We start from the raw sequence: 52,232 nt of genomic DNA, 5'->3' as shown, positions 1-52,232 counted from the left end.
ACCTCCTATTTGTCGTGTCAAAAAACTTGTTCATTTAGAAATAATTTCATATAAATATATGAATAAAAAATAAAAAGACCGTCTACTGAAATGATTTTAAAAATCATTTCAGAGACAGCCCCTTTTTTATATCAAACTATTTCCTACAAATTAGGTTATAGTGACGAGGCTAAATGAACTTCCTCTTAAGCTTCAATTTTCTTTTTTAATACTGCAAGTACTATCATACCTACTACTGAACCTATAGCTATTGCTGCTAAGTACATAAGTGGGTTTGAAACTATTGGAGTTACGAATACACCACCGTGAGGTGCTCTTAATCCACATCCAAATGCCATTGATAATGCACCAGCTGTAGCTGAACCTATTACACATGCAGGTATAACCTTTAATGGATCTGCTGCTGCGAATGGAATAGCTCCTTCTGTTATGAATGATAATCCCATTACATAGTTAGTTAATCCTGATTGTCTTTCTCTTGCTGTGAACTTATTCTTGAAGAATGTTGTACATAAAGCTATTGCAAGAGGAGGTACCATACCACCAGCCATAACAGCTGCCATTATATCAAATTGTCCTGTAGCTAATGATGCTGTTCCGAATACGTAAGCTGCCTTGTTGAAAGGACCACCCATATCGATTGCCATCATTCCACCTAATACTGCACCAAGTAATACCTTACTGCTTGAACCCATGCTATTTAATAGGTTAGTAATACCATTATTTAAAGCTCCTACTGGAGGGTTAATTATAAATACAATTATCGCACCAATTAGTAATATTCCTAAGAATGGATATAGTAAAACTGGTTTTAAACCTTCTAAGCTTTGTGGTAATTTACTGAATAATTTCTTTAAGCCAAGCATTAAGTAACCAGCTATAAAACCTGCTGCTAATGCTCCAAGGAATCCTGAACCACCTTCGTTAGCAAGCATACCACCAACGAAACCAACTGCTAAAGCTGGTCTATCACCAATACTCATAGCAATATATCCTGCAAGAACTGGTAACATAAATCCAAAGGCAGCTCCACCTGTTGTCTTTAAGAATGCTGCAAATGGTGTATTCATACCGAAGTTTGCTGGGTCTATTGAGTAATCATCAAATAAAAATGCTAAAGCTATTAATATACCTCCACCTATTACGAATGGTAACATGTGAGAAACACCGTTCATTAAGTGTTTGTATATTTGTCTTCCAATACTTTCTTTTTCTCCTGAATCAGCAGACTCATCGCTTCCACCTGCGTGATGGTATACAGGAGCATTTCCGCTTGTAGCTTTATTTAATAATTCTTCTGCTTTGTGTATTCCGTTAGCAACCTTAGTTTGAATAACTCTCTTACCTTCGAATCTAGCCATATCAACTTTCTTATCAGCTGCAACTATTATGCATTCAGCATTTTCTATTTCTTCTTTAGTTAAAACGTTCTTAGCTCCACCTGAACCGTTAGTTTCAACCTTTATAGATATTCCCATATCTTTTGCTTTATTTTCTAAGCTTTCAGCAGCCATGAATGTGTGAGCTATACCTGTTGGACAAGCTGTTACTGCTAAAACTCTGTATCCTGTCTTATTAGCTTTTGCTTCTTCTTCTTTTTTGTTTTCAGCTTCTAGCTTATCATTTTCTTTTGAATCTATAAGATTTAAGAATTCATCAACTGATTTAGCGTTAACTAACATATCCTTAAATTCAGGATCCATTAACATCATTGATAATCTAGCAAGTACATCTAAGTGAAGGTTGTTTTCACCTTCTGGTGCTGCTATTAAGAAGAATAGCTTTGCTGGTTCTCCATCTAGTGAATCATAATCAATCCCATCAGTTAATATCATTGCAGCAAGACCTGGTTCTTTAACTGCAGTAGTCTTAGCATGAGGTATAGCTATGTTATCACCTATACCAGTAGTACTTAAGCTTTCTCTAGCAAGTACTGCTTTTTTATATTCTTCTTTATCACTTAATCTACCAGTAGCATCCATTAAGTCTACTAGCTTGTTTATTGCTTCTTCCTTAGTTTTAACTTCAGGATTGATAGCAATACCGTTTTTCTTTAATAAATCAGTTATTTTCATTTTTGCTTCCTCCCCTATTATTTTAATTGTGCTAATAATTCTTCTACTTTATCTTTAGTTGCTAATCCTTCTGAGAATGCTGATGCACTTCCTGTAGCAACTCCCATTTTAAATCCGTCTTCTAATTTTTCATTTTTAATATAACCAGCTATAAATCCAGCTACCATTGAGTCTCCAGCTCCAACTGAGTTTTTAAGAACTCCCCTTGGAACCTTGCTGTAAATAGCTTCTCCATTAGACTTAATTAATATTGCTCCATCTCCAGCCATTGATATAAGAACATTTTCTGCTCCCATTTCTTGAAGTTTCTTTCCGTAAGCAATAATATCATCTTGTCCATTAAGCTTTACATTAAAAAGTTCAGCTAATTCATGATGATTTGGCTTTATTAAGAATGGTTTATACTTTAATACCTTAAGTAATGATTCACCTGTTGTATCAACTATAAACTTAATTCCTCTGTTACCGAAGTGGTCCATAATTCTTTCATATATATCTACAGGTAAAGTCTTTGGAATACTTCCTGCAAGAACTAAGATATCTCCACTTTGTAACTTTTCTAATTTTGAGTAAAGTTCTTCTAATGCCTCTTCAGAAATATCTGGTCCTCCACCATTTATTTCACTTTCAACATCAGCCTTCATCTTTACATTAATTCTAGACATACCACTCTTTAACTTAACAAAGTCAGTAGAGCATCCAAACTCTTTTACTCTTCTTTCGATTTCATCACCAGTAAAACCAGCTATAAAACCAAGAGCTTTATTATCTACTCCTAAGTTGTTTAAAACTATAGAAACGTTTATTCCCTTACCACCAGCATAAACATCTTCTCTAGTAGTTCTATTTACATGCCCTAGATTAAACTCATTCATCTTAACAATGTAATCTAAAGCAGGATTAAAAGTAATTGTATAAATCATTACTCATCCACCTCCACAATCTTTGTAACCTTCTTAAATCTAATATCTTCTAATTTTGTTGTAATAATACTAGTATTGCTTATTTCGCCAAAAGTTATTGAACTTACTTCATTAAATTTTGAGTTATCCGCTAGCACAAATGATAACTTACTCTTCTTTAATGCTTCTTCTTTAACCATGGCTTCTCTAATATCAGGTGTTGTAAAGCCTCTTTCAATGTCTATGCCATTTGCTCCAAAAAAACCTTTAGTAAAATTATACTTTCTTAAAGAATTAATAGCCTCAATGCCAATTATTGCTTCAGTAGTTAGTTTTAACTCCCCACCAAGAATATATGTAGTAAGATTTTTATGGATAAGCTTTTTAGCATGTCCTATCCCGTTAGTTACAAAAGTTGCTCCCTTTGCCTCTATAAAATCTATCATAAGTTCAGTAGTTGTTCCTGAATCAATATATATAAGGTCGTCATTCTTTATTAGGCTTGCTGCATATTTTGCAATTGCAATCTTCTCTTCTTTATTAATGCCTTGTCTTACCTCAACTTCAAATTCAGTAGTGTTAATAAGCTTACTATTTAATGAAGTAGCTCCACCATGAACTTTCTTAAGAAGTCCTGCTTTATCAAGATAATTTAAATCTCTCCTTATAGTTGACTCAGATGCATCAAGCAGATTGATTAAATCGCTCAAATATACAACTGATTCCTTTTCTAATTTTTCTAATATCAATGCATGTCTTTCTTGAGTTAACATTTACATCCCTTCCTTAACTTCATCTGACCAAATCTCCGATTTGGTCAGATGAAGTTAAGTGAAAGTCCAAATCTTTGATTTGGCTACTTAAACTTACACTATGAGTGTACTCATTCGACTTTAGGAGAAGGAGTTTCCTTGTAATTTATAATACTATTTAAAAATTCATCAGTCAATCACTTTCAGTCATTTTCATTCATTTACAGTCATTTTCATTCATTTACATTCACCTTTAAAACCAATTTCTACTTTACATTACATATTTTATAATACAATCCCTTAATATTCCATCAAAAATAATATAAATCCTTCATATTCCACCAAAATAAAGTATTCAACTTTACTACTTACATTCATTTTCTTTTTTGTGTTACTAAACTGTAACCCTTTTGTAACAAACTAAAAAAATATATATTCTATAATAAATCTGAAATTTATTTATATGAGGAAAAAATAATGGGAAGAAAAATATTAAGTATATTAACTTTAATAGCAGCTTTTTATCTTATGGCTACCTTTATTACAGGTATGCTTAGTGGTGTTTTTAAAGATAAAAGCTCTTATGGCAAAGATTATCTTATACAACTAGAAAATAAATCTTTAGATGAAGTGGAAGATAAAATAGAGTCATATCGAAATGAAATCTTAGCTGCTTCTAATACTAAAGAAAATGAAAGTACTGATATAGGTGATATTAATTACGCTAAATACTATGAAAATACTGTTTTCATGGGTGATTCGATAACTGAAGCATTGTCTGAATTTGCTCTGCTAGATGACTATAATGTAATTTGTAATAAAGGTGATACTGTAGTAAAAGCTATGCAAAATATAGAAAAGCTTCAAGGAATTAATCCTAAAAACTTAGTTTTATTATATGGGATGAATGATGTTATTGAATTTGATAGCAATCTTTCTGGACAAGACTCTAATACTTTTAAAGAAAAGTATATTGAACTTATTAATTCAATAAAGGAAGTACTACCAAGAACAAACATTTATTTAGTTTCTCCATTATCTGTAATGGCTAATGCAGTAGATACAAATTATAGATTAACTAATGAGAATTTAAATGAATTCAGATTGAAAGTTAGTGAAGTTGCTAATGCTACAGGATGCACTTATATAGATTTAGCCAGCATGGTAGAGGGAAAAGATTATCTACATGAGCAAGATGGAATTCACTATAAATATGACTTTTATCAGATATGGCTAAATTATCTTACTAATTATATAAAGTAGAACATAAACTTGCTATATAACAAAATTTCTTAGGTATACCCTTCTTGTTATATGGCTTTAAACTTTCACAAGATAAATATAATTGTTATACCTATTATAGTTATATATTAAATTTAAATTGAGGACTACATATTATGCATAAACATAAAAAAATAAATTTACATAAACGAAATAAATACAGAAATTATTATTTAATTGAAATTGCCATAATTATTGCTTTATTTATAGGTTTATACCCTATGTTAGGTGTTAAAACCGCTGATATGGCTAAGATTAAAAGCGATTTAGAGAAAACTATAAACCTAGATTGTGTAAATGTTGGAGATGAAAAAACCTTAAAAAATCTTTATTATATCAATAAAAATGATATTGAAGACTTCATATCTTATGCGCCTAAAAGCAATATGGAAGTTGAAGAAATATTGGTCTTAAAAACTAAGGAAGGTACTGATATATCTGAAATAAAATCAAAAATTAATAAAAGACTAGAGAAGCAAGGAGAAAGCTTTAAAAACTATAGGCCCGAAAAATATAATATTATTGAAAATGCTGTTTTAGAAGAAGAAGGACAATATTTGATTTTTATTGTGTCCGAAAATGCTTCAGCTATAAAGAAAATAATTAAAGATAACTTTAAATAAAGAAATAATTGGAGTGAGTTACTATGGTTTTTAGTAGTTTAATTTTTATATTTATATTTTTACCATTAGTTTTGGTAAGTTATTATATTGCACCTAAAAGATTAAGAAATACTATTATACTTTTAGCTAGTTTAATATTCTATGCCTGGGGAGAGCCTGTATATATACTACTTATTATGGTATCAATCTTGATAAATTATATTGGAGCCTTATTAATTGGAAAATATATCAGTGACAAGGAGAAGTCTAAATTCATTTTTATAACTTTACTGCTTATAGATATAAGTATACTCTTCTTCTTTAAATATTATGGATTTGCTATAGAAAGCTTAGGTTCTATTTTGGGCTTAAACCTACAAATTAAAAATATTGCTCTTCCCCTTGGAATATCATTTTATACATTCCAACAAGTATCTTATATAGCTGACGTTTATATGCAAAAGACAAAACCTCAAAGAAACTTAATAGACTTTGCAGCCTATATTACAATGTTTCCACAGCTTATTGCAGGACCAATTGTCAAATATAATGATGTATATAAGCAGCTTGATAATAGAAAAGAAAGTATAAATAAGTTTGGAGAAGGAGTTCAAAGATTTATTGTTGGGTTAGGTAAAAAAGTAATACTTGCAAATAATATAGGACTAATTTGGTCACAAGTTAAGGAGATTCCCTTAAATGATTTATCTGTTGTCTTATCTTGGATAGGTATAATTGCTTTTACCCTTCAAATATACTTTGACTTTAGTGGGTATTCAGATATGGCAATAGGTCTTGCTAAAATGTTTGGCTTTGATTTTCTAGAAAACTTTGATTATCCATATATCTCAAAAAGTATAACTGAATTTTGGAGACGCTGGCATATGTCCTTAGGTGGATGGTTCAGAGAATATATTTATATCCCATTAGGTGGAAATAAAAAAGGTGCCCTTATTCAAGTTAGAAATTTATTTATTGTATGGTTTGCAACAGGATTATGGCATGGGGCAAGCGTTAATTTTATAGTATGGGGATTATATTTCGGAACAATTTTGTTTATAGAAAAGCTATACTTAAAGAATTTATTAAAAAGAATCCCTTCTATATTTTCACATATATATACTTTACTAATTGTAATTATAGGATGGGTTATTTTTGATATGAATACACTTCCATCTGCAATTCATTATATTAAAATAATGTTTGGTTTTGGTAACAACATATTTATTGATACAATGGCTAAATACATATTAAGTAATAATTTTATTATTCTAACTTTAGGATTAATCTGTAGTACAAAATTAATCCGCAATTATATTAATAAAATTAAATATACCTTAAAAGAAAAGGATGTATTTTTAATAGCATCAATGAATTTAATAATTCTAATAATCTCTACTGCATATTTAGTAGGGGCAAGCTATAATCCTTTCTTATATTTTAGGTTCTAAAAAGAAGGTGTTTTTATGGAAAATCAAAAAATTGACTATAAACTAAAAGTAAAAGAAAAAAAGAAAAGAAAAGTAAAGCGTAATAACAGAGCACTAAATATACTTACTTCTTTAATGTTCATAGGTTTTATTTCTATTGTAATTATTTTTAATATCCTTAAAGTAGATGAAACCTTCTCTGAAGAAGAAAATAGAACCCTTGCTACAATGCCTAAATTTACAATAAAAAGCTTCTTAAGTGGTGATTTCACAAAAGAATATACAAACTATGTAGAAGATAATTTTGCTGGAAAGAAAGGCTTTGTCAGCATTAAGTCTAATTTAGAAAAACTAGAAGGTAAAGATGAAAGTAACTCTATTTTTATTGGTAAGGATGGACAGCTATTTGAAAAATTTATAGAGGCATCACAGGAAGAAACTGATGCCAAAATAGCTGCAATAAACTCCTTTTATGAAAGATATAGCAATTTGAATATGAGCTTTATTCTGACACCTACAGCAACTAAAGTTCTTGAAGAAAAACTACCTAAATATGCTCCTAATGATGATGAGCTAGATTATATAAATAAGGTTTTTTCTGGATTAAATGATAATATTATTACCATAAACCCATATGAAGCTTTAAATCAAAATAAAGATGACTACCTCTTCTATAAAACAGATCATCACTGGACAAGTAAAGGAGCATATATCGCTTACACAGTAATGTGTGAAAAATTAGGCTTAACACCAAAGTCTATTGATGATTTTGATATTGTTAATGTTACTAATTCATTTTATGGTAGCCTATCCTCTAAAATAGGTACAAAAGGCAAAGTGTCAGATAGTATTGATGTATATATTCCTAAAGAATCTGATTTTGTTGTTAATTATGTAAGTGAACAAATCAAAAGTACAAGCCTCTTTGATAGTGAATACTTAGATAAAAAAGATAAGTATTGTGTGTTTAGTGGTGGAAATCATGCATTAATAAATATAAAAACCTTAGGTGATCCAAATAAGAAATTGTTAATCATTAAAGATTCCTATGCAAATTGCTTTCTACCTTTTTTAACATCTCACTACGGAGAAATTAATGTAGTTGATTTAAGATATTATTATGATGACTTAGACAAATTAATTGAAAATAAAGAAATAACAGATGTCTTGTTCTTATATAATTCTAATACATTTAATAGTGATGATTCTATATTAAATATTGAAAATTAAATTATTCCATTACTTAAAAAACTTTAACATTGGGAAACCTTTGTTAAAGTTTTTTCTTATAAGTACATAAAATCTTTTCCTAAAATATATACTAACAATATCTACTGTTAGTTTGAACGAGCTCTCACTTTTAAATCTTTATTTATAGGAGGAAAATATGAATAGTAAATATAGTGATTTATTTGATGATTTAGTTAAATCATATTATACAGGAAATTTTGATGAGACACTTAATATGATAATGACTTGTCATGATAAATCTCCACAAGAGACATTTAAAATTATCACTTCTCTTTGTGGTGTAGATATTCCTTTTGATAATAACTTTGTATATAACTTAAAAAAAGCTATAACTAACTATGCAGTAAATAAACGTATCGTATCTAAGCTTGAAGAATGTACTACTAACTGTACTCAAGATGAAAATCATAAATTTAGATGTCAAGCTACTTGCCCTTTTGACGCTATTAAATATGATGATAAAAAACACACCACTTATATAGATCAAAATACTTGCGTTGAATGTGGATTATGTGTAGATGCATGTAATGATGGTAAAATATTAGATAGAGTTGAATTTATACCTATTAAAGATCTTATAAATCATAATAAAACAGTAGTAGCTGCCGTAGCACCATCAATAATTGGTCAATTTGGTCCTAACGTAACAATGGATCAATTAAGAGCAGCTTTAATGAAAGTTGGTTTTACAGATATGCTTGAGGTCGCTTTTGCAGCTGATATGCTTACAATAAAAGAAGCTGTTGAATTTAATAAGCATGTTAATGGCCCTAATGACTTAATGATTACTTCATGTTGTTGTCCAATGTGGGTTGGAATGCTAAAGAAAGTTTATAAAGAATTAGTTCCTGACCTTTCTCCTTCAGTATCACCTATGGTTGCTGCAGGAAGAGTCATAAAAAAACTAAACAAAGATGCAAAAGTAGTCTTTATTGGCCCTTGCATAGCTAAAAAAGCTGAAGCTAAAGAAAAAGATATAGCCGGTGCTATAGATTTTGTATTAACATATCAAGAACTAGATTCAATATTTCAAATTTTAGATATACATCCTGAAGAACTCCAAGGTATTCCAAGTGTTGAGTACGCATCTAAAGGAGGCCGATTATACGGAAGAGCTGGGGGAGTTTCAGTTGCTATAAACGAAATGGTTGAAGAATTATATCCTAATAAAAGTGAGCACCTTAAAGCTGTTAAAGCTGATGGTGTAAAAGCTTGCAAAGAGCTATTGGATAAAGCTATGAAGGGTGAAATAGATGGTAACTTTATAGAAGGCATGGGTTGTATCGGCGGTTGTGTTGGTGGACCTAAAGTACTTATTCCTAAAGAAGAAGGTACAATGGCAACAAATAACTTTGCTTTTTATTCCCCTATAAAGATTGCTGCTCATAGCTCAACTCTAGATGATGTATTAGGAGAATTAGGCATAAACTCTCTAAAAGACTTTGAAGACGATGATAAAATATCAATACTTCATAGAACATTTTAAATAAAGTTTAAAGCACTTTGGTGAAAAGTTTGACTTCGTCAAAGGGGAAAATGTCACTGGCGTGACAGTGAAAATATTGCCTATAGCAATAGTGAAAAGTGTCTACATTAGTACCTTTCACTTTAACTTAAGTTAACTTTTCCCCGCTACGTTAGTAGCCTTTTCACTTCGATGAAGTCGACCTTTCACCTGTGAGCTTCGCGAACAATTTATTTCTATTTTCCTTCAATTTTGTTTAATATCTTTCTTAAATCTACTATCATTTCATCCATATCTTCTTCACTACAATTACTAAATATATTTTCAAAGCTACTACTCATATTACTCTTAAATGTATTAGCAAAATCTAATCCATTTTTAGAGAATTTTATATAAGTATTTCTCTTATCATCTTCTCTTTTTTCTTTTTCTAAGTAACCTAGTTTTTCTAGTCTTTGTACTATTCCCGAAACAGTACCTTTCGCTAAAGACATTTCTTTACAAAGCTCTGTAATAGTCATTTCTTTTTTGTGAGCAATTAATTGAATAACCATACATTGTTGATGAGTTAAGCCGCTCTCCCTAAGATTATCACTAATTATATTAGTAGTTTTCGAGTATAATTCCTTTATCATCATAGCAGCCCTAAACGCTTTGTTTTTTCTTTCCATAATATGTGTATCTCCCACTCTTTAAAGTAATACTACTTTTCCTAAATTGAACAAGTACATTGTTAGTTTAACTTCAATTTACTTATCTCTTCAAGCTTTTTTTCCTTAAATTCTTTACTTTTTCCATAAGACATAAGAATGGAATATCCTACTTCAATAGCAAAATATGTATTATCATCAATAAATATATCTACATTTTCATCTCCATATTGTATATTTCTAAGATATAGCTTTTGATTCATAAGTGTTAAATGAATAATTATATCTCTTACAATATGTATATCTCCTTCATCTTGCAAATATAATTTTCCTTCTTTGAGTAACATCTCATTATACCTTTTTACCTTTTCTTCAAGTTGTCTGATACCATCTTGTAATTTATAAGGAAATATATATTTATTTGCTATTATTACTATTAAAACTCCAACTATTACATATGCAATTCTATAAAGTAAAAGCTCATTTATATTATTACTTAATGAAGAAACCGATATAGATGCAATGGCTGCAAAAAGTGATATCTTATGATATTCCTTAAAGGCATAAAGTAAATATAATGATGCTATTAAAATTGCTATTGTCACAAATTTATTATCTATCAGATTTATAGCTACACCTGTAAATATTATAGCTATTGTATTTCCTACTACTCTATCTTTTGTCTTCTTTAATGTATCCTCGTAATACGGTTGTATCACTGACATAATAGTGATTATTGCCCATATTATTTTATAAAATCCTAAAATTTCTCCTACGAAAAGTGATAAAGTTAATGTTATAGCCATTCTCATGGCAAACTTAAATCTTATACTATCCTTTCTAAAGTATTCTTTAAAAGTATATCTAGTTTTATCTAGATAACTTCTTTGCCATTTTTCATATACCTTATTTATTTCTCTTCTATCTACTGCATTTAATGAATTAATATTTTTGCTTAAATTAATTAAAATAACTGATATTTCATATCCATACTTTGCTTCTTTAATATATTTATTTACATATCTATTTGTTTCGTTAACTACTTGTTCTACGTTTATATTTCCATTAGAAAATTTCTTGATTTGTTCTACCAAGCTAATTAACTCTTCAATCTCTCTCTTAGTTATATCCTTATGTGAATAACCTTCTTCAATCTTTCTTAGAAAAAGATTAAGATGTTCTATATCCATAAATATCTTAAACTGAATTTGCCCTAAATTAGTTGTAAGATAATCTTTATATCTAGATACATAAACTTTATACGCTAAAGCTCTCATAATATTTGTACACTCTAGCTCTTTCTTTTTAGTATAGTTACCTTCTAATATATCTTTTAAGCCTTCTGATATTAAGCTTAGCGCCTTATATATGCTCTTTCCTAAAAGGCTTTTTTCATTTATTTCATTAACTATTTTATTACATATTACTATAATCAAAACTCCAAATATTACTGATAAATATCTTGCTGGCATTTTATTTAGTGGTACCCATGCATATTGTGTAAATACATACAACATAATAAAAGGCTTATAAAATGTTGGGTCATATGGACTTGTTATAGTGTACATAATTAAAAATATACTTATAAAATTTATAAAAATTCCTATAAATATATTTAATCTTGAAATATAAGCTAATGTTACAATAATTAAATCTATTAATATTATCCTAATTGTTTTATTAAAAGTCTTTACCTTAAAATTTTGTCTCCCAAGTACCGCTGATGTTAAAGCTATAGGAAAAGCAAGCATTATATTCTTTTCACCAAAAAGAATTCCAACTCCAAACATAGTAAGTACTGCTATTGTTCCATTTTTCAACATACTATACGTATTAATCCCTTTAAACATATCTTTTTCTCCTCATAAGTTAACTTGATATAATTTAAAACATTTTATATTAACTATTATTAGCAAGTATCTCTATTTATTTTCATTCAGTTACAAGAATATATATTGCTTTTACTAAAAAACTCTAAAAAATTATATATTTTCGATATTTTTCCTCCATTTATGCCACACTTTCTCATATTTTGTATAAGATATAGTATATATAAATTCATTAAGGAAGGTTTAGTAAAAAAATGAAAATTAAAGACCCAAATTTAACTAATAATGAATATGCAAAAGCATGTATAGCACTTCAAAAATATGAAAATTTACTCTCAACTACTGAAGCTTTTAAGCTAGGTACAATATTTAGAGATCTTCGTAGCTCATATGAAGAAACTGAAACAGTAAAGAAATAGAGAGGTGAATATTATGTACGACAATCCATTAGTAATAGATATTATGAAATACATGTTTTATGCTGTAGATCTTAATTTATATTTAGATAACTTCCCTGAAAACTCAAAAGCCACAAAAGATTATAAAATGATTTCTGAAAAACTTGATTGTTTAATTCGTCAATACGAAGAAACTTATGGGCCATTGACTAACTTTGGTTCTTCTTCTATAGAAGACCCTGAAAAATGGACATCATGTCCTTGGCCTTGGGAAAATAAATAGGAGGAGAATATATTAATGTGGTATTACGTTAAAACATTGGAATATCCAATAAATTTAAAATCAAAAGATCTTAAAATGGCTAAATTTCTTGTTTCTCAATATGGTGGACCTGATGGTGAATTAAGCGCTGCCCTTAGATATTTAAATCAACGTTTTACAATGCCAACTTGTAAAGCAAAAGCCTTATTAACTGACATTGGTACAGAAGAAATGGCTCACGTTGAAATGATAGGAACTATGGTATATCAATTAATGTCAAATGCTACACTAGATGAATTAGTAGAGGCTGGTCTTGGTGGTCATTATACAGACCATGGAAGAGCTTTATTCTATACTGATGCAACTGGTAACCCTTGGACTGCAACTTATATTCAAGCTAAAGATGATGTAGTTGCTGATTTATACGAGGATATGGCTGCTGAACAAAAGGCAAGAGCAACATATGAGTGGCTGATTAACTTAACTGATGACCAAGAGATTAAAGAGATATTAAGATTTTTAAGAGAAAGGGAAGTTGTGCACTTCCAAAGATTTGGTGAAGCCTTAATGAATGTACAAGATCACTTCTCATCAAATCCAAATTACTGCTGCGAAAAAAGAACTATAGTAACTGCAGACGACTATATAAGATAATTGTTAATATATGCAAAAAGGAGCTGCTAAGTCAGCTCCTTTTTATATCCTTATGTAACACATTTTTTCTTTTTTCATATTATATATTATAAATTTTACAAAAGGAGATTGATTTTTATGAATACTGAAGAAAAAAAAGCCAATCCACTAAAGAGACTTGAATATGGAAGAGCTTATATCGTGCCTCAAAAATATGAAAATCTACTTTCACTTACTGCTGCTATAAAATCAGGAACAATTTTCAGGGACCTTATCCGTCCATATACTGAAACTGAATAAAAAGTGAGGTGATTAATTATGAGTGAAAATCCATTATTAGTTGAAATTATGAAATATATCTTTTATGCTGTTGAACTAAATTTATATTTAGATAATTTTCCAAATAACACAGAAGCTACAGAAGACTATAGAAATATATCTGCAAAATTAGATGAACTAGTTCGCAAATATGAGAAACAATACGGTCCATTAACCAACTTTGGCTCAGCTTCATATGAAAATCCTAAAGCTTGGGTAAACTGCCAATGGCCATGGGAAAATTAACAAAGGAGGAATAATTGAATGTGGTATTATGTAAAAACTTTAGAATATCCAATAAACCTACAGTCTAAAGACTTAAAAATGGCTAAATATCTTATGTCTCAATACGGTGGTCCTGATGGAGAGTTAAGTGCAGCCCTTAGATATTTAAATCAACGTTATACAATGCCTACTAATAAATCTAAAGCACTACTAACTGATATAGGTACTGAAGAAATGGCTCACGTTGAAATGATTGCTACTATGATTTATCAATTAATGTCTAATGCTACACTAGCTGAACTAGAAGATGCTGGACTTGGTGGACACTATGTAGACCATGGAAGAGCTTTATATTATGCTGATGCTCAAGGTAACCCTTGGACTGCAACTTATATTCAAGCCAAGGATGATGTAGTAGCAGACCTTCATGAAGATATGGCTGCTGAGCAAAAAGCAAGAGCAACTTATGAATGGTTAATTAATTTAACTGATGAAGAAGAAATTAAAGAAATTTTAAGATTTCTAAGACAAAGGGAAATTGTTCACTTCCAAAGATTTGGGGAGGCTTTAATGAATGTTCAAGACCATATAACACAAAACGGTTCTAAAGTATATTACCCTAAAAATGATATATGTTAATATAAATAACCTATAATTTGTTAGTTTTAATAGGTTATAATTTTCTCTAATAAATATCCGTATTTTATATCTATAAAATTATAAATTAAATTATATAAAGACAGATAACTCAAAAAAATAAGGGGGCTGTTTATTTCAGCTCCCTCCTCTACCGATTAACTCTTAATAATCACTTCCTGCTAAAGTTCCAGTTGAAAATGCAATCTGAAGATTAAATCCACCTGTTTCTGCATCAACGTCTATTACTTCTCCTGCAAAGTATAAGCCTTGAATAAGCTTAGATTCCATAGTTGAAGCATCTATTTCCTTAACTGCTACCCCTCCTGAAGTTACTTGTGCAGCCTTTATTGATAAAGTTTCTCTCACTGTAAGCTTCATTTCTTTTATAAATTCTATAAGTTTCATTTCATCTGCTTTTTTAAGCTCTGCTGCTTTAGTAGTAGTTAAGCCTAAGTTTTCTATAATCTCCTTTAAGAAGCTTTGAGTTAATAAACCTTTCATATTATTTAATACTGTCTTATTAGGGTTGCTTCTTATTAAGGCTGATATCTCTTCCTTACTCTTATCTTTTAAGAAATCTAATGTAACTTCTATTTCTCCATTTTCTAAAGCTTTATTTATATATGATGAAAGTATTAATACTCCTGGTCCTGATATACCAAAATGAGTAAATATCATATCCCCTGTTACTTCAATCTTTTTCTTCTTAACCTTAGCTCTAAATACTACATCTTTCATTGAAATACCTTGAAGTCTTTTTACAAATTCCTCTTTTATTACAAGAGGAACTAAAGCTGGATATAATTGATTAATCTTATGTCCATGTCTTTCTAAAACCTCAAACATGCTTCCATCTGACCCTGTCACTGGAAAGCTCTTTCCACCTGTAGTTATTATTACTTTATCTCCATATATTTTATTATTATCATCAGTTACTACACCTTTAATAATTCTGTCCTCTACTATTAAATCAGTAACCTGTTTATTGTATAAAATCTTTACTTTAGCTTTAGCTAAGTTATTTTTTAATAATTCTATAAAATCTTCTGCCTTATCACTACTTGTATATACTTTATTATGATTATCGTACTCTACCTTATATTCAAAGTTACATTCATCAAGATAAGCTAAAAGATCTTCATTAGTAAAGTTATAAAATGAACTATATAAAAACTTACTGTTATTTACTACTCTATTAAAGAATTCTTCAATATCTCTTTTATTTGTGATATTGCATCTTCCTCCACCAGTTAACTTAAGCTTTTTACCTATTTCATTATTTCTTTCTATTAATATAACATCATTATTCTTAGCTGCATTTAACGCTGCCATTATTCCTGCAGGCCCTGCTCCCACTACAATAACTTTTTTCTTATCCATCATTAGTTCCTCCAATATCCGACTACTTATAATTATTGCTTATACTTTTATTAATTATAACATTATGTTGATAAATTTCGTATTATAAAGAATTTTTATATGCATTTATTTGATTTTTTTGTTCATTTATCAAACTTAATCTTTTCTTAATTTAATTTTTTGTATTTATTTGGTAAAATAATTGTAACAAAATTTTCTAAAACATATTGCAAATAGTATTTAATACCATTATAATAGGTTATAATTTACTATATTATATTTTAAATTAAAGCATTATAAAATGTTTCAGGGGGTTAATAATGAAACTAGAAGTAAAAGAACTACGAAAAACTTTTGAAGATAATGAAGTTCTTCATGGAATTTCATTTTCAGTAGAAAGTGGAAAAGCATTAGGACTCTTAGGAAGAAATGGAGCAGGTAAAACTACCACTATACGTATTTTAATGGATGTATTTAAAGCAAACTCTGGTGAAATACTTATGGATGGTAGAAACTTCAACCCAAAAGATTTTCAAATTGGTTATCTGCCAGAAGAAAGAGGCCTATATCCAAAGAAAAAAGTTATGGAACAAATAGTGTACCTTGCTACTTTACGTGGCATGACTAAGAAGGAGGCAAAGGAAAGTACTCGAAAATGGCTTAATAGGCTTGGAGTTTCTGAATATGAAAACAGAAAGCTTGAAACCTTATCTAAAGGTAATCAGCAAAAGGTTCAGCTTGCTCAGACTCTTGTATGTAATCCAGACATAATAATATTAGACGAGCCATTCAGCGGTCTTGACCCTGTTAACTCTCAAATTCTTAAAGATGTTGTAAATGAACTTATTGCAGATAATAAACTTGTAATATTCTCAAGCCATCAAATGAGCTATGTTGAAGAATTCTGTGATGAGATTGCCATTATCAATAAAGGGGAAATTGTTTTAAGTGGTAATCTTAAAAATATTAAAAAGGATTTTGGTAAAAACAGACTTATATTAAGTGCTAATAATATGTCTTTAGAAGAACTTAGTAGCTTTGCTGCTAAAAATCTTGCTGACATAGTTAAAGTATATGAAACTAAGAAAAACTTTATAGTACTTGAATTATGTGATGGCAAGAGTAAAAATGACTTACTTCAAAAAATACTAACTACTGATATAGATATTGAAAAATTTGCAGAGTATGAGCCTACATTAACAGACATATTCGTATTAAAGGCAGGTGATGAATAATGAAAAAATTTCTTAATGTTTTAAGCTTTGAATTAACTAACTACTTTAAAAATAAAGGTTATATGATAACAACTATACTTATTTCTGCAATATTAATTATTGGATTATCACTGCCTTCTTTATTTGATTTATCAGGCCTTATACCTGGACTTTCTAAAAATAATGCTACCGTCGAAGAAAACCAAGGTGAAGATTCAGGTGTTATTGACTCAGATGGTGATGAGGAAAATGTTAATTATGTAATATTTGATAAAAGTGGACTTATAGCTGATGATAACTTTGAGCTTATTAAAAGCTACTTCCCTAATGCAAATTTTGAAAAAGTAACTAGTGAAGAGGATGCTGAAAAGCTGGTTAAAGATGGTTCTGCAAAAGCTGGTTTCGTTGTAGAAAGCGCAGTTAAATATTATTACTTAGTTGAAAATTCAAATTTTGCTGATATGAGCCAAATGACTTTTCAATCTGCTCTTGCTGCTATAAATCGTAAAGAGTATGCAGAAAAGGAAGGTATAGATTACCTTGAGCTTGAAACAATAGTTAATCTGCCAATAACATCAGAAACAACTGTTTTAGGTAAAGATGGTGCGGGCAACTTTGGATATGTTTATATCCTTGTCTTTGTAATTTATATGATGACAATTCTTTATGGTCAGCTTGTAGCAGTTTCTGTTACATCAGAAAAAAGCTCTAGAGCTATTGAAGTATTAGTTACAAGCACAAGTAGTACTAGCCTTATATTAGGCAAGGTAATTGCAGCAACACTTGCTAGTGTTATACAAGTTGGAGTAATGTTATCAGCAGGAGTTGTAACTTATGCTATAAATAGAGATGCTTGGAACGGTATGCTAGACGGCGTGCTTAAGATGCCTAGCGATATCCTAATTGCCTTTGCATTCTTCGGAGGAGTTGGTTACCTATTCTACTGCTTTATCTTTGGTGCTTTAGGTGCTTTAGTTTCTAAAACAGAAGATATAAGTTCAAGTATCGGATCTATTACTATGATATTTGTTATAGTATTCTTTATAAGCATGTTCGGAATGATGGGTAACGCTGACAGCTTAATCGTAAAAATAGCTTCTTTCGTTCCATTTAGTTCATCTATGACTATGCTTATCCGTATAGCTATGGGTACTGTATCTACTATAGAGATAATAATTTCATTTGTTATATTAGTATTATCTACTATAGCAGTTGCATGGGGAGCAATTAAAATCTATAGACTTGCAACTTTAAGATACGGAAACCCAATCAAATTAAAGAATGCCTTAAAGTGGCTAAAGAAGAAATAGCATTATCTAAAGACTAGCTTAATTATAGCGTTATAATGATTTTTACTCATTATAGCGCTATTTTTATATCCAATACCCAAAATATAGAATTTACAGTGCAACATATTGGATAATTATGTTAATATAATATTAACTACTAAGTTCATATTTGTATTATTTTATGTATTAAAATATAACATCAAAAAAGGGGGAGAATGTATGAACAACAATCTAAAGTTTATCCTAAAAGCAACAGGTATACATATTCTAACTTATATTTTATGCGGAATAATATTTTCTGTAGTATTTAATTATAATAGTTTATTTACTATGGATGGAGTAAATGGATTTATGAGAGAAGTTGGAGGTTTAAGTACCTTATTAGGACCTTTAGTGCAAGTTATTCGAGGAATATTATTTGGAGCAGTATTACTATTATTTAAAGATACCTTTATTGGTAAAAAATATGGTTGGTTAAAATTATGGGCTATATTAAGTATAATAGGAATAATAAACACACCTGGGCCTGCGCCATTTTCAATAGAAGGTATAGTGTATACTAAGTTGCCATTAGAGTTTCATTTAAAAGGAGCACCAGAAATCCTTATTCAAACATTATTATTTTCATATCTATTAGCAAAACCATCTAAAAAGAAAAAGATAAAATTAATAGAAGAGAACAAACATGAATTTGTTTCTACAATAGTTTGTATGGTGTTATTCTCATTATCTGGGATAGTATTAGCATTAATTAGAGGGATAAGTATTGAGTCTTCAATAGGTGATATAGGTGCTTTCGGAGTTATGTTTATAGCCGTAATATCTACATTTTTTATTTCAAAATATTATCCTAAAATGAAGAGTAAATTTAAAGACATCATAGTAATAGCTAGTTTATATTTTTTATTAGCAATTTTACCATACCTATATAATTTGATAACCAATTCTCCATTTAATACATGGTTAACTTTATTAGTAAATATAATACCAACAGGAGTACTTTGGTTTATTATAAAGTCAAATTATAAAATCAATAAGCAATTTAATAAGCAATGTTAAACTTAAGTTCATTAAATTTATAAACTAAAAGGGGGAGATTTTATGGAGCCATTAGTACCAGTAATCTTTTTGGGGTATTTTAATATTGCTTTGTATTTAGCTATTGCAGGTTTAGGCATATACATTTTAATACTTATAATAAAAGCTTTAAAAATTTATATTAAGAAAAATTCTTAATTTAATTATCAATAATCAATTTATTGAGCCAAGAGAAAGAAAAAGTTCTACCTTCAATGGTAGAACTTTTTTATAATTAGTATTACTTTTTCATTATATCTCTCTAGTTATTTCCTTTAAGAATACTTTTTCTTCATCATTTAAAAATGGTGCTAACTTGATATAAACTGTTTCGTGATAATTATTAAGCCAATTTATCTCATCCTTAGTAAGCATATCTTTGATAACAGCTCCTAAATCTATTGGACAGTATGATATTGTTTTAAAGCTATAAAAATCTCCAAACTCATTGGCTTCATCTTTAATTACTACTAATGTATTTTCAATTCTTATTCCATGCTTCCCTTCCTTGTAAACTCCAGGTTCATTAGTTAATATCATTCCTGGTTCAAGGACTACTGTATTTCCTGAAGGTCTGATTCCTTGTGGTCCTTCGTGTACACTAAGGAAGAATCCTACCCCATGGCCTGTTCCGCACTTATAATCTATTCCATGTTTCCATAGTGCTGCCCTAGCTAAAATATCTAAATGCATCCCTGTTGTGCCTTTTAAGAATTTAGCCATACTTAAGTCTATATGACCTTTTAGCACTAATGTATAATCTATCTTTTCCTCTTCTGTTAAGTCTCCCATAACAAAAGTTCTTGTTATATCTGTAGTTCCATCTAAGTATTGTCCACCTGAATCTACAAGGAATAATCCTTCTTCTTTTATTTCATAATCACTTTCCTCATTGGCTGAGTAATGCATCATAGCTGCATGGTCTTTATATCCAGCTATAGTTCCAAAGCTGTCTCCTTTTGCATTTATTCCTTCTGCTCTAAGGTTAGATAATTTTTCTGTAGCACTTAGTTCTGTAACCTTTATTTTACCTACACTCTCTTTTAGCCATTTTATGAATCTAACCATAGCAACACCATCTCTAACCTGACAGTTATCTAAGCTTGCTAGCTCTACGTAATTTTTTATAGCTTTTAATTCTGTAGTTATATTTGTTCCTTCTATTACTTTAACCTCTTTAGAAATAGCATTATATATCTCTGCATTTGTCTTTAATAAGTCAATAAATACTGATGTTTTTATATTTCTAACATCTTCGAATATATCGTCATAATTCTTAATCTTCACGCCTTCATAATTTAAATTACGGATTATTTCATCTGTAACCTTTTTCTTATCAATATATAATGTAGCTGCATCTTGAGATATTAAAGCATAAGCTAGAGCAACAGGATTAAACTTCACATCATTTCCTCTTATGTTAAAAGTCCATGCTATATCATCAAGAGATGATAAAATAAAGTTATCAGCTTTTAACTCAGACATTCTCTTTCTTATTCTTAATATTTTTTCTCTTGCACTTTCCCCACTGAACATTACATTATGTAAAAATATCTTCTCCTTAGGTAATTCTGGTCTGTCATTCCATACATGATTTAATAAATCATGTTCTAAGTTTATTTTAAAATTATTCTCTTCTGCTATCTCTAATAACTTCTTATATGCACTTGCTGCATAACAATTTCCGCAAATACCTAAAGTTTCATTTTCTTTAACATTTTCCTTGATATATTCTTCTAAAGTAGGATATCCCGCTGTGGCAATCTTCATTAATTCTATTCCTGAACCTTTAAGTTCATTTTCAGCTTGAATAAAGTATCTACCATCTGTCCATAATTTAGCCTTATCAGAAGATACTAAAAGAGTTCCAGCTGAACCTGTAAATCCTGAAATATAAGCTCTTCCCTTATAATAATCTGCTACATACTCACTTTGATGTGGATCATTACTAGTTATAATATAATGATCTATATTATTATTTTTCATAATGGTTCTTAATTTATTAACTATTTTCATATATATCTCCTTATCACATATCTCTAAAAACTTTTATATTACTAAGTGTAACAAAAATGTGAATATAAAGAAATATAGAATTATATTTATCTTTTATTGCTCATATTGTAATCAATTTTGCTATTACATTTAACTACTAATTTTAAATTTTTTGTTAACTTTTCTTTAATGGTATGGTATTATTATGAATAAAAACATAATTTTATGTTATTTACAAGGAGGGGATATTGTGAAAATAAAATCATCTTACAAAAAGATATTTCAAATTTTACTAATATCTATAATTTTATTTATAGCTTTAAAAGAATTCTATTCAATGTTAACAACAATTGATATGAACTTATTTTATATTTATGCAGACGAGTTAACTCTTAGTAAATTATTAATAGTTTTAGTTCTAGGCTTAATTTCCTACCTACCATTATCTTTTTATGATTTATTATTAAGAAAACGAGTGAATATAAATCTTAAGTTAACTCAACTATACAAATACTCGTGGATTGCCAGCTCTATAGCCAATGTCGTTGGTCTTGGTGGTAGTACAGCTTTAATACTTAAGAGTCATTTTTACTCAAAATATACTGATGATAAAAAGAAGCTTACAAAAATATTATCAAAGATAGTACTATTTAACCTTAGTGGCTTTGCTATGGTATGTTTTGTTTTTTCTATTTCAAATATATTAAAAGGTAACTTTTCAGGTTTTACAAATATTGCGGCTTTTATAATATCGCTTTATATTCCAGTTGTTTTAACTATATTAATTCGTAAATACTTAAAAACAAAGGATTCTGGCGAATTCTTATTTTCAATTAATATATGTTTAATATCTGTCTCTGAATGGATAACTACCATTATACTTATATACGGGTTAATGTTTATACTTAATATATCTATCAATCCTTTAGATTTCTTATCAGTTTATGTATCAGCAATTATAGTTGCTGTGATTAGTATGACTCCTGGCGGTATAGGAACATTTGATTTAGCTTTATTACTTGGACTTGGTAATTATGGTGTTCCTTCAGAACAAGTACTTTTATTAATACTTCTATATAGAATAAGCTATTATTTGATACCTATGTTAATTGGAATGATTCTGTATAGCTTTGAATTATGTAGAGATTTAAGCTCAAAAGTAAGAACTCTATTAAAAGATATGTTAGCTGTATCTTCTCACTTTATTTTATTATTAATACTTTTACTTATACCTATATGGATATTGATGCCTATCATAAAAGTATCAATAATCCCTACTAAGATTATCTATTTATTTAATAAAGTTGTTCAAAAATTACTAAACCTTGGCTTAAAGCTACCTATAATAAGCTTAAGTAAAGCTGTATAAATTGTGGACTAGCTTTAAATTAAGAACTGTTTATTACAATATTAAGTTTATACCAACACCAAATGTTAAATATCAGTTTTATTATTCTTTAATCATACATAATAAATAATAATTTTACTTTATTAGACAACATAAGTTGATCTCTTGAATAGTATATATTGTAAAAACAAATGATAGGAGATGACGTTATGTATAACAGAGGTTGTTGTAATTATGGACGTAATAACTGTTGCGGTGGTTGTGGCAATAGATGTGGTGGCTGGGGTAATAACTGCTACGGCTGTGGTGGCTGGGGTAACGGCTTCGGTTGCGGTTTCGGTGGCGGTTGGGGTTTAATCCCACTAATACTTTTATTTGGGTTCTGGTAATATAATGCTTAGCTTTTTATAGAAATGCTTCTTTCTATAAAATAAATATTTAGCTCTATAAAAAATTTAATAATAACTTAACTAAATTAATCTGTCCTTATTAGGATAAAAAAAGCCTTAGGCATTGAGTTATAAAACTTGTGCCTAAGGTTTTTTCTTCGTTTATACAAATAATATTTAAAATAAAAAAAGATAACTGAATTCACAGTTACCTTTTATTTGGAGCGGGTAGTGGGAATCGAACCCACCTTTCCAGCTTGGAAGGCTGGAGTATTACCGATATACGATACCCGCAAATTATGGTGGAAACAACAGGGATCGAACCTGTGACCCTCTGCTTGTAAGGCAGATGCTCTCCCAGCTGAGCTATGCTTCCCAGTTGGTGACTCACCGGGGAATCGAACCCCGGACACCTTGATTAAAAGTCAAGTGCTCTACCGACTGAGCTAGTGAATCACAGTGGTGCGTGTTAAGAGATTCGAACTCCTGGCCCACGCCTTAGAAGGGCGTTGCTCTATCCAGCTGAGCTAAACACGCATCATAACTATTTGTACTTTTCCTAAGCACAAATAGTATAATATATTATTTTAGCCAAATGGTCAATACCTATTTTAAATGTAATTTTTACCATTAACCATTTTATTATGACTCAATCAAAAATAATATGGCAATTACACTAACTCAATATATAATTAAAAAAGCAATAAGCTTATTGCCATAACTGCCATACCAGCTACCATTCCATATATAGATAAATGATGTTCCCCATACTCTCTAGCTGCTGGTAATAATTCATCTAAAGATATAAATATCATTATTCCTGCAACCATTGAAAATACAATTCCAAGAACTCCCTCACTCATAAATGGTCGTAAAAGTGTATATCCAATAATTGCTCCTAAAGGCTCAGTTAATCCAGAAGCAAAAGAATATACAAAAGCTTTTTTTCTACTTCCTGTAGCATAAAATATTGGTACTGATACTGCAATTCCTTCTGGAATATTATGAATGGCTATTGCAAATGCTATAGGAATAGCTATTGTAGTATCTTGCATTGCAGACATAAAATTTGCAATTCCCTCTGGAAAATTATGCAGTGCTAATGCAACTGCTGTAAATAATCCCATTCTCATTAAGTTTGACCTGCTTGTATTACAACTTTCAGAATTTTTATCCATATCTTCAACTTTCTTTATTTCATGAGGATTTTCTGGTGAAGGTATTATCTTATCTATTATACCTATAAGTAACATTCCTCCAAAAAAAGCTAATACGGTAATCCATTTTCCTAGTGTATCTCCATAAAAACTTACTAATGAAATTCTAGCATCTTGATATATCTCAACCAACGATACATAAATCATTACTCCTCCAGAGAATCCTAATGAAATTGCTAAAAATTTATTATTAGTTTTCTTCGTAAGTAAAGCAATTAAACTTCCTATACCAGTAGACAATCCTGCAAGTAAAGTCAAACCAAAAGCAAATATTACTCCCATACCTATTATGCTCCTTTTTTTCATCTAATGATATTGTAATTCAATTACTATTATTTGTAAATAATTTCCTTTTAATAAATTTTTATATTACTCTTTTTTAAAATTATTTATTATTTCAATAATATTCTATTTGATAATAGTTATTATTAAATATATAATATTATTAAATATTTTTACTGAAAGGATTTATATATATGGAAACAAAAGAATTAAAAGATAAAAAAGAAACTGTTGAGATTCAAGCACCTCAAAAAATTAAATACCAATGCCTACATACAGAAGAGGCAAAAGAATGTACTTGTATTAGAAGTAAAGGATTAGTTCTAAAAAAATAGATTCATTCAATAAATACAAAAATGAGGATGTAATTTTAACATCCTCATTTTTTAAATACATTTTTAATTGCTATTGAGCTGATTTTGCAGCTTGGATTACTCCATTGATGTATCCAGCAGTATCTGCAAGAGTTGCTCCTGTTACAGCATCTGTAACTTCTTCGTTTGTTTTAGCAGTAACTTCTTCTAATTCTGATACTGTCTTTCCATCAACGAATTCTTGGATAGCATTTAAGTTATCAGCAAACTTAACAGTTGATCCTGCTTTTTCAGCCATAGTTGCTGAGTATGCATCACTGTTTTGACGTTTTGAAGCTAAAACTTTTCCTTCAACTACGTTATCTGCTAATCCTTCAGTGCTGTTTGCAACACCTGTAGTTCCATCAGCAGCCATGAATTGGTATTCATCTATGTATGATAAAACAACCTTATCATTGTCAGTTAATGCTGAAACTACTGCAAAAGCTTTTGTTCCGTGAGCTGCTGCGTAAACTTGAGATAATTTTAAATCTTCAAGGTTTCCAGCAAATTCTACACCTGTAGTTCCTTCTGCTTGCTTAGCAGCTTCTAATACAGCTTTGATGTATCCTGCAGTATCTGCAAGAGTTGCTCCTGTTACAGCATCTGTAACTTCTTCTGCTGACTTATTGTTAACTAAGTCTTCTAATTCAGAAATCTTCTTACCTTTTACGAAGTCTTGGATAGCTACAAGGTTGTCTGTGTACTTAACAGTTGACCCTGCTTTTTCAGCTAGAGATGCTGAGTATGTTTCATTGTTTTCACGCTTTGAAGCTAAAACTTTACCTTCAGCTATGTTGTCAGCCATACCTTCGCTGTTTACAATTCCAGTTGCTGAATCAGCACTCATGTATTGGAATTCATCGATGTATGCATCAACAATTTCATCTCCGTTAACTACTGCAGTAACCATAGCAAATGCTTTTGTTCCGTGAGCAGCAAAGTTAGTTTGTCCAATTTTTAATGTTACTTTTTCTGCTGATGCTTCTTGTTGAGTATTGTTTCCTCCATTAGAAGTAGCACTTTGACATCCTACCATTCCAACTACTAAAGCAGCAGCTAAACATAATCCAATTATCTTTTTTGCTTTCATCTGTAAACCCCCTAAAATAAATTAAATTATATTTTATATCTACATGTTAATTATAAGTTTGTAATTCTTCCTAGTCAAGAATAATTATTAGTTAACAATTCCTTTCCAATTCTTCTATATTTTTGTTAAATAATCTTTATTTTCAATTTATTATATTAAATAGAAAAGGCTTGTTTCTATGGTATAAAAACAAACCTTTTATTAACTATAAAATTTTCTCAAAAGCTACTCTCTTGCTTCCATCTTCTAAATAAATCACTCCACAATACTGAAAACCATTTTTCTTAAGCATCTTCTGCATAGAAAGATTATCTTCATGTGTATCAGCCTTTATACTGTGTACATCTTCCTTAGCAGAAAGCTCCTCAACTTGCTTTATAATTTCACGTGCTACTCCTAATCCTTTATAATTATTATCAACTGCTATTCTATGAATAGTTGCATATTTACCATTGTTAATCCAGCTTCCTTCATAAATAGAATTATATGTAGGTTCACCATTAAAAGAAAGTGCTGTTGTAGCAATGATATTATTATCCTTTACTAAAACATAACTCTCACCATTCTCTATATCATTATGTATTGTATCAGCGTTAGGATAATTATTCTGCCATTGATCAATTCCCTCTAATTTAAAGTATTCTTGTGCTTGTTTGATAATATTCATTATACTATTTATATCATTTATATCTGATTTTCTTAATATCATTTTTATTCTCCTTTGTTTCATCTATATAATAATTTAATGTTTCTCAATTTTCACTACTTTATAATCCTAAAATCCAGAAATAGTCCTCACCTTTGTTCCCTTTATTAATCCAGCTTCTTACCTTTTCAAAAAATTCTTCTATAGAAATATTTTCATTATTCTCTTCCCTGCAAAGCCTCTCAATTTCATTCCACTGATATATTCTAACCTTTTGAGGTCCATAATACGCATATTCAGGAAATACCTTATCAAAATATGGACTTAGTATCTTAATTCCATCTTCATCATCATTAAAATACAATGAATCCTCTGACCAATGCCTTTCAGGATAAGAATGAGCATATGCTATTTCATAAGTATCTCCACCTGTTACCATCTCTTTAGTAAACACCTTTAATTCTGACATAACTTCTCCTTATATAATAGTTTAATATACTTACTTCAATATTTTATAATTATTCTTATTTCTCTATCAATTTATATTATAACACTCTCCTCAGTGGTTATCTTTTTTAACTAAGACTTTTAAAAAATTTTTTAACATCTAACTATTATCTTTCAGTGTATTTTTATAAATTTTAAGTATACTAATTATGGAAAGGAGTTGATTAAAATCAAAAAATTTATATTTACTTTGTTAGTTGCACTTTCCATTTTTACAACAACTGCATATGCAGAGCCTAAAACTAAAATACTTAAAGAAGGTATCTATAAACAGGAAACTTTCAAGAGTATTAATGCTGATTTTAGAAACATTTCTTCAACTACTATGACTGTAATAGTACTCGTCCCAGGCGAATATTTAAGATTATATACTGACTTAAGGACTAATGCTGTAACATCTACTAAACTAATAGGTAAAGATGATGTTATTATTGTTATTGGTAATGGAGAAGTAGTTTTTGAGTATGATACTTTAGAATAATGCTTTTATGAATCTACTTATGATATCTAGAAAGCTTTTAATAAATTTGGACTATTAAAAAATGTCTATTTTTATTATAAAATTAAATGCCATCATATTAAAATTTATCCTTTAATAAATACATAGAAAAAGTGCAACCTCATAAAGAGATTGCACTAAATTTTACTTTATATTAGCTTTTCACCTATTAAAGGCATTAAGCATATTTCTCTTCTTTATCAGAAGTTTTTTCTACAACTGATTCATCTGTATCAACATCAAGTTCTGCTTTACCAGTATATAATTGATAGTATCTACCCTTTTCTTCTAATAAAGAGTCGTGGTTTCCTCTTTCAATTATTTCACCTTGTTCAAGAACCATTATTGCCTTAGAGTTCTTAATAGTTGAAAGTCTGTGTGCTATAACAAATACAGTTCTTCCTTCCATTAACTTATCCATACCTTCTGCAATAAGCTTTTCTGTTCTTGTATCTATTGAACTTGTAGCTTCGTCCATTATAAGAACTGGTGGGTTTGCAACCGCTGCTCTAGCTATTGCAAGTAATTGTCTTTGACCTTGAGATAAACCTTCTCCGTCACCAGTTATAACTGTGTCATATCCGTGTGGTAAATGCTTGATGAAAGTATGAGCATTTGCAAGCTTAGCTGCAGCCTTAACTTCTTCATCTGTAGCCTTTAAGTTACCGTATCTTATATTGTCTGCAATAGTTCCTGTGAATAGATGTGTATCTTGAAGAACTATTCCAAGAGATCTTCTTAAATCATCCTTCTTGATGTCCTTAACGTCTATTCCATCATAAGTAATAGTTCCTGAATTAATTTCATAGAATCTATTTATTAAGTTAGTTATTGTTGTCTTACCAGCACCAGTTGATCCTACGAAGGCAATCTTTTGACCTGGTTTTGCAAATAGGCTGATGTTCTTTAATACTGTCTTTTCTTCATTGTATCCAAAGACTACGTCCTTAAATCTAACATCTCCAGTAAGTTCTCTAAGCTCAAATCCGTCAACTATAGTAGTTCTATAAATTCCTGCTAAGTTTCCATCAATATCAGCTGCAACTTCATTAACTGGAATCTTCCATGCCCAGTGACCTGTATATTCTTCAGTTTCTTCTAAGTTTCCATTAGCATCAATTCTTACTCTAGCTAAAGTAACTTGCCCATTATCAACTTCAACTTCTTCATCTAAAGCTGCAAATATTCTTTCAGCACCAGCAAGAGCTGCTAAAATCATATTTACTTGTTGTGAAACTTGAGCTATTGGGTTAGATACCTGCTTTGTATATTGAAGATAAGATACAAGTGAACCTATATCAAACATTCCTGCAATAGTAAGTAATCCACCTGCACAGCAAGTAACCGCATAATTTATATGAGAAAGGTTACCAAGCATAGGCATCATAAATCCAGCAAAAGTTTGAGCTCCTGTTGAAGCTTTTCTTAACTCTTCATTATGCTTCTTAAAGTCTTCAATAGCTTTGTCTTCATGACAGAATACCTTAATAACCTTTTGTCCTTCTATCATTTCTTCAACATAACCATTTAATTTACCTATATTCTTTTGTTGTAATCCAAAGTAATATCCACTCTTTGACCCAACCTTCTTAACTAAGAACATCATTAAAGCTAAGAATGAAACTGTTATTATGCACATTACAGGACTTAAAACTATCATCATTATAATAGTTCCTATAAAAGTAAGTCCTGAAGCTAAAATATTAGTAAAACTGTTATTTAAAGCTTCATTTACACTATCAATATCGTTAGTATAAAGACTCATTAAGTCTCCATGAGTATTTCTATCGAAATATTTAAGTGGAAGATCTTGCATCTTATTAAATAAGTCTCTTCTTATTTCACTTACAGTCTTTTGTGATATATGAACCATAATTCTTGCATATCCATAAGCTGCACATGCACCAAGTAAGAAAATACTTCCTAGTAATACAAGCATCTTAGCAAGTCCTGTAAAATCACCTGGTAATATATAATTATTAACTAATGGCTTTAAGAAATATGAACCTGATACCATAGCAACAGAGTTTAGAACTACAAGAACCATTACTAAAAATAATAATCCCTTATGCTTACCTACATATTTTAATAAAGTTTTTATGGTCTTTTTCATATTCTTTGGCTTTGGACCACCTGGTCCTCTTTTACCACCTGGTCCCATCATTCCTGGACCGCCTTTAGGCATTTTTTCCTTACTCACGTAAACCCACCCCTTCCTGTTGAGATTTGTATACATCTTTATAAATTTCACTACTTTCCATTAACTCATCATGAGTTCCGATAGCACTTATCTTACCATCATCTAAAACTATAATCTTATCTGCTTCACATACAGATACAACTCTTTGAGCAATTATAATCTTTGTAGTATCCTTTAAATCTTCAGCAAATGCTTTTCTAATCTTAGCATCTGTTGCTGTATCTACTGCACTTGTACTATCATCTAATATAATAACCTTAGGATTTTTAAGAAGTGCTCTAGCAATACAAAGTCTTTGCTTTTGTCCACCAGATACGTTAACTCCACCTTGTTCGATATGCATATCATATCTTCCTGGTAATCTATCTATAAACTCACTTACACAAGATGCTGTAGCTGCTGCTTCAATTTCAGCTTCTGTAGCTTCTGCATTACCCCATCTTAAGTTTTCATTTATACTTCCAGAGAATAAAGTGTTCTTTTGAAGAACCATAGCAACTTCATTTCTTAAAGTTTCTATGTCATAATCCTTAACATTAACTCCACCTAAATAAACTTCACCTTCTGTAACATCATAAAGTCTTGGTATAAGTTGAACTAAGCTTGTCTTACCTGAACCTGTAGAACCAATGATACCAACAGTTTCACCTGACTTAATAGTGATGTTTATATTATCTAAGTTGTTTTCTTCACTATCATCTTCATACTTGAAGTTTACATTTCTAAATTCGATATCTCCATTTTTAACTTCCATTACTGGATTTTCTGGATTCTTAATATCTGATTCTTCTTCTAAAACTTCTATTATACGCTCTGCTGATGCAACTGATCTAGAAATCATCATAAGAACCATTGCAATCATCATAAGAGACATTAATATTTGGAATGAATATGTCATAAAGCTTGTAAGCTTACCTACTGTTAATGTACCTGCATTAACCATATGACCACCAAACCAAAGTATACCTATAATACTAGCAAATACAACACCTTGCATTATTGGCATATTTAAAACTACAAGTCCAAATGCTCCTTCAGCTGACTTAACTAAATCATCATTAGCAGTCTTAAACTTTTCTTTTTCCTTCTTAGCTCTAACAAATGATTTAACAACTCTGATACCAATTAAGTTTTCTTGAACTATAGTGTTCATATTATCAATCTTCTTTTGCATAGCCTCGAATCTTGGTCTAACTGCTTTTATAATAAGTCCGATTGAAATAACTAAAATCGGCATAGATACTAAGAATATCATTGCAAGCTGTGGACTTATTGTAACTGATAATATACAAGCACATATAAGCATCATAGGTGCTCTTACAAGTAACTTAATTCCCATTGTAACTGAGTTTTGTATAGTAGTTACATCAGTTGTTAAACGAGTAATAAGTGATGCTGTACTAAACTTTTCAATATTCTTAAATGAATATCCTTGAATCTTTACATACTCAGCTTCTCTTAACTCAGCTCCGAAGCCTTGTCCAGCTTCTGCTGCAAACTTAGATAATCCAAGCCCGAATGATAGTGATATTAATGCCATCCCTACCATAAGTAATCCCATCTTAATCGTGTACCAGCTATTACCAGTAGTTATACCGATATCAACTATATTTGCCATTACTAATGGGATTAATAATTCAAATATAGCTTCTAATGCTGCACACATTACCCCTAAAATTAAAGGAGTTTTGTACTTCTTCATATACGGAAGTAATTTCTTAACCATCTAATTCACCTCTTTTTAACTAATTTTGAACTTCACTTTTAAATATATTTGCTGATTATAATAATGCTACTTTTAAACTTTTTCTATTTCTCACTAAATTTCTCTAACAGTGAAGCCCTTTTATAGTAAGTTCTATATATTCATATAAAACCTTTATAACAATAAATTAACACTAAAATTTCTTATATAGCAAGCTATATATAAGCTTATAAAAGAACTATTCATCCATATTATCAATAACTTTATTTAATAAGGTTCTTAAAGTATTCAATTCCTCTTCAGTCATATCCTTAGTTAATTTCTTTTCAATATAATTAACTCCAAAATCCATACATTCATGAATTACATCCAGACCTTTATCAGTTAATGTAAGACACTTATATCTAGCATCCTCAGAACTTGGAATCCTCTTTATCATTTCCTTCTCTTCCAATCTCTTAAGTATACCTGTAACTGTGGGATTACTTAAATCTAGTTCTCTCTCAATATCTTTTTGAAAAACATCCTTTGAATGTTCCTGCATCCTAAATATACTCCACATCACTTTTTCTTGAGTTGCAGTTAAATTAAATCTAATCAAATTTTTATTAATAGCCTTTTTGATCCTATTATCAACTAATTTAATAAGAAGACCTATGTCATTTCTTCTCTTGCACTTCTTCATAGTACCCTCCCTAAATACATAGCATACTATGTATATTATAATCTCTATATTATTAAAGTCAATTAGTAATGTTACAACTAAAATGTTAACTATTTTTGAACACTTCCAAACTAAGCCAATGATAACATTTACTAGTGGATAATTTTTTTATTTTTTATCGAAAAATGTAACAAGAAAATCAACGATATAAAAAATCGAATTAATAGAAATTTTTAAACTTTAGGAGGAATTTAAAATGAGAAACAATAAATATGATGTAGTAACAAATATATCAGGTAAAGTTAACCTTCACACAATAAAAGCTATGACTGGTGCAGGTAATGGATATAGACAATAAGATAATTAGTACAATTTATTTGAATGCTAGAAAATGGAACGTCAATATTGACGCTCCATTTTTTCTTTGTTCTTATTATTTTTATGAGCTTAACGTACTCGGTATACACTTTCTTATAATTTTTGCTAATTTAGCTTCATCTTCTTTACAGTCTGTATCTACCCAATGCTTTAATGTCATTGTAAATCCTGCTTGAAAGTAAATTAAATAATACATAATTTCTTCATCAGATGTTATTCCATTTTGAATACAAATATTTTTTATAACTTCCCATAATCGCTCAAAGCCTTGTTTTAGAGGGAAATCTTTTCTTGTTTGTAGATTGATTTTATAAAAATATTTATGCTTTTTGATATGTCTTAAAAATGGAATAAAAGACTCTTCAGAGAAAACTTTCAATTCACTATATGCTGAATATTGATTTAATAACTCTTTACTAAGCTCCTTTTCCATTTTATCAATCATATCATATATATCTATAAAATGAGCATAAAACGTAGAACGATTTACCTCAGCCTTCTCACATATCTTTTTTACTGTAATTTTTTCAAACTCTGTATTTTTCATAATCTCTAACATAGCAGCTTCCATACGAATCTCTGTGTCATGAAATCTTTTATTATTTTTTGTATTCATAAAACCTCCAATTTTCATTATTCCAACACAAATTGGAATATTGATGGTTGTTACAGTATTTGGTAGTCATTATACTATAAAGTGAAAAAACAAACAAGTGTTGGAATAAAGGGAGGTGTAGATATGTCAAAGCTTACAAATGTGAATAAAAAAATTGAAAATACTGTTGTAACGAAGTACAAGAAAATTGAAAATGCCGTTGTTTCTAAATATCAAAAAATTGAAGATAAGTTTATTGATACTTTCTTGGCAGAAGATGGTGAAACTACATCACAGGCAAAAGATAGAATTAAAGAAAATATAAAAAATATATAAAAATCAAATTTAGAGTAGGAGGATAAATTTATGAAAAAAGAAAATTTTGTTTCACTTATTATAGGTACAGTTGGTTTAGTTCTATTTGCATTAGGAATGTGCATGGCAATGATTACTGAATGGAATACTTTTAATCAAGGTATTGTAGTAGGTACAATTGGAATTATTATATTGATTATTATGCTTATTGTTCGTAGAAAAATGGAGGGAAAGCCTGCAATCGAATTAAATAAAAAAGCTATTGGAATAGTGCTATTAGGAATTGTGGGGGCATTGCTATTAGGTGTTGGAATGTGCATGACTATGGTTTGGCAGGGGCTTATGGTTCAGGGAATAATCGTTGGGCTTATAGGAATTATTATACTAATTTGTTTAATCCCAATATGTAAAGGAATAAAGTAATGAAAAATAATATGAAAGCAGCAATTTATATGGGCAAGGGCAATATAGAAATTCAAGAATTACCTTTGGAGAAACCTGGTGATTATGATGTATTAATACAAAATATTTACTCTAGCATTTGTGGTACAGATGTTGCAGTCTATAATCACGGACCAAACACAGGACATCGTATTACAGTTGGAGAAGAATTTGGGCATGAAACTATCTCTCGTATTGTAGCTATTGGAGAAAAAGTTTCTGACTTTAAAGTTGGTGAGCGTGTTTATCCATATCCTAGATATGCTAAAGGTAATACAAAACGTGCAGGTACTATCGGTGATTTTTCAGAATATATCCTGATTCCTAATGCCAAAAGAAATATTTCTTTATATCCAGTAGATGATACTATTTCTGATAAAATAGCTTGTTTAATTGAGCCATTTACTGTTGGTTGTAGAGCAGCAAGACGAGGTCAGCTAAAACAAGGTCAAAAAGCTGTAGTTTTTGGTTGTGGAACAATAGGACTATCAGCTGCAATAGCCCTTAAATATTTTGGCATTGATAAGGTTATGGTTTGTGATGTATCTGATTTTAGGTTGAAAATTGCTAAGAATATGGGCTTTTACACATGTAATACCCAAAATGAAAATTTTAATGAAACGGCTAAAAAATATTTTGGTGAAGCAAGCTCTCTTAATGGAACTGTAGCTGATATCGACTGTTTTATTGATGCAGCGGGATCAGAAGATATCCTAAATCTTTTTATGGAATATGGAAAAATTGAAAGTAAATTTGTATCAGTAGCTGTTAATAACGCTTTACAAAGCATTGATTTATTGCATTTAACATTTTCACAAAAAAGTATTATCGGTTCTGGCGGATATATGCCTGAAGATGTAAAAGATGTTATGCAGATAATGAAAAGTGGTCAATGGAATATTGAATCAATGATTACCCATGAATTTTCATTAGATAAAATAGAACAAGCAATTCAAACTGCCAGCGACACTAAAAACTCTTTAAATGTAGTTATTAAGTTTTAATTGTATTAATTTAATAATGTAACAAATTCTAATAAATTTTTAAACACAATATTCGATTACAAGTCACTCCATATTTAAATAAAACACTATGTTCAAGAGTAATGTTAAAAATAAAGTATTTAAAAAGGGCCGATAATTATTGGTCCTTTTAGTTCATTATTTATTAATATTATCTATTAAATCCACTGTACAACTTGAAATTCATACACTACTATTCCTTTAAAATTTGTATGGCGCTTTTTTATATTCAATATCTCCAATAACAAATTTCTTTGGATCCACCCTATTACTTAACTGCCTTGTCTCAATAAATTCTTTTGATACAGATACAAAATATTGCTGATTTTCTTTTTCAATTAAATAATACTCATTGCGGTCTTTAAGCTGATACGCTATATTAAAAATTCCTGGTTGCGTAATAAAGTCCAAGACATTCTCAATAGGAGTTAACTTCTTTTTACGCATAAGTGGATAAATAAAGTCTGCATCATTGAATTTCTTTAATACCACTTCATCTTGCTTACATCTACAGCGTCCACTTTTTACAAAGTCATCTAAATTGATTGACTCTTTGATTACTAGCTTATCTATATTACTATCATTATCTAGCAAATAATCAATACTTATATTAAACAAGTTTGCTATTGCTTTTAGATTTCCTATATCAGGCATTCCCTTATCAGATTCCCACTTACTAACTGCTTGTCTAGATACAGATAATTTTTCTGCTAATTGTTCTTGGGACAATCCTCCCCTTTTTCTTGCTTCTTTTAATTTTTCTCCTAAGGTCATAATTCTTACCTCCATATTCTAATTTCTACATAAACTTATTGTAGTAATTTCACAGTAGCCTATGGATCTCAAAAGTACAAGAAACTGTTGTTTTCCTTAATGCAACGTATCGTAGCAAAAGCTTTATATTATAAAAATTGTATAACATAAATCTTTCACCTTATAATTTCCACTTTCTTAATATATCTACAAATTCCTATTTATATACATGCTATCAAATAGCAGCAAACAACAACACATTTACTACTAATTAAAAAAATTTTTATATTTTTTATAAATAGTCCCTAAAACAAAATTAACCTTTGTATTTAATAATGACAAAGCAATTAAGAGTAAAGTTCAAGTAACCAAATATAAAATTTGAACTTTATGGGAAACTCACTACTCATATACATTCGTAGGAGTAGGTTCAAGTAACCAAATATAAAATTTGGACTTTCACCTAAAAAGGTCCCTAAATAAAATTTAAATCTTGTATTTAATAATGTAACAAGGAAATCAACGATATAAAAAATCGAATTAATAGAAATTTTTAAACTTTAGGAGGAATTTAAAATGAGAAACAATAAGATAGAAAAAATTTATGAAGTAATTAAGGAAAATGGAAGAGCATTAAATCTACATGAAATAAAAGCTATGACTGGTGTTGGAAACGGATATAACTACTCAAATAATACTACTTGTGCAGTAGCTACTACTTCAAACAAAAGTCAAAAAATATATGATGTAGTAACAAATATATCAGGTAAGGTTAATCTTCATACAATAAAGGCTATGACTGGTGCTGGAAATGGATATGCAGCTCAAAATACAATAAAATCATCAGATATTAATAATACTTGTATTACAAATAGCTATAATCACAAAAGTAAAAAAATTAATGAACTATTAAATACTGCTGGTATGAAACTTAATCTTTATCAAATAAAAGCTATGACTGGAGCTGGAAATGGGTACATACAATAATAGAAAATGAAAGTACTCTAAGTTAGTAATTTAATAAAGTATATAGTGAAAATTTAAAAAAGCTATAAATACTAAAATGGCTATTGCAATACTGCAATAGCCATAGTAACTTTTCCAAACATCATTTGATTTTTAACTATTAAACATTTTATTTTTGTACTTCACATACAATTTTAAAACTTTTAATTAATTTTATATCTTCATTTTGCTTATTTTTATATGATACCTCATTTATCTCTATATCAATAATTCTAGCACCTAAAGATTCTAATACTTCTTTATCCCACTGTGGTCGTATTTCTCTACTTAATGGTAAATTGTACGCTATTTTATCAATTGCCTCTGTACTTACTCCCATCATATTTTTATGATCATTTACATGAGTAACACTTTCTCTTTCTTCCATATATCTTTCATCAAACATATAGCAATAATGATTTCCATCAAAAATTATAATTTTCCCACCTGGTTTTAATATTCTAATCCATTCTTTATATGCTTTTTCTGGATTTTCTAAATTCCAAATAAGGTTTCTACTTACTAATAAATCAAAAGTGTTGTCTTCGATATGAGGATTTTGTGCATCACCTTTAATCGTATGTATTTTAACGCCTACTTGCTTTGAGTTTTCCTCTGCCTCTAATAACATATTTTCAGTGCAATCAAAGCCATATGATTCACAACCTAGATTTGCTAATAATATTGCTAAAAATCCTGGTCCACATCCCATATCTATGGCTTTACACTTTTCATCTTTATTTATGTACTTTTTTAAAACTTCTTCGTATTCTTCCTTTTCATCACTATTTAAACTTTCTCTATTACTTATTGAATAACCCTCTGCCCTTTTATTCCAATAAGATTTTATATCCTCTAAATAACTCATTTTTTCCTCCGTTTAATTCCCTACTATATTATAATATCAAATCTAAATAACAGAACTAATAAGCTTTTTCGTAAAAACTTCCTTAGGATTAAGAATTATCTCATTTACAGTACCTTCTTCAATAATTTTTCCTTCATCCATAACCAATATGTAATCACAAAATTGTTGTACTAATGCTATATCATGACAAATAAAAAGTATTGCCATATCTCTGTTTTTTTGTATATTTTTTAATAGCTTTATTATGTTATGTTGAACTGTTACATCTAGTGCACTTGTTGCTTCATCACAAATAAGTAATTCTGGATCACTTGCTAACGCCCTTGCTATTGCAGCTCTTTGACATTGTCCTCCACTTACTTCCTTAGGATATCTATCAGCTAATTCATATTCTAATAAGCACTCATCAAAGAGATTTTTTAACTTTTCTTCTTTTTCTACAGAAGTTAAGGTTTTACTCATGGCTTCTTTAATAGATTTTCCTAATTTAATTCTTGGATTAAAAGATTCTGTAGGCATTTGAAATACCATTTGAATCTTTCCTTGTACTTCTTTAAGTCTAACCTTACTATTTTTACTTAATATATTTCCACTTAAACTAATTTCACCTTCATCACAATCAAGTAGCCCTGATATAATTCTGGCTGTTGTACTTTTCCCACATCCACTTTCTCCAACAATTCCAACACATTGCCCCTTATTAACTGTAAAACTAACTTCATTAATTACAGTATTACTTTTGCCACCTTTTGAAAATGTCTTTTTTATAGATGAAACTCTTAGTACTTCTTGCACTACATATCACCTCACTTTAAACTGCTTCATTTCTTAATTTAGGCATTGCATTAATTAACTCTTTAGTATATCTTTTTGTTGGATAATTAAATATCTTCTCTGTTGAATCATACTCTATGCATTCTCCATTCTTCATTACTAAAGCATTATCTGACATCAAAGAAATTACTCCCATATTATGACTTACAATAATTATAGTAGTTCCAAACTTATTTCTTAAATTCATAAGCTCATCAATAACCTTACGCTGAACTGTCACATCTAATGCACTAGTAGGTTCATCTGCTAATAATATTTTAGGATTAGATGCCATCGCCATCATAATTCCAGCTCTTTGATTCATACCGCCTGATAATTCAAAAGGATAGCTATTAAGAAATTTTTTAGGATCTTTAATATTAAGTTCTCTTAATATTTCCTCTCCCCTAATTAATGCTTCTTTTTTCGTAATTTTCATATGAGCTCTCATTGAGTCATACAATTGATTTCCTATTGTTCTAATTGGACAAAAAGAAGACTTACAGTCTTGAAATATCATTCCTATAGCTTGTCCTCTAATTGCCATTAACTCTTTTTTATTTAAATTAGTAATATCTTTTCCTTCATATATTATGCTTCCCTCTACAATACGGCCTCCATCGCCTAAAATACCAATTATAGATTTTATAAGAGTACTTTTTCCACTTCCCGACTCTCCTACTATTCCAAGTATTTCTCCTTCATATACAGACATAGAAATATTATTAACTACAAGTTTATTATCATATTTTATAGATATATTTTTAAGTTGTAGTAAAGGCTTTTTCATATATCCTCCTATCTATTCTACTGAAAGTTCAGCTGTAATCTCATAATAATCTGAAGGATGAGCTTCAAAGCCTGAAATATTTGACTTCATTACAAAGGACATTTTTAAATGAGAAGCAAAAATAAATGAAGCATCATCTAAAATAATTTGTTGCATTCTTGTTGCTAATTTTCCTCTTTCTTCAATATCAAATGTATTACTCATTTCAGCATATAAATTTTCTAATTCTTCATTATAATATTTTCCTCTATTTTTAGCGGAATCTTTTAATGCATGTGTTGTAAAGAAATATGCTGGGTCTCCTGTAGGTGCTGTTACAAATGCACTAGCATAAATATCCCAGTCTCCACTTTTTAAAACATCTGAATGATTTGCTGTAGAGTTAACTTTCACATCAATTCCTATTTCTTTTAATGTTGACTGAACAGACTCTGCAAGAAGAGGTAACTCTTGTCTACCTGGATATGTTAACCATCTTATAGTTAAATTTTCTCCATTTTTATCTACATATCCATCACCATTTGTATCTTCCCAGCCTGATTTCTTTAATAATTCCTTTGCTGTATCAAGATTATATTCAGATGCCGTTACAGTCTTATCACCAAATGCAAAGTTTTCTGGAAATGGTCCTACTGCTGGAGTTCCATTGCCATTTAACAATACACTTGTAAAACCTTCTTTATCTATGGCAGATGCTATTGCCTTTCTAACATTTATATCTTGTAAGTTTTCATTATCATAATTCATAGCTGCAAAAAATGTACGAGATGTATCTGTAGAGCTTATCTTATAATCATCATTATTTTCGAATAATTGTAAACTTGCATATGGAAGCCCTTGCGTTGCATCTATTTCTCCACTTTGAAGTGCCATAGTAAGAGTGTCTCCATCTGTAATTCTCTTAACTATTACACGGTCAGTCTTCACTTCTCCATTCCAATAATTATCATTTTTAACTAACTCTATTTCTGAATCTGATATTTTTTCAGCTATAAATGGTCCTGTTCCTGCTACGTTTCTATCTTCAGTAACACCATACTCCATATCAATTATTGCTCCATATGGGTCACTTAAATAATTTAATAAATCTACAACCTTCTTATTACAAGTTATTGTTATACTTTGTCCATCTGCTTCTATCTTATTTATATCTAAATCACCAGGAGCTCTATCATGGACATTAATAAGGTCTTCTAAGCACTCTTTAACAGCTTCACCATCCATTTTTCTTCCACTACTGAAATAAACATCATCCCGTAAAGAAATTTTCATAGTATTATCATCAATTTGTTCATAACCAGTTGCTAACCATGGTTCTAACTCCATATTCTCATTAAACTTAAATAAAGTTTCCCCAACGCCATAACGCACTGCTGACCACCCTGAATAATTATCATGTGGATTTAAGCCTGCATTACCCATCTCTGGACCATATGCTGTTGTTCCATAAGTAAATACTTTTTCATTTGAACTTGTTATAGTATTATTTCCTTCTACTTTATCACTAGCATCTTTTTCCGTACTGCTTCCACATCCAGTTAATATTGATGTAAATATACATCCTACCATTAATAAACTTATTAACTTATTTTTTCTCCTGTTCACTTTCCCTACTCCTCATGAATTATTTAGTATCAAAATAATCTCTAATTGTATCTCCTAATAAATTAAAACACATTATAGTTATAAAAATAGCTATTCCAGGTGCTAAAATCATCCATGGTGAAGTTTGAATCATACTTCTTCCATCATTCATCATACTTCCCCATTCTGCTGCTGGAGCTATAGCTCCTAACCCTAAAAAAGAAAGCCCTGCAAGCTCCATCATCATTGTTCCTATATCTACCGCCGACATTACAATTATTGTCCCTATAGCATTAGGTAATATATGCTTAATTATTATTTTGCCATTACTCAATCCATTAAGCCTTGCTGCATCAACAAATGTCTGGTTTTTTAGAGTCATTGCCTGAGTTCTAGCTATTCTTGCATACTTTGGCCAACTAATTACAGCTAATGCAATTACAGCATTTTGCATTCCTCCGCCTAAAACAGCTGCTACTGCAATAGCAAATACCATACCTGGAAACGCTAAAAACATATCTGCTATTCTCATAAGTATAATGTCTCTAGCTCCTCCATATACACCACAATATAATCCAACTACTGTTCCTACTATCGTAATTATTAATATCAATGCTAGAGTAGAAAAAATACTACTTCTTCCACCTACTAATACTCTTGAAAATACATCTCTTCCATATCTATCTGTACCAAAAACATGTGCTAAAGACGGTGCTTTAAGTGCTTCACTTAAATTTTGAGCATAAGGATCATATGGAGCAATGTGTTCTGACATTAATGCTATTAAACATATAATCGCACATATACTAGCAAAGATAATTAATTTTATCTTTGTTTTTTTCTTTTTACTCATAACCATTACTCCCTATTCCTTTCCTAATCTTATACGCGGATCTAAATAATGATGTACTATATCAGATATAAGATTTATAGCTACATATATAAATGCCATCCAAATTACATATGCCTGTATCATAGGGTAATCATACATATTAATTGAATCAACTGCTAATTTTCCTACTCCGTCCCACATAAAAATAGTTTCAACTATAGCTGTTCCACCAAGTAGAGATGCAATTGATAGCGTTAATAGTGTAATAATAGTCATTAATGAACATCTAAGTACACTTTTAAGTAAAACACTTTTTACTCCTATTCCCCTCGCATAAGCAGCTTTAACATAATCTTTATTTAATTCCTCTAATACTACAGCTCTTACTTGTCTAATATATTTACATATCATTGCCACAGAAAGTGTAAGTGTTGGCATAATTAAGCTCTTCAAATTAGTACCACTTGATGAACCTATAATAGGTAGCCACTTTAATTTTACAGAAAATAAAAGAATTAATAGTAATGCTAAAAAGAATCCCGGCAGTGAATTACCTATAAAACTTAAAAATCTTATAATATAATCAATAAACCTATTTTGAAAAACAGCTGCAATAATACCTAAAGGAATTGCTATTAAAATAGTTAATAGTATAGATGAAGCCATTAAAAGAAATGTATTTGGCAACTTTGATATTATTGTGCTAAATACTGACTTTCCAGAAACATAAGATTCACCCATGTCCCCTTTAAATATTCCTAGCATCCAATTTCCATACTGAACTAAAAAAGGTTTGTCCAATCCCAACTCACTTCTCATATCATCTTCTACCTGCTGCGAAACTACTCCCCCAGTATTCTCTAGTAGTTTATCTACTGTATCTACATTTGTAGTATTCATCATTGCAAAGGTAATGAATGTTATTCCAAATAAAATCGGTATAAGCTGAAGAAACCTTTTGCATATGTACTTTATCACAAGCTTTCTCCCTTCTTAGTTTTATTTATCTTTAAAGAAAATAATATAATTTAATAATAACTAAATTAATTACTTAATAGTTTTAACTAAAAACATTGGAGTAGATGCATAATTAGCTTTTTCCTCTTCAGACCATAAGCTTTTCCAAATATCTAAATCTACATTAACCGATGTTACTCCAAGCTTATTTAAGGTTAAAATATCCCATTGTGGACGTATTATTCTACTTAACGGAACCTTTTTAGCTATTTCCTCCATAGACTCGATATCAGTACAAGTATAATGATCTTCTAAATTGCTATTAGCAACTCTATTTCTATCTTCCTCATATTCTTTTCTCTTCTCATCATCAAATAAATGATGATACCAATTAGCATCAAAATTTAATAGAATTCCATTCTTCTTCAATACTCGTATCCATTCTTTATATGCCATATCAGGCTTTTCTAAATTCCATGTTAAATTTCTAGAAATTACAACATCAAAACTTTCATCATCAAACTTTAGGTTTTGCGCATCCATCTTTATAAAAGTTATTTTATCTGCAATATCTCCACAATTCTCTTTTGCTTTTTCAATCATTTTGCTAGTATAATCAACTGCAGTAACTTTATATCCTGCCCTTGCCAAAATTATTGAAAAAAAGCCAGGTCCACACCCAATATCTAAAACTTTTATATTCTCTTTAGGCTTATTAGATAGCTCATTTAAATTTTTCTCAATTTCATCTAGCCATTTATCCTTTTGTACTGTAGCTAACTCGCCTTTATTAACACTAGAATATCCATCAGCTCTATTTGTCCAGTATTTTTCTATATCGTTTAATAAATTTGACATTTTCCACCTCTTAAAACATTATTCTTCAATAAAGTATATCAACAGAAGTTTTGCTTAACAATCCTCCCCCTGGGGTTATTATTTTTTCAAATTCGAAATTTTGAATAATATAATGGCTTTGTTTTAATAGACTGTATAAATTTGATTAACCTCCATAAATTAAGGAATATCTATGCTGCTGATATGTTATGATAACTAAAAAGGTTGTACACGAAAACATCTATTTATTTTCATGTACAACCTTTTTTAGTAATATTCTAAAGTTTTTTTCTCATAAGAACCCAATCATTGCAAGACGTATACCCTCTTCTGTTATAAAATCCTTCTGTTGTTTCCTCTTTAGATGTTAACAGCCAAACTTCTGATACTCCTCTAGATTTTAGACGTTCTTGAAATTCATTTAAAATAAAGGTTCCTACACCTTTCCCCCTAACGGTATTACTAGTACAAAATTCTTTTATATAAAATTCTAAACCTCTGAAAGAATATTCTTCATTTCCAAGTATCATACCTACAGGAGAATCTCCTTCATAAGCAATAAGGCCAAAAAAGCCTTCACAATTAATCATTTGTTTTAATCTTTTATTTGATATTTCCTTTGTCCATGGTTCATTCCATGGCTCAGAACTAAATGTTTCTGTATAAATATTAGAAATGATATCTATATCAGACAATGTAATTTCTTTGAATTTCATTAAAATCTCCTTTTTCTTTACTCATAATAAATTAACATTTTATCATTATATTCTTTTGCAATATTTTTTACAATTTAAAAATAAGTTAGGCATATTTTTTGTATACCTAACTTATTTATTGTGTTTTGCTCAGTTAAGATTTTCCTAACTTTAACTATTATTTATTTTTTAATTTTTTAAACTTTTCAAGTGCTTCTATTACTTCTTCTTGTCTTTCTTTAGCAAGCTCATAGTTTTCCCCTAAAGAATATGCACTTGGTGCTTGAGGAAGACCTGCAAGTAATGTACTTTGGTCATAATCTAAATCTATAGGTTCTACCCCAAAATAGTTATTACTAGCTTCCTTTATTCCATAATTATTATCTCCGTAATAAATTATATTTACATAAAGCTCTAATATGTCATCTTTACTATAATTTTTCTCTAAATCGAATGCTACAAACATCTCAGCTATCTTTTTTATAAAATTCTGATCATTATCAAAGTATAGGTTCTTTGCAACCTGCTGAGTTATAGTACTTCCACCTTGAAGCACTTCTTTTTCCCTAAGATTTACTAAAATAGCTCTTAATAATGACTTAAGCTCAATAGCTCCATGATCATAAAATCTCATATCCTCTATTGCTACTATAGCATCTCTAAATGTTTCACTAATATCATCAATCTCAACATAAGTATCAGAGCTTCTTATCTCATTAATCTTGTCACTTAAACTAATAGTATCTATGGCTTCCTTATACTTGGTATGTCCTGAAGCTGCAATCATAGCAACGGATATAATAGCTATCGACAATATTAGTCCAATTAGTCCAATAAAAAACTTCTTCATATAATCCCCCCAATTAATCAATATAATTTCACATATATTTTATCATATTTCTAATAATATGTGAAAATATAACAATTATTTTATAGTCAAGTTATTACTAATACTTTAATATATTGTATATTAAGAAACTCATTATTTTAATTGCATTGATATATTTTAATAGATATTTCAGCTATAAGTTCACAGGATTTTTCTCCATCATCAATTAACCTTCTTTCATCTTCTATTGCTCCATCTTCAAGAACTTCTGATAATGCTCCTATATCCTTAGTTAGAACCACCAATATATATGGATTGTCGTCATATATAATACCTGCATCATGATAATATCGATAATAGTTCCCAAATTTATGGGCTACTTTATCATTTTCAATATACTTGTCTAATCTATCATGACAGCATGTCTTTTTTAGCAAGTCTAATATTAAAGAATATTTCTCATCTGAATAAAGCTTCCGATAAATTTCAACCTGCTCTTTTGCTGTTGTAATATTTCCCACAGTTATATCTTCACCACTTAATTTTGATATATAATAATTTAAATCATAGCCACATATCCTGTTCAACATATTATTAGCAATGTTATCAGAGTAAAGTAATGATAATTCTAAAGCTTCTTTTACAGTCATACTTCCTATGTTCTCTTTTAATTTAAGTATTCCTGTGCCTTCTTCATAATCCTCTTCACTATATTCTATTATTGTATCTAAAGATAACTCACCATTACTTACTTTATCTAACACCTCCATTGCCTGAGGAACCTTACTTAAACTAGCTGCTCTAAATACCTTGTCTTCATTTAAATAATATTCTTTTTTTCCATCTAATCTATAATAATATACAGCTACATTTTCACTATAATTATCTATACACTCCTCTACTGCTCTCTTAATATCAGGACTACTCTCTACCTGTCCCCTGTTCATAAATAATGACATAGAAAAAAATAATGGAAATAATAATGCATTATATAACATACTAAACACTCACCTTTTGCTATATCTATCATTATAATTCCCATTAATACTATTTTTTATAAAATATCTTTTAGTGTATATTTTGAAAATTCATCAATAAATCGATTAAGTGCACCTGCTGATATGCCTTTAAGCTTACAGCCAGGAGCCATAAATGGACAACTATCTGGCTTATTGAAACATTCAATTAGATTAAGATTATCCTCTGTTAACTTAAGAACATCTCCTAAATTTATCTCTTCAGGCTCTAGTCCCAGCTTAAGTCCACCAGTTCTTCCCTTTATAGATATTATAAAATCTGTTTTTGCAAGCTTATGAACTACTTTTTTTATATGATGCTCTGATGCATTTAACTCTACTGCCAGCTCTTCTACAGTAGAAAGTTTATCTCTATTATTTGCTAAATATATTAATACTCTAAAAGCATAATCTGTAAATTTTGATAGTTGCATTATTATCGCCTCTTTTTCTATTACTGTTATTTCATATTATATCATAGTTTTATTTACAGTTATAACATAAGTTAATATCTGCATTACTTCAAATTAGCAAATCATATGCGAAGACTGGAATAATTAAATTTAATTATCCTCCTCAATAAATCTCATCAATTCTTCATTAAATTTATCTTTCTCATCATAAAATAGTCCATGTCCACTTTTCTTAAACTTTACTAGTTTAGAGTTCTTAATAAGTTTATTTTGCACCTCTCCAAGTGGAGGTAAAATTACTTTATCGTGGATTCCATGCATGATTAGTGTAGGAACATTTATTTCTTTCATATCTTCAAAAAGACACTCATTAATCCATGTACGGGCAACTTCTGCTGTAGCCCATCCTGCTGCTTGGAAACCTAATTGTAAAAACCATTCTGAAAACGGTCTGCTTACCTTCCTATAGAAAAAACTTTTCCCAAAGTCTTCTAGCATCTTAGGCCTATCCATATAAGTTCCCATTATTATATTATCAATCGCTGATTTATCTAACCCATAAGGAAAGTCAGGTCGTTTTATAAGACTAGGTGCTGCAGCTGCACATAATACAAGTTTTGATACTCCACAGCCATTATGTCTTGCCATATATCTTATCGCAATAGCTCCCCCAGTAGAATGTCCCACTAATGTGAAATCTTTCAACTTAAGCTGATCAACAACGGATTTTATATCATCAGCCAATGTATTATAATCATACCCATATAATGGTTTATCAGATTTTCCAAATCCCCTTTGGTCTAACCCTATACATCTATATCCCTTTTGTGAAAAGTAATCAAATTGATATTCAAATAAGTTATGGTTTCCTGGCCATCCATGTAGAAACACTATAACGTCCTTACATTCTATATTAATGTCCTCTACATAAATTTTTGTATTGCCACTAACTCCAACATAATATCCCACTTTATATTTCTCCATTAATAAAAATTTTCACTACTATACTATTGCTATGCTGATATATTTGTGATTCCACGGGTCTAAGGATTTCACCTTATATATAACTAAAATAAAAAAATAGAGCCGAAGCTCTACTTTTTATATTATCTAACTATCTCTAATGTATATAATATTTTTTAATATACTAAAGTTTATATGAAATTTATATATTGTATCTTAAATAATTCTTTTACTATATAGCTTTTTTTATTTTTTCATTCTTTATCTTATTACGCTTTCTATACATCACTCTTTTTTTGTGGTTCCATAGTATACGTTGAAAAATTATTTTTACTCTCTCTTTCATAGCTACATCTCCCTTTTACCACCCATTTAAACGTTAACAAGAAATAAACACATTCTCAAGATTATTTTTATTTATCCCTTAGTAACTTTTAATATCTATATATAATTATTATACCCCTTACTGTAAATTTTTACCACTTTTTATTGATTTTTTTTCTATATTTTTATTAATTATTCGTTAATATAAAAGTTAACATAGACTATTCCTATGCTGACTTTTATAAATATTATTTAACTTTTAAATCAATCTAGAATCTTCTTTAAGTCTCTTCCATTAATTTTTGTATAAATATTTAATTTTAATCTAATTGCAAATAAAATCTCGAATTTAATTCATATATAGTTATTTTTCAACTTTATAATCGCTTTACATTTAAAATTTATAAATATATCTTATATACGTTATTTTTGATTATTTGCTTTTTAATCCCAAGTAGTATAGTATACAGTTAAGTAAATCTTTAAAGTTCTAATTTCTTAAATGAACTTAAGTAAAAAATAAATAAAAAGGGAGTGTTATTATGGCAGTACATTTAATTACATATTTTATGCAACAAAGAACACATGCTCATAGTGAAAGTTGTGGATGTGGAGATGAGCATCACCACGAGCATAATGATAACTGTGGATGTGGAGAAGCCCATCATCACGAACATAGTGATAGCTGTGGTTGTGGAGAAGACCACGAACACGGTGAAGATTGTGGATGCGGAGGGGATCCAGATTATGATTTAGTTTGTACAATAGAAACACTAGGAAAATGGGCACAATTTACCCCTACCGGTTTCTTAGTAGTATCTGATTTAAATTCTGATGAAATATTAGAAAAACTTAGACCAACTGTAGATACTAGAGATATAATATTTGTAACAAAGGTAGATCCTCAAGACGTAGCTTGCACAATTCCACAATGTAAAGACTGGATAGTTAGCGTTACTGCATAACTAATAAAAACTTAATTTAAAAAAAATGTGCCTTCGGCAGAGTGTCATAACTCTATTCCGAAGGCAATTGTCTTATATTATCAAATTCATCTAGTAGTTTTTCTCAACTAATCTTATCTCTACTAGTTATGCCTCTAAAATCATGGAAATTAACTAAACATTTTCACTCCAATATTTTGTAGCTTCTTCCTCCAACTTCTTTAACCTTGTGTAATAATCCGGGAACTCCTTCAAATGCGCTAAAGCTATTTTTCCTGTAAGTATTGGATCATTTTTGGTTACATTACATTCGGGACACTTTGTTCCATGTTCAAGTTCAACATTAACCCCAGCCGTAAACTCGTCTAAATCAAACTTTTCTTTAGCGAAATCAATTTTCAAGGCTCTAGCTATAAGTAATGCATCCTCCTTAGTAAATGATGGTTGATTCTTAGATTCTCTTTCATGCTTTAAGGTATATGATATCTTTTTTCTAATCTTTTTTACTTCAGACTTAGTTTTACTCATTTTAAATCCTAATTAAAATTTATTGTCATTACATCATATTCTTATAAAATACTATTGATACATTTATTCCTATAATAAATAAATCCCCTTATTTAAATCTCTATCTTATCGCTACTTAACTCCTCTTTTATTGGTACTAAACAATATGTTCTTAACATGAACATTATCTCACTATAATTTTTGCAATTTGCATAAATTGTTTTATTCCCATTTTCTCTCATAATCGTATTATGCTATTTATACCTCTATAGCACTGTTTTCTGAGTATGACTTAATATTATTTCTGTTTCTATAATATCCCCATTTAACAGCTATAATCATAATAACTAATAAAATTAAAATTGCTCCCCCACATATCATAAATAATTCCTCTGGAAGAGCAATTATAATTGGGTCTATCCTTGGATCAAAAATCCAATAGTCATTTCTAAAAAACAACTTGTGAAACATTGTAAATGCCCATGAAAAATCTATTAAATAAAGAACTACTATTCCTATAAAGAATATTATTAATAGGTTTGCACTATTATTAAAATTTCTTAGTAATCCTCTAATATTTATCGAACCCTTTTTATATTTATTAAAAATGAACCATCCAGCTAATGCCATTATAAAAACAGCAATAATTACCATCAAGGCTATAAATATCTTCTTAACCTCGTAAAAATGAACTTCTCCATAAGTACTCATAACAAAATTATCAAATTCAAGCTTGTCTATAAATGGGTTTTGAAGATAATTAATCAATCCTCCATATTCCATCATTAAAGCTTGTTCACTTAATCCTGTTATAGTTGTTAAATCATACTTTTTAACTACTAACTTATATATCCATGTAGAATTTATAATTGTTACTGCAGCTATACATATAGCTGCAATACTTGAATATATTATCCAAGCACATTTTGCTAAGTTTTTTATAATACTTTTTTCTTTCTTAATTATATTAACATTTGATTTTCCCATACGCTCTCCTTATACTTCTTTCATTTGTTAACATAATTATATCACACTTACTACCTTATTCTATTTATTCTTTCGATGATAACATTTACATTTGATTTAACTATAATCCTTTAATATCCCGGATATTTCATCCACCAATCTCCCTCATCAGAATAGCCTGTTAATAAATCATCTGCAACTTTAGTTATTACATCATATAACTCTAACTTACTAGTCCATTTTCTAGGAATTTTATTTAAACCTAGATGTGCACCTAAAATATTTCCTGTCATAGCTCCTGTACTATCACTATCTCCACTATGATTAACCGCTGCTATTATTGCTTCTTCAAAATCATCCTTATATCTCAATGCGCAAAAAACTGCTATAGCAAGTGCTTCTTCCGCAATCCATCCTTGTCCTATTTCTTTTATACATATCTCATTACTCTTTTTACTTGTAGATAAATTAATAGCCTTTTTTAATATATCTATAACATCTTCACTATTATAATATTTAGAAAGTTCAATTAAAGCATCTTCCACAGAGTGAACTATATCCATTCCAGATATTATACTAGAAATAATATAGGCAAAAGCTCCTGCTGATAAATGTCCTGTAATATGACCATGTGTTATAGCGGCACATTCCATGCCTTTATTAAAAGCAAAGTTAGGTCTATAAAATAGTCCCACTGGAGCTACTCTCATCACACATCCACACCCTTTGCTATCATTCACAGGATTATCAATAGTTCCTAACTCTCTATTTCTTAACGATGTCAAACAAGTCATTCCTGGCGCTCTTTTTACATATAATTCTTTTTGCTTAATTAAATACCCATCATATATATTTAAATCATCATCTGCTGGATCACCTTGTGTATATAGCCATCTTAAATAAGCATTATATATACATTTATTACTATCGCTTACTCCCTTGTTATAGCCTCTAGTCTCTCCTCTTAATAATCCTTCTGCAGTGAATAAAGTCATTTGTGTATCATCTGTTATTTCAGCTCTTCCTCGTCTCCCTATAATAATGTTATTTATTCCATTTTTTCCATACTTACTTTTTATTTCTTCCAAGGACATAAATTCAACTGGCCAGCCTAAAGCATCGCCTATAGCCCCTCCAACTAAACATCCTCTATAATATACCTTAGTTTTTCGCATTAGATTTTCCTCCTTATTAATTAAGAGTTTTTAATATGTATAATTTAAATTTGCTTTTTCACAAGAGAAATATTTAGCTTTGAATGAGATGAAAATACTTTCTATGACCAGATAAGTATTTCTTATATCAGTAAATATTTCTCTTGCTATCAGCACTAACTAATCTTTTCAAAAAACCTTTTTATATATGGATATGGTACAAACTCTCCATTTGCTATCATTTTAAAAATTTCTTTTTTGGTAGCCCATCTAATTTCGCTAACTTCTTCAACTTGAAGTACACATTCATTCAAATTTATATCTTGTTGAACTAACCAAATATCACAAAAATTATCACCTCTCTCTAGAGTGAACATAACTTTAGCACAATCCATATTAGGTTCTATCCCAAGCTCTTCATTAACTTCTCTTATGCATGTTCCGTAACTATCTTCACCTACTATTGCTGCTCCGCTAGTTAAAGACCACTTATTAGGATTATATAAGACTGTACTAGCTCTTTTTTGAATCAAAAACTGTTCTTTACTATTCATAATCCATACATGTACTGCTAAATAATATTCTCCTGGGGTAAGCTTATCTCCTTTTAGTACGGTTTTTCCTAACTTTCTTCTGTCTTTGTCATAAACATCCGCATATTCCATTAACAAGCCCCCTTTTT

General features: G+C 29.7%; 56 protein-coding genes and 4 tRNA genes. 24 read left to right on the top strand and 36 right to left on the bottom strand.

Features of this window, described 5'->3' with window-relative positions; translation table 11 throughout:
* Positions 1 to 185 precede the first annotated feature (185 nt).
* Genes LQE93_RS09955 through LQE93_RS09945 form a run of 3 tightly spaced genes read right to left on the bottom strand, consistent with a single transcriptional unit; the run spans position 186 to position 3,750 of the window.
* Positions 186 to 2,075, bottom strand: coding sequence for a PTS fructose transporter subunit IIABC (locus LQE93_RS09955; RefSeq protein WP_186839644.1), 1,890 nt, complete (start codon positions 2,073 to 2,075; stop codon positions 186 to 188).
* 17 nt (positions 2,076 to 2,092) lie between these two features.
* Positions 2,093 to 2,998, bottom strand: a complete 906-nt coding sequence (gene pfkB, locus LQE93_RS09950; RefSeq protein ID WP_186839645.1) for a 1-phosphofructokinase — start codon at positions 2,996 to 2,998, stop codon at positions 2,093 to 2,095.
* Positions 2,998 to 3,750 (bottom strand): DeoR/GlpR family DNA-binding transcription regulator, encoded by a 753-nt coding sequence (locus tag LQE93_RS09945; protein WP_186839646.1) that lies wholly within the window; start codon positions 3,748 to 3,750, stop codon positions 2,998 to 3,000. The genes pfkB and LQE93_RS09945 overlap by 1 nt, the downstream gene beginning before the upstream one ends.
* Before the next feature lie 456 nt (positions 3,751 to 4,206).
* Here LQE93_RS09945 and LQE93_RS09940 point away from each other — a divergent pair, with 456 nt between their 5' ends.
* The 5 genes from LQE93_RS09940 (at position 4,207) to LQE93_RS09920 (ending at position 9,779) form a co-directional block, all read left to right on the top strand.
* Positions 4,207 to 4,992 carry a GDSL-type esterase/lipase family protein gene (locus LQE93_RS09940; protein WP_186839647.1) on the top strand — a complete coding sequence of 262 codons (786 nt, stop codon included), beginning with the start codon at positions 4,207 to 4,209 and terminating at the stop codon, positions 4,990 to 4,992.
* Positions 4,993 to 5,126: 134 nt separating this feature from the next.
* The gene (locus tag LQE93_RS09935; protein WP_055264617.1) at positions 5,127 to 5,633 is read left to right on the top strand and encodes a DUF4358 domain-containing protein; all 507 of its coding nucleotides are present in this window, start codon (positions 5,127 to 5,129) and stop codon (positions 5,631 to 5,633) included.
* Between the two features lie 23 nt (positions 5,634 to 5,656).
* Entirely contained in the window at positions 5,657 to 7,063 is a 1,407-nt protein-coding gene (locus LQE93_RS09930) for an MBOAT family O-acyltransferase (protein ID WP_186839648.1), read from the top strand.
* 15 nt (positions 7,064 to 7,078) lie between these two features.
* Positions 7,079 to 8,272, top strand: coding sequence for a DHHW family protein (locus LQE93_RS09925; RefSeq protein WP_231073370.1), 1,194 nt, complete (start codon positions 7,079 to 7,081; stop codon positions 8,270 to 8,272).
* A gap of 157 nt (positions 8,273 to 8,429) precedes the next feature.
* Complete coding sequence (locus LQE93_RS09920; RefSeq protein ID WP_231073368.1) at positions 8,430 to 9,779, top strand: [Fe-Fe] hydrogenase large subunit C-terminal domain-containing protein; 1,350 nt, start codon at positions 8,430 to 8,432, stop codon at positions 9,777 to 9,779.
* Between the two features lie 215 nt (positions 9,780 to 9,994).
* Here LQE93_RS09920 and LQE93_RS09915 read toward each other — a convergent pair whose 3' ends face one another.
* Both LQE93_RS09915 and LQE93_RS09910 read right to left on the bottom strand, forming a co-directional pair.
* Positions 9,995 to 10,429: a MarR family winged helix-turn-helix transcriptional regulator gene (locus LQE93_RS09915; RefSeq protein ID WP_055264613.1), complete on the bottom strand. Its 435-nt coding sequence runs from the start codon at positions 10,427 to 10,429 to the stop codon at positions 9,995 to 9,997.
* A gap of 62 nt (positions 10,430 to 10,491) precedes the next feature.
* Positions 10,492 to 12,258: an FUSC family protein gene (locus LQE93_RS09910; RefSeq protein WP_231073367.1), complete on the bottom strand. Its 1,767-nt coding sequence runs from the start codon at positions 12,256 to 12,258 to the stop codon at positions 10,492 to 10,494.
* Positions 12,259 to 12,491: 233 nt separating this feature from the next.
* Here LQE93_RS09910 and LQE93_RS09905 point away from each other — a divergent pair, with 233 nt between their 5' ends.
* The 6 genes from LQE93_RS09905 to LQE93_RS09880 all read left to right on the top strand — a co-directional run bounded on the left by LQE93_RS09905 (position 12,492) and on the right by LQE93_RS09880 (position 14,712).
* Positions 12,492 to 12,656: a spore coat associated protein CotJA gene (locus LQE93_RS09905; RefSeq protein ID WP_148315745.1), complete on the top strand. Its 165-nt coding sequence runs from the start codon at positions 12,492 to 12,494 to the stop codon at positions 12,654 to 12,656.
* A gap of 13 nt (positions 12,657 to 12,669) precedes the next feature.
* Positions 12,670 to 12,918, top strand: a complete 249-nt coding sequence (locus LQE93_RS09900) for a spore coat protein CotJB (RefSeq protein WP_055264612.1) — start codon at positions 12,670 to 12,672, stop codon at positions 12,916 to 12,918.
* A gap of 15 nt (positions 12,919 to 12,933) precedes the next feature.
* Complete coding sequence (locus LQE93_RS09895; RefSeq protein ID WP_055264611.1) at positions 12,934 to 13,551, top strand: manganese catalase family protein; 618 nt, start codon at positions 12,934 to 12,936, stop codon at positions 13,549 to 13,551.
* Positions 13,552 to 13,668: 117 nt separating this feature from the next.
* Positions 13,669 to 13,830 (top strand): spore coat associated protein CotJA, encoded by a 162-nt coding sequence (locus LQE93_RS09890; protein ID WP_084758968.1) that lies wholly within the window; start codon positions 13,669 to 13,671, stop codon positions 13,828 to 13,830.
* Positions 13,831 to 13,848: 18 nt separating this feature from the next.
* On the top strand, positions 13,849 to 14,094 hold the full coding sequence (locus tag LQE93_RS09885; RefSeq protein ID WP_055264610.1) for a spore coat protein CotJB: 246 nt from the start codon (positions 13,849 to 13,851) through the stop codon (positions 14,092 to 14,094).
* An 18-nt stretch (positions 14,095 to 14,112) separates the two neighbouring features.
* Entirely contained in the window at positions 14,113 to 14,712 is a 600-nt protein-coding gene (locus tag LQE93_RS09880) for a manganese catalase family protein (RefSeq protein WP_055264609.1), read from the top strand.
* 162 nt (positions 14,713 to 14,874) lie between these two features.
* On the opposite strand, the gene LQE93_RS09875 is transcribed toward LQE93_RS09880, so the two are convergent.
* On the bottom strand, positions 14,875 to 16,092 hold the full coding sequence (locus LQE93_RS09875) for an NAD(P)/FAD-dependent oxidoreductase (RefSeq protein WP_231073366.1): 1,218 nt from the start codon (positions 16,090 to 16,092) through the stop codon (positions 14,875 to 14,877).
* Between the two features lie 299 nt (positions 16,093 to 16,391).
* Here LQE93_RS09875 and LQE93_RS09870 point away from each other — a divergent pair, with 299 nt between their 5' ends.
* The 4 genes from LQE93_RS09870 (at position 16,392) to LQE93_RS16810 (ending at position 19,810) form a co-directional block, all read left to right on the top strand.
* The gene (locus LQE93_RS09870; protein WP_231073360.1) at positions 16,392 to 17,306 is read left to right on the top strand and encodes an ABC transporter ATP-binding protein; all 915 of its coding nucleotides are present in this window, start codon (positions 16,392 to 16,394) and stop codon (positions 17,304 to 17,306) included.
* Positions 17,306 to 18,595, top strand: a complete 1,290-nt coding sequence (locus LQE93_RS09865) for an ABC transporter permease (protein WP_231073358.1) — start codon at positions 17,306 to 17,308, stop codon at positions 18,593 to 18,595. The genes LQE93_RS09870 and LQE93_RS09865 overlap by 1 nt, the downstream gene beginning before the upstream one ends.
* A gap of 198 nt (positions 18,596 to 18,793) precedes the next feature.
* The gene (locus tag LQE93_RS09860) at positions 18,794 to 19,633 is read left to right on the top strand and encodes a hypothetical protein (RefSeq protein WP_055264605.1); all 840 of its coding nucleotides are present in this window, start codon (positions 18,794 to 18,796) and stop codon (positions 19,631 to 19,633) included.
* Between the two features lie 42 nt (positions 19,634 to 19,675).
* The gene (locus LQE93_RS16810) at positions 19,676 to 19,810 is read left to right on the top strand and encodes a hypothetical protein (RefSeq protein WP_269144363.1); all 135 of its coding nucleotides are present in this window, start codon (positions 19,676 to 19,678) and stop codon (positions 19,808 to 19,810) included.
* 93 nt (positions 19,811 to 19,903) lie between these two features.
* On the opposite strand, the gene LQE93_RS09855 is transcribed toward LQE93_RS16810, so the two are convergent.
* Entirely contained in the window at positions 19,904 to 21,667 is a 1,764-nt protein-coding gene (locus tag LQE93_RS09855) for an aminopeptidase P family protein (protein WP_231073357.1), read from the bottom strand.
* A gap of 229 nt (positions 21,668 to 21,896) precedes the next feature.
* Here LQE93_RS09855 and LQE93_RS09850 point away from each other — a divergent pair, with 229 nt between their 5' ends.
* Positions 21,897 to 23,015, top strand: coding sequence for a lysylphosphatidylglycerol synthase domain-containing protein (locus tag LQE93_RS09850; RefSeq protein WP_055264603.1), 1,119 nt, complete (start codon positions 21,897 to 21,899; stop codon positions 23,013 to 23,015).
* A 188-nt stretch (positions 23,016 to 23,203) separates the two neighbouring features.
* A complete protein-coding gene (locus tag LQE93_RS09845) occupies positions 23,204 to 23,383 on the top strand; it encodes a hypothetical protein (RefSeq protein WP_148315744.1) in 180 nt (59 codons plus the stop codon).
* Positions 23,384 to 23,603: 220 nt separating this feature from the next.
* Here the strand turns inward: LQE93_RS09845 and LQE93_RS09840 are convergent.
* From LQE93_RS09840 to zupT, 5 genes are all read right to left on the bottom strand, one after another.
* Positions 23,604 to 23,677 (bottom strand) — tRNA-Gly (locus tag LQE93_RS09840).
* Positions 23,678 to 23,683: 6 nt separating this feature from the next.
* Positions 23,684 to 23,759 (bottom strand) — tRNA-Val (locus LQE93_RS09835).
* A 4-nt stretch (positions 23,760 to 23,763) separates the two neighbouring features.
* Positions 23,764 to 23,839, bottom strand: a tRNA-Lys gene (locus tag LQE93_RS09830).
* 4 nt (positions 23,840 to 23,843) lie between these two features.
* A tRNA-Arg gene (locus LQE93_RS09825) sits at positions 23,844 to 23,920 on the bottom strand.
* A gap of 155 nt (positions 23,921 to 24,075) precedes the next feature.
* Positions 24,076 to 24,882 (bottom strand): zinc transporter ZupT, encoded by an 807-nt coding sequence (gene zupT / locus LQE93_RS09820; protein WP_055264602.1) that lies wholly within the window; start codon positions 24,880 to 24,882, stop codon positions 24,076 to 24,078.
* A 194-nt stretch (positions 24,883 to 25,076) separates the two neighbouring features.
* On the opposite strand from zupT, the gene LQE93_RS09815 reads away from it, so the two are divergent.
* Positions 25,077 to 25,217, top strand: coding sequence for a hypothetical protein (locus tag LQE93_RS09815; RefSeq protein WP_172675745.1), 141 nt, complete (start codon positions 25,077 to 25,079; stop codon positions 25,215 to 25,217).
* A 70-nt stretch (positions 25,218 to 25,287) separates the two neighbouring features.
* Here the strand turns inward: LQE93_RS09815 and LQE93_RS09810 are convergent, their stop codons facing one another.
* The 3 genes from LQE93_RS09810 to LQE93_RS09800 form a co-directional block, all read right to left on the bottom strand.
* On the bottom strand, positions 25,288 to 26,328 hold the full coding sequence (locus tag LQE93_RS09810) for a hypothetical protein (protein WP_055264601.1): 1,041 nt from the start codon (positions 26,326 to 26,328) through the stop codon (positions 25,288 to 25,290).
* A gap of 205 nt (positions 26,329 to 26,533) precedes the next feature.
* A complete protein-coding gene (locus LQE93_RS09805) occupies positions 26,534 to 27,037 on the bottom strand; it encodes a GNAT family N-acetyltransferase (RefSeq protein ID WP_055264600.1) in 504 nt (167 codons plus the stop codon).
* Between the two features lie 58 nt (positions 27,038 to 27,095).
* Positions 27,096 to 27,443 (bottom strand): hypothetical protein, encoded by a 348-nt coding sequence (locus LQE93_RS09800; RefSeq protein WP_055264599.1) that lies wholly within the window; start codon positions 27,441 to 27,443, stop codon positions 27,096 to 27,098.
* A gap of 198 nt (positions 27,444 to 27,641) precedes the next feature.
* On the opposite strand from LQE93_RS09800, the gene LQE93_RS09795 reads away from it, so the two are divergent.
* Entirely contained in the window at positions 27,642 to 27,962 is a 321-nt protein-coding gene (locus LQE93_RS09795; RefSeq protein ID WP_172675744.1) for a hypothetical protein, read from the top strand.
* A 196-nt stretch (positions 27,963 to 28,158) separates the two neighbouring features.
* Here the strand turns inward: LQE93_RS09795 and LQE93_RS09790 are convergent, their stop codons facing one another.
* From LQE93_RS09790 to LQE93_RS09775, 4 genes are all read right to left on the bottom strand, one after another.
* Entirely contained in the window at positions 28,159 to 30,144 is a 1,986-nt protein-coding gene (locus LQE93_RS09790) for an ABC transporter ATP-binding protein (RefSeq protein ID WP_186839538.1), read from the bottom strand.
* A gap of 28 nt (positions 30,145 to 30,172) precedes the next feature.
* On the bottom strand, positions 30,173 to 31,906 hold the full coding sequence (locus LQE93_RS09785) for an ABC transporter ATP-binding protein (RefSeq protein WP_055264597.1): 1,734 nt from the start codon (positions 31,904 to 31,906) through the stop codon (positions 30,173 to 30,175).
* A 217-nt stretch (positions 31,907 to 32,123) separates the two neighbouring features.
* Complete coding sequence (locus tag LQE93_RS09780; protein WP_055264596.1) at positions 32,124 to 32,570, bottom strand: MarR family winged helix-turn-helix transcriptional regulator; 447 nt, start codon at positions 32,568 to 32,570, stop codon at positions 32,124 to 32,126.
* Positions 32,571 to 32,988: 418 nt separating this feature from the next.
* The gene (locus LQE93_RS09775) at positions 32,989 to 33,543 is read right to left on the bottom strand and encodes a TetR/AcrR family transcriptional regulator (RefSeq protein ID WP_231073355.1); all 555 of its coding nucleotides are present in this window, start codon (positions 33,541 to 33,543) and stop codon (positions 32,989 to 32,991) included.
* A 123-nt stretch (positions 33,544 to 33,666) separates the two neighbouring features.
* Here LQE93_RS09775 and LQE93_RS09770 point away from each other — a divergent pair, with 123 nt between their 5' ends.
* From LQE93_RS09770 to LQE93_RS09760, 3 genes are read left to right on the top strand one after another with little or no spacing between them, the layout of a single operon-like run.
* Positions 33,667 to 33,858 carry a hypothetical protein gene (locus tag LQE93_RS09770; protein WP_055264593.1) on the top strand — a complete coding sequence of 64 codons (192 nt, stop codon included), beginning with the start codon at positions 33,667 to 33,669 and terminating at the stop codon, positions 33,856 to 33,858.
* 30 nt (positions 33,859 to 33,888) lie between these two features.
* Positions 33,889 to 34,260, top strand: a complete 372-nt coding sequence (locus tag LQE93_RS09765; RefSeq protein WP_231073338.1) for a hypothetical protein — start codon at positions 33,889 to 33,891, stop codon at positions 34,258 to 34,260.
* A 29-nt stretch (positions 34,261 to 34,289) separates the two neighbouring features.
* The gene (locus LQE93_RS09760) at positions 34,290 to 35,282 is read left to right on the top strand and encodes a zinc-dependent alcohol dehydrogenase (RefSeq protein ID WP_231073336.1); all 993 of its coding nucleotides are present in this window, start codon (positions 34,290 to 34,292) and stop codon (positions 35,280 to 35,282) included.
* Positions 35,283 to 35,501: 219 nt separating this feature from the next.
* Here LQE93_RS09760 and LQE93_RS09755 read toward each other — a convergent pair whose 3' ends face one another.
* Complete coding sequence (locus LQE93_RS09755; RefSeq protein WP_231073335.1) at positions 35,502 to 36,074, bottom strand: helix-turn-helix domain-containing protein; 573 nt, start codon at positions 36,072 to 36,074, stop codon at positions 35,502 to 35,504.
* 555 nt (positions 36,075 to 36,629) lie between these two features.
* Here LQE93_RS09755 and LQE93_RS09750 point away from each other — a divergent pair.
* Positions 36,630 to 37,040, top strand: coding sequence for a hypothetical protein (locus LQE93_RS09750; RefSeq protein ID WP_231073333.1), 411 nt, complete (start codon positions 36,630 to 36,632; stop codon positions 37,038 to 37,040).
* 148 nt (positions 37,041 to 37,188) lie between these two features.
* On the opposite strand, the gene LQE93_RS09745 is transcribed toward LQE93_RS09750, so the two are convergent.
* The 12 genes from LQE93_RS09745 to LQE93_RS09690 form a co-directional block, all read right to left on the bottom strand.
* Positions 37,189 to 37,926: a class I SAM-dependent methyltransferase gene (locus LQE93_RS09745; RefSeq protein ID WP_055264588.1), complete on the bottom strand. Its 738-nt coding sequence runs from the start codon at positions 37,924 to 37,926 to the stop codon at positions 37,189 to 37,191.
* A gap of 42 nt (positions 37,927 to 37,968) precedes the next feature.
* Positions 37,969 to 38,721 carry an ABC transporter ATP-binding protein gene (locus tag LQE93_RS09740; protein ID WP_231073326.1) on the bottom strand — a complete coding sequence of 251 codons (753 nt, stop codon included), beginning with the start codon at positions 38,719 to 38,721 and terminating at the stop codon, positions 37,969 to 37,971.
* 16 nt (positions 38,722 to 38,737) lie between these two features.
* On the bottom strand, positions 38,738 to 39,529 hold the full coding sequence (locus tag LQE93_RS09735) for an ABC transporter ATP-binding protein (protein ID WP_231073317.1): 792 nt from the start codon (positions 39,527 to 39,529) through the stop codon (positions 38,738 to 38,740).
* A 12-nt stretch (positions 39,530 to 39,541) separates the two neighbouring features.
* Positions 39,542 to 41,134, bottom strand: a complete 1,593-nt coding sequence (locus tag LQE93_RS09730) for an ABC transporter substrate-binding protein (RefSeq protein ID WP_331000420.1) — start codon at positions 41,132 to 41,134, stop codon at positions 39,542 to 39,544.
* A 19-nt stretch (positions 41,135 to 41,153) separates the two neighbouring features.
* Positions 41,154 to 41,966, bottom strand: coding sequence for a nickel transporter permease (nikC, locus tag LQE93_RS09725; protein ID WP_231073315.1), 813 nt, complete (start codon positions 41,964 to 41,966; stop codon positions 41,154 to 41,156).
* A gap of 12 nt (positions 41,967 to 41,978) precedes the next feature.
* Entirely contained in the window at positions 41,979 to 42,923 is a 945-nt protein-coding gene (gene nikB, locus LQE93_RS09720) for a nickel ABC transporter permease (RefSeq protein ID WP_055264584.1), read from the bottom strand.
* Between the two features lie 69 nt (positions 42,924 to 42,992).
* Positions 42,993 to 43,760 carry a class I SAM-dependent methyltransferase gene (locus tag LQE93_RS09715; protein ID WP_055264583.1) on the bottom strand — a complete coding sequence of 256 codons (768 nt, stop codon included), beginning with the start codon at positions 43,758 to 43,760 and terminating at the stop codon, positions 42,993 to 42,995.
* A gap of 257 nt (positions 43,761 to 44,017) precedes the next feature.
* The gene (locus tag LQE93_RS09710; protein ID WP_055264582.1) at positions 44,018 to 44,455 is read right to left on the bottom strand and encodes a GNAT family N-acetyltransferase; all 438 of its coding nucleotides are present in this window, start codon (positions 44,453 to 44,455) and stop codon (positions 44,018 to 44,020) included.
* A 157-nt stretch (positions 44,456 to 44,612) separates the two neighbouring features.
* A complete protein-coding gene (locus tag LQE93_RS09705; RefSeq protein ID WP_055264581.1) occupies positions 44,613 to 45,284 on the bottom strand; it encodes a biosynthetic peptidoglycan transglycosylase in 672 nt (223 codons plus the stop codon).
* A 137-nt stretch (positions 45,285 to 45,421) separates the two neighbouring features.
* Positions 45,422 to 46,261 (bottom strand): serine hydrolase, encoded by an 840-nt coding sequence (locus tag LQE93_RS09700; protein ID WP_186839677.1) that lies wholly within the window; start codon positions 46,259 to 46,261, stop codon positions 45,422 to 45,424.
* 56 nt (positions 46,262 to 46,317) lie between these two features.
* Complete coding sequence (locus tag LQE93_RS09695) at positions 46,318 to 46,713, bottom strand: RrF2 family transcriptional regulator (RefSeq protein WP_055264579.1); 396 nt, start codon at positions 46,711 to 46,713, stop codon at positions 46,318 to 46,320.
* Between the two features lie 129 nt (positions 46,714 to 46,842).
* Positions 46,843 to 47,661 (bottom strand): alpha/beta fold hydrolase, encoded by an 819-nt coding sequence (locus tag LQE93_RS09690; RefSeq protein WP_231073314.1) that lies wholly within the window; start codon positions 47,659 to 47,661, stop codon positions 46,843 to 46,845.
* Positions 47,662 to 48,521: 860 nt separating this feature from the next.
* Between LQE93_RS09690 and LQE93_RS09685 the strand changes: the two genes are divergently transcribed.
* On the top strand, positions 48,522 to 48,944 hold the full coding sequence (locus LQE93_RS09685; protein WP_231073310.1) for a hypothetical protein: 423 nt from the start codon (positions 48,522 to 48,524) through the stop codon (positions 48,942 to 48,944).
* Between the two features lie 153 nt (positions 48,945 to 49,097).
* On the opposite strand, the gene LQE93_RS09680 is transcribed toward LQE93_RS09685, so the two are convergent.
* From LQE93_RS09680 to LQE93_RS09665, 4 genes are all read right to left on the bottom strand, one after another.
* Positions 49,098 to 49,451, bottom strand: a complete 354-nt coding sequence (locus LQE93_RS09680; RefSeq protein ID WP_055264576.1) for a DUF5661 family protein — start codon at positions 49,449 to 49,451, stop codon at positions 49,098 to 49,100.
* A gap of 237 nt (positions 49,452 to 49,688) precedes the next feature.
* On the bottom strand, positions 49,689 to 50,417 hold the full coding sequence (locus tag LQE93_RS09675; protein WP_186839676.1) for a TIGR01906 family membrane protein: 729 nt from the start codon (positions 50,415 to 50,417) through the stop codon (positions 49,689 to 49,691).
* A 110-nt stretch (positions 50,418 to 50,527) separates the two neighbouring features.
* Positions 50,528 to 51,571, bottom strand: a complete 1,044-nt coding sequence (locus tag LQE93_RS09670) for an ADP-ribosylglycohydrolase family protein (protein ID WP_186839675.1) — start codon at positions 51,569 to 51,571, stop codon at positions 50,528 to 50,530.
* Positions 51,572 to 51,726: 155 nt separating this feature from the next.
* A complete protein-coding gene (locus LQE93_RS09665) occupies positions 51,727 to 52,215 on the bottom strand; it encodes an NUDIX hydrolase (protein ID WP_186839674.1) in 489 nt (162 codons plus the stop codon).
* Positions 52,216 to 52,232 lie beyond the last annotated feature (17 nt).

The organism is Clostridium sp. NSJ-145, from assembly GCF_021044725.1.
Taxonomy (GTDB): domain Bacteria; phylum Bacillota; class Clostridia; order Clostridiales; family Clostridiaceae; genus Clostridium; species Clostridium disporicum_B.
Note: the sequence above shows the minus strand (reverse complement) of the source record. Positions and strands in the feature narration are given on the sequence as shown.

Excerpts from the sequence above, each read along its gene's own strand:
- LQE93_RS09755 (WP_231073335.1), bottom strand. The coding sequence starts at position 36,074 with ATGACCTTAGGAGAAAAATTAAAAGAAGCAAGAAAAAGGGGAGGATTG.
- LQE93_RS09695 (WP_055264579.1), bottom strand. The coding sequence starts at position 46,713 with ATGCAACTATCAAAATTTACAGATTATGCTTTTAGAGTATTAATATAT.
- LQE93_RS09890 (WP_084758968.1), top strand. The coding sequence starts at position 13,669 with ATGAATACTGAAGAAAAAAAAGCCAATCCACTAAAGAGACTTGAATAT.
- LQE93_RS09935 (WP_055264617.1), top strand. The coding sequence starts at position 5,127 with ATGCATAAACATAAAAAAATAAATTTACATAAACGAAATAAATACAGA.
- LQE93_RS09915 (WP_055264613.1), bottom strand. The coding sequence starts at position 10,429 with ATGGAAAGAAAAAACAAAGCGTTTAGGGCTGCTATGATGATAAAGGAA.
- LQE93_RS09775 (WP_231073355.1), bottom strand. The coding sequence starts at position 33,543 with ATGAATACAAAAAATAATAAAAGATTTCATGACACAGAGATTCGTATG.
- LQE93_RS09715 (WP_055264583.1), bottom strand. The coding sequence starts at position 43,760 with ATGTCAAATTTATTAAACGATATAGAAAAATACTGGACAAATAGAGCT.
- LQE93_RS09770 (WP_055264593.1), top strand. The coding sequence starts at position 33,667 with ATGTCAAAGCTTACAAATGTGAATAAAAAAATTGAAAATACTGTTGTA.
- LQE93_RS16810 (WP_269144363.1), top strand. The coding sequence starts at position 19,676 with ATGGAGCCATTAGTACCAGTAATCTTTTTGGGGTATTTTAATATTGCT.
- LQE93_RS09900 (WP_055264612.1), top strand. The coding sequence starts at position 12,670 with ATGTACGACAATCCATTAGTAATAGATATTATGAAATACATGTTTTAT.
- LQE93_RS09955 (WP_186839644.1), bottom strand. The coding sequence starts at position 2,075 with ATGAAAATAACTGATTTATTAAAGAAAAACGGTATTGCTATCAATCCT.
- LQE93_RS09930 (WP_186839648.1), top strand. The coding sequence starts at position 5,657 with ATGGTTTTTAGTAGTTTAATTTTTATATTTATATTTTTACCATTAGTT.
- LQE93_RS09940 (WP_186839647.1), top strand. The coding sequence starts at position 4,207 with ATGGGAAGAAAAATATTAAGTATATTAACTTTAATAGCAGCTTTTTAT.
- LQE93_RS09810 (WP_055264601.1), bottom strand. The coding sequence starts at position 26,328 with ATGAAAGCAAAAAAGATAATTGGATTATGTTTAGCTGCTGCTTTAGTA.
- LQE93_RS09905 (WP_148315745.1), top strand. The coding sequence starts at position 12,492 with ATGAAAATTAAAGACCCAAATTTAACTAATAATGAATATGCAAAAGCA.
- LQE93_RS09845 (WP_148315744.1), top strand. The coding sequence starts at position 23,204 with ATGTATAACAGAGGTTGTTGTAATTATGGACGTAATAACTGTTGCGGT.
- LQE93_RS09760 (WP_231073336.1), top strand. The coding sequence starts at position 34,290 with ATGGGCAAGGGCAATATAGAAATTCAAGAATTACCTTTGGAGAAACCT.
- LQE93_RS09670 (WP_186839675.1), bottom strand. The coding sequence starts at position 51,571 with ATGCGAAAAACTAAGGTATATTATAGAGGATGTTTAGTTGGAGGGGCT.
- LQE93_RS09680 (WP_055264576.1), bottom strand. The coding sequence starts at position 49,451 with ATGAGTAAAACTAAGTCTGAAGTAAAAAAGATTAGAAAAAAGATATCA.
- LQE93_RS09885 (WP_055264610.1), top strand. The coding sequence starts at position 13,849 with ATGAGTGAAAATCCATTATTAGTTGAAATTATGAAATATATCTTTTAT.
- LQE93_RS09780 (WP_055264596.1), bottom strand. The coding sequence starts at position 32,570 with ATGAAGAAGTGCAAGAGAAGAAATGACATAGGTCTTCTTATTAAATTA.
- LQE93_RS09700 (WP_186839677.1), bottom strand. The coding sequence starts at position 46,261 with ATGTTATATAATGCATTATTATTTCCATTATTTTTTTCTATGTCATTA.
- LQE93_RS09800 (WP_055264599.1), bottom strand. The coding sequence starts at position 27,443 with ATGTCAGAATTAAAGGTGTTTACTAAAGAGATGGTAACAGGTGGAGAT.
- LQE93_RS09880 (WP_055264609.1), top strand. The coding sequence starts at position 14,113 with ATGTGGTATTATGTAAAAACTTTAGAATATCCAATAAACCTACAGTCT.
- LQE93_RS09745 (WP_055264588.1), bottom strand. The coding sequence starts at position 37,926 with ATGAGTTATTTAGAGGATATAAAATCTTATTGGAATAAAAGGGCAGAG.
- LQE93_RS09705 (WP_055264581.1), bottom strand. The coding sequence starts at position 45,284 with ATGAAGAAGTTTTTTATTGGACTAATTGGACTAATATTGTCGATAGCT.
- LQE93_RS09920 (WP_231073368.1), top strand. The coding sequence starts at position 8,430 with ATGAATAGTAAATATAGTGATTTATTTGATGATTTAGTTAAATCATAT.
- LQE93_RS09805 (WP_055264600.1), bottom strand. The coding sequence starts at position 27,037 with ATGATATTAAGAAAATCAGATATAAATGATATAAATAGTATAATGAAT.
- LQE93_RS09785 (WP_055264597.1), bottom strand. The coding sequence starts at position 31,906 with ATGGTTAAGAAATTACTTCCGTATATGAAGAAGTACAAAACTCCTTTA.
- LQE93_RS09710 (WP_055264582.1), bottom strand. The coding sequence starts at position 44,455 with ATGAAATTCAAAGAAATTACATTGTCTGATATAGATATCATTTCTAAT.
- LQE93_RS09925 (WP_231073370.1), top strand. The coding sequence starts at position 7,079 with ATGGAAAATCAAAAAATTGACTATAAACTAAAAGTAAAAGAAAAAAAG.
- LQE93_RS09790 (WP_186839538.1), bottom strand. The coding sequence starts at position 30,144 with ATGATGGGACCAGGTGGTAAAAGAGGACCAGGTGGTCCAAAGCCAAAG.
- pfkB (WP_186839645.1), bottom strand. The coding sequence starts at position 2,998 with ATGATTTATACAATTACTTTTAATCCTGCTTTAGATTACATTGTTAAG.
- LQE93_RS09875 (WP_231073366.1), bottom strand. The coding sequence starts at position 16,092 with ATGGATAAGAAAAAAGTTATTGTAGTGGGAGCAGGGCCTGCAGGAATA.
- LQE93_RS09910 (WP_231073367.1), bottom strand. The coding sequence starts at position 12,258 with ATGTTTAAAGGGATTAATACGTATAGTATGTTGAAAAATGGAACAATA.
- LQE93_RS09735 (WP_231073317.1), bottom strand. The coding sequence starts at position 39,529 with ATGAAAAAGCCTTTACTACAACTTAAAAATATATCTATAAAATATGAT.
- LQE93_RS09855 (WP_231073357.1), bottom strand. The coding sequence starts at position 21,667 with ATGAAAATAGTTAATAAATTAAGAACCATTATGAAAAATAATAATATA.
- LQE93_RS09860 (WP_055264605.1), top strand. The coding sequence starts at position 18,794 with ATGAACAACAATCTAAAGTTTATCCTAAAAGCAACAGGTATACATATT.
- LQE93_RS09665 (WP_186839674.1), bottom strand. The coding sequence starts at position 52,215 with ATGGAATATGCGGATGTTTATGACAAAGACAGAAGAAAGTTAGGAAAA.
- nikC (WP_231073315.1), bottom strand. The coding sequence starts at position 41,966 with ATGAGTAAAAAGAAAAAAACAAAGATAAAATTAATTATCTTTGCTAGT.
- LQE93_RS09685 (WP_231073310.1), top strand. The coding sequence starts at position 48,522 with ATGGCAGTACATTTAATTACATATTTTATGCAACAAAGAACACATGCT.
- LQE93_RS09870 (WP_231073360.1), top strand. The coding sequence starts at position 16,392 with ATGAAACTAGAAGTAAAAGAACTACGAAAAACTTTTGAAGATAATGAA.
- LQE93_RS09675 (WP_186839676.1), bottom strand. The coding sequence starts at position 50,417 with ATGGGAAAATCAAATGTTAATATAATTAAGAAAGAAAAAAGTATTATA.
- LQE93_RS09865 (WP_231073358.1), top strand. The coding sequence starts at position 17,306 with ATGAAAAAATTTCTTAATGTTTTAAGCTTTGAATTAACTAACTACTTT.
- LQE93_RS09815 (WP_172675745.1), top strand. The coding sequence starts at position 25,077 with ATGGAAACAAAAGAATTAAAAGATAAAAAAGAAACTGTTGAGATTCAA.
- LQE93_RS09765 (WP_231073338.1), top strand. The coding sequence starts at position 33,889 with ATGAAAAAAGAAAATTTTGTTTCACTTATTATAGGTACAGTTGGTTTA.
- LQE93_RS09895 (WP_055264611.1), top strand. The coding sequence starts at position 12,934 with ATGTGGTATTACGTTAAAACATTGGAATATCCAATAAATTTAAAATCA.
- LQE93_RS09945 (WP_186839646.1), bottom strand. The coding sequence starts at position 3,750 with ATGTTAACTCAAGAAAGACATGCATTGATATTAGAAAAATTAGAAAAG.
- zupT (WP_055264602.1), bottom strand. The coding sequence starts at position 24,882 with ATGGGAGTAATATTTGCTTTTGGTTTGACTTTACTTGCAGGATTGTCT.
- LQE93_RS09750 (WP_231073333.1), top strand. The coding sequence starts at position 36,630 with ATGAGAAACAATAAGATAGAAAAAATTTATGAAGTAATTAAGGAAAAT.